Raw genomic sequence first — 55,644 nt, 5'->3', positions numbered from 1 at the left:
GCCGGCCCTCCGTCAGGCGCCCGCAGCCCGCCCAGTAGAACCACAGGGTGCCGGCCAGGTACCGGCCCAGGTGCAGCTCGTCGGGCTCGTCCAGGCAGCACTCCAGGGCGAGCCGCAGGTTCGGCAGCTCCGCCTCCACCAGCGCGGCCACCTCGTGCTGGCGGGGGCTGAACCAGTCCAGCTCGCACCAGGTCGCCAGCCCCATGTACCAGTCCCGGTGCCGCCGTCGCAGCCGCACCGCGTCACCCAGGGAATCCAGCCAGCCCGCCCCGTACAGCCGTACGGTCTCCAGCATCCGGAAGCGCACCCCGGCGGCCGTCTCCTCCCGGACCAGCAGGGACTGGTCGAGGAGCTCGCCCACCAGGTCCAGCACGCCCTCCACCGGCATGTCGGGTCCGGCGCACACGTACTCGGCGGCTTCCAGGTCGAACTGTCCCGCGAACACCGACAGCCGCGCCCACAGCAGCCGCTCCGCGGGAGTGCACAGCTCATGGCTCCAGCCGATGGCCGTCCGCAGCGCCCGGTGCCGCGGGAGCCCCGCGCGCGCACCACCCCTCAGCAGCCCGAAGCGGTCCTCCAGCCGGGCCAGCACCTGGGCCGGGGACAGCGTCCTCAGCCGGACCGCCGCCAGCTCCAGGGCGAGCGGAATCCTGTCGAGGCGCGCGCACACCTCCGCCAGCCCGTCACGGTTGGCCCCGGTCACCGCGAACTCAGGGTCCGCGGCGGACGCCCGCGCCGCCAGCAGCGCCAGCGCCTCCTCAGGGACCGGCGGGGCCAGCGGGAACGTCCGCTCCCCGTCCACGCCCAGCGGGCGCCGGCCCGCTGCGAGCACGCGCAGGCCGGGGCAGCGCCGCAGCAGCTCCCGTACCAGCCCGGCGGTCTCGTCCACCAGCTGCTCGAAGCCGTCCACGACCAGCAGCAGCCGCTTGTCGGCCAGGTGGTCGGCCAGTACGGCCCGGGGCGGCCTGGTGGTGTGGTCGGTCAGCCCGAGCGCCTCGGAAAGGGCCGGCTCCAACAGCGCCGGATCCCGTACGCAGGCCAGCTCGGCCAGCCAGACGCCGTCGCAGTAGCGTTCCTGCCCCGGCGCATGCGCCGCCTGTGCTTCGTCTGCCTCCTGCGCCCCTCGCGCCGCCGACCCTTCCTGGGCCTCCCCCGCCCCCTCGGCGGCCGAGCGGGCCGCCGCGAGGACCAGGCGGGACTTGCCGACCCCGCCCACGCCGGTCACCGTCACCAGCCGTGAGACCTCCAGCAGGCTCCCCAGCTCGGCGAGTTCGGCACCCCGCCCGATGAACCCGCTCAGCTCCGAGGGAAGATTGCCCCGGGCCGGATGTCGAAGGGGTCTCTGTCGCATGGGACACGGAGCGTACTGGTCCGGATGCACTGCGTCCAAGACGGGTGCCCCCGACCCCGAATTCGGGTAGGGCCGGGGATCCCCGGCGCGATAGGGTCGGAGGACCATTTGTAGGAATCGCTGCCACCGGCGGTTCGGGTAGAGACAGAGAGCGGTGTGACGTGTCCGGTGTAGAGGTGGCCGGGATCATCGTGGCCGTCTTCTGGGCCATCCTGATCTCCTTCCTCGCCGTCGCCCTGGTGCGGCTGGCGCAGGTGCTCAGGGCGACCACCAAGCTGGTGTCCGAGGTGACCGACCAGGCCGTACCGCTCCTGGCGGACGCTTCCAGCACCGTCCGCTCCGCGCGAACCCAGCTCGACCGGGTCGACGCCATCGCGAGCGACGTCCAGGAGGTCACCTCCAACGCCTCCGCCCTGTCCTCCACCGTGGCCACCGCCTTCGGCGGACCGCTCGTGAAGGTCGCGGCCTTCGGCTACGGCGTCCGCAAGGCGCTGGGCAAGGGGGATGCCGGGACATCGGGCGGCGAGCCGCCCAAGGCCTCCCGCCGTGCACGACGTGACGGCGGTGGCCGTACTGTGATCGTTGGCCGAACGGTGCCGGCCGCCCGGCGCCGGAAGCAGAAGGACTGAGACCGCCGATGTTCCGCCGAGCCTTCTGGTTCACAGCCGGCGCAGCCGCCGGCGTGTGGGCCACCACCAAGGTCAACCGCCAGCTCAAGAAGCTGACGCCGGAGAGCCTCGCGGCCCAGGCCGCCGACAAGGCCGTGGAGGCGGGCCACCGCCTCAAGGACTTCGCCCTCGACGTCAAAGCGGGAATGACGCAGCGCGAGGACGAGCTGAACGATGCACTGGGTCTCCACCAGGACCCCGACCGGCCCGACAACGTCACCGCCCTCCCCGGGCCGCGGCGGCTGCGGGCCATCGAGAACCACCAGATCGACAACCGACCAAAGCTTTCGTACAACCGGAATGAGGACCACTGATGGAGTCGGCTGAAATCCGCCGCCGCTGGCTGAGCTTCTTCGAGGAGCGCGGTCACGCCGTTGTCCCTTCGGCGTCGCTCATCGCGGACGACCCGACTCTGCTGCTCGTGCCCGCGGGCATGGTGCCGTTCAAGCCCTACTTCCTGGGTGAGACCAAGCCGCCGGCCCCGACGCTCACCAGCGTCCAGAAGTGCGTTCGCACGCCGGACATCGAAGAGGTCGGCAAGACCACCCGCCACGGCACGTTCTTCCAGATGTGCGGCAACTTCTCCTTCGGTGACTACTTCAAGGAAGGCGCCATCAAGTACGCCTGGGAGCTGCTCACCAGCTCCGTGGCGGACGGCGGCTACGGCCTGGAGCCGGAGAAGCTCTGGATCACCGTCTACCTCGACGACGACGAGGCCGAGCAGATCTGGCGCGACAAGATCGGCGTCCCGGCCGAGCGCATCCAGCGCCTGGGCAAGAAGGACAACTTCTGGTCCATGGGCGTCCCGGGCCCCTGCGGCCCGTGCTCCGAGATCAACTACGACCGCGGCCCCGAGTTCGGCGTCGAGGGCGGCCCGGCCGTCAACGACGAGCGCTACGTGGAGATCTGGAATCTGGTCTTCATGCAGTACGAGCGCGGCGCCGGCGACGGGAAGGAAGACTTCCCCATCCTCGGCGACCTGCCGTCGAAGAACATCGACACCGGTCTCGGCCTCGAGCGCCTCGCGATGATCCTGCAGGGCGTGCAGAACATGTACGAGACCGACACCCTGCGCGTCGTCATGGACAAGGCCACCCAGCTGACCGGCGTGCAGTACGGCGCCGCCCAGAACACGGACGTCTCGCTGCGCGTGGTCGCCGACCACATCCGCACCTCGACCATGCTCATCGGCGACGGGGTCACCCCCGGCAACGAGGGCCGCGGCTACGTGCTGCGCCGCATCATGCGCCGCGCCATCCGCAACATGCGCCTCATGGGCGCCACGGGTCCGGTCGTCCAGGATCTGATCAACGTCGTGATCGAGACGATGGGCCTGCAGTACCCGGAACTCATCACCGACCGCAAGCGCATCGAGACCGTCGCCCTCGCCGAAGAGGCCGCCTTCCTGAAGGCCATCAAGGGCGGCACCAACATCCTCGACACCGCCGTGACCGAGACCAAGGCCGCCGGCGGCACGGTCCTCTCCGGCGACAAGGCGTTCCTGCTCCACGACACCTGGGGCTTCCCGATCGACCTCACCCTGGAGATGGCCGCCGAGCAGGGCCTCTCCGTGGACGAGCCCGGCTTCCGCCGCCTGATGCAGGAGCAGCGCGACCGCGCCAAGGCCGACGCCAAGGCCAAGAAGACCGGCCACGCGGACATGTCCGCCTACCGGGAGATCGCCGACGGCTCCGGCGCCACCGAGTTCACCGGCTACGCCACCACGCAGGGCGAGTCCACCATCGTCGGCCTGCTGGTCAACGGCGTCTCGGCGCCCGCCGCCTCCGAGGGCGACGAGGTCGAGGTCGTCCTCGACCGCACCCCCTTCTACGCCGAGGGCGGCGGCCAGCTCGCCGACCAGGGCCGGATCAGGCTCGACACCGGCGCGGTCATCGAGGTCCGCGACGTCCAGCAGCCGGTCCCGGGCGTCTCCGTGCACAAGGGATCCGTCCAGGTGGGCGAGGTGACGGTGGGCGCCTCCGCGTACGCCGCCATCGATGTCAGGCGCCGCCGGGCCATCGCCCGGGCCCACTCGGCCACGCACCTGACCCACCAGGCGCTGCGCGACGCGCTCGGCCCGACCGCCGCCCAGGCCGGTTCGGAGAACAGCCCCGGCCGCTTCCGCTTCGACTTCGGCTCCCCGAACGCCGTTCCCGGCTCGGTCCTGACCGACGTCGAGCAGAAGATCAACGACGTGCTCTCGCGCGAGCTCGAAGTGACCGCCGAGATCATGAGCATCGACGAGGCGAAGAAGCAGGGCGCGATCGCCGAGTTCGGCGAGAAGTACGGCGAGCGGGTCCGCGTCGTGACCATCGGCGACTTCTCCAAGGAGCTGTGCGGCGGCACGCACGTCGGCAACACCGCCCAGCTGGGTCTGGTGAAGCTGCTCGGCGAGTCCTCCATCGGCTCGGGCGTGCGCCGTGTCGAGGCCCTCGTCGGCGTCGACGCGTACAACTTCCTCGCCAAGGAGCACACGGTCGTCGCCCAGCTCCAGGAGCTGGTCAAGGGCCGTCCGGAGGAGCTGCCGGAGAAGATCGCCTCCATGCTCGGCAAGCTGAAGGACGCCGAGAAGGAGATCGAGAAGTTCCGCGCGGAGAAGGTCCTCCAGGCCGCCGCCGGGCTCGCCCGGAACGCCCAGGACATCAAGGGCGTCGCCCTCGTCGTCGGCCAGGTGGCGGACGGCATCAGCGCCGACGACCTGCGCAAGCTGGTCCTCGACGTCCGCGGCCGCATCCAGGGCGACCGCCCGGCCGTCGTGGCCCTCTTCACCGTGGCCAACGACCGCCCGCTGACCGTGATCGCCACCAACGATGCCGCCCGCGAGCGCGGTCTCAAGGCCGGCGACCTGGTCCGTACGGCCGCCAAGACCCTCGGCGGCGGCGGTGGCGGCAAGCCGGACGTCGCCCAGGGCGGCGGCCAGAACCCGGCCGCGATCCCGGAGGCCATCAGCGCCGTCGAGCGCCTCGTCGTCGAGACGGTCTGACGATGACTCTGCGCCGCGGCCGCCGACTGGCCATCGACGTCGGGGACGCCCGGATCGGGGTCGCGTCCTGCGACCCCGATGGGGTCTTGGCCACACCGGTGGAAACCGTTCCGGGCCGGGACATCCCCTTCGCCCACCGGCGGCTGCGGCAGCTCGTCGAGGAGTACGAGCCCCTCGAGGTCGTGGTCGGCCTCCCCCGCTCGCTCAGCGGGCGGGAGGGGCCGGCCGCGGCCAAGGTGCGCGCCTTCGCCGGCGAACTCGCCAAGGGCATCAGACCGGTGACGGTCCGTCTGGTGGACGAGCGGATGACCACGGTCACTGCCGCCCAGGGGCTGCGGGCCTCCGGCAGGAACGCGAAGAAGGGCAGGTCGGTCATCGACCAGGCCGCCGCTGTGGTGATCCTTCAGAACGCTCTTGAGACCGAACGGGTATCAGGTAATCCGCCTGGCGAGTGCGTCGAAGTGGTTGTCTGATCGCGATACGGTAACGTTCCGCGCGATGAGACGGCATTCGAACAGCCGTCGCCCACCGTCAAAGAGGCGGAACCGGGTGCCACGGACGACGGAGTCCGCGGTCCCGCGTCTCGCGGCTCTAGGGGACCGATGACTGAGTATGGCCGGGGCCGTGGCCCCGAACCCTGGCACCCTGAGGACCCCCTGTACGGGGACCAGGGGTGGACCGGGCACCAGACCCAGCAGGGCCAGGTGCCGTACGCGGGTGCCCCGCAGCAGGAGTACCAGCAGGAGCCCCAGTACCAGCAGCAGCACCCCCAGCAGCCGCAGTACCAGGAGTACCAGCAGTACCCCGAGTATCAGCAGCAGCAGTACGCGCAGCAGCAGTACGCCCAGCAGCAGCAGCCGCAGCAGGGGTACGCCCCGCAGCCGGCCCAGCAGCAGTACCCGCAGCAGCAGTACGCGCAGCAGCCGGGCCGGCCCCAGCAGCCGGTGTACGACAGTCAGGGCTGGGACACCGGCCAGGGCCAGTACACCGCCGCGGTGCAGACCGACCCGTACGCCGGAGCGAACTACGCCCAGCAGCCCGCGGCCGGCTACCCGGGAGAGACCCCGGACCTCTACAGCACGGACGAGGCCTTCCCGCCGCCGCAGCCCCCCGGCCGGCGCCACCTGGAGCCTGAGCCGGTCGAGCAGGACGAGGCACCCGAGGCGGACCTCCCCGTCGGCGGTACCGGCGATGACGACGGTGACGGCGACGAGCCGTCGGGCCGCCGCGGCGGCCGCTCGAAGGGCGGCAAGCCCAAGCAGCGCAGCGGCATGGCCTGCCTGATCGCGGCCGTGGTCATCCTAGGCGTGGTCGGCGGTGGCGGCTACTACGGCTACAGCTACATCAAGGCCCGGTTCGCCCCCGCCGAGGACTTCGCCGGCGAGGGCGTCGGGGAAGTGGTCGACGTCGAGATCCCCAAGGGTGCGGGCCTGGGCCAGATGGGCCGCATCCTCAAGGAAGCGGGCGTCGTCGCCAGCGCCCAGGCGTTCGTCGACGCGGCGAACGCCAACCCCAAGGGCAAGTCCATCCAGCCCGGCGTCTACCCGATGAACAAGAAGATGTCGGCTGCGGCCGCCGTCGCGCTGATGATCGACCCGACCAAGCTCAACGTGATCACCGTCACCGAGGGCATGCGCAACGCCAAGGTGTACGAGGCGATCGACAAGAAGCTGGGCAAGCCGGAGGGCACCACCAAGGAGATCGCCCTGCGCGACGCCAAGAACCTGGGGCTGCCGGCCTGGGCCGGGAACAACCCCAAGCTCATGGACCCGCTCGAGGGCTTCCTGTTCCCGACGCGCTACGACCTCAGCAAGGACAGCACCCCCGAGTCGCTGCTCAAGCAGATGGTCAAGAACGCCTCCGACAAGTACTCGGAGCTCGGCATCGAGACGAAGGCCAAGGAGCTGGGACTGGAGAACCCCCTCCAGGTCGTCACGATCGCCAGCCTCGTCAACGCAGAGGGCAAGAACCACGACGACTTCCGCAAGATGTCCGAGGTCGTATACAACCGCATGAAGAAGACCAACGACGTCACGAACCAGAAGATCGAGTTCGACTCGACGTACAACTACGCCAAGAACCAGAGCGAGATCAACTTCAACCTCAAGGAAGCCCAGGCGTTCAACAACCCGTACAACACCCACTTCATCAAGGGCCTGCCGGTCGGCCCGATCGGGAACCCGGGCATGGACGCGCTCACCGCTACGCTCAACCCGGACCACGGCGGCTGGATGTTCTTCGTGTCGGTCGACGGCAACACGACGACCTTCACCAAGACCTACGACGAGCACCTCAAGCTCGTCGCCGAGTTCCAGGAACGGCAGAAGCAGAAGAACGGCGGGTAGCACGACATGACACGGATACGGGCCGCGGTGCTGGGTTCGCCCATCGAGCACTCGCTCTCACCGGTGCTGCACCGTGCCGCATACGAGGAGCTCGGCCTCGACGACTGGTCGTACGACCGCTTCGAGATCGACGAGGCCGCGCTCCCTGCGTTCGTCTCCGGGCTGGGCCCCGAGTGGGCCGGGCTGTCCCTGACCATGCCGCTCAAGCGGGCGGTCATCCCGCTGCTGGACGGCGTCAGCGACACGGCGGCGTCCGTCGAGGCGGTCAACACGGTCGTCCTCACCGAGGACGGCCGGCGTCTGGGCGACAACACCGACATCCCGGGGATCGTCGCCGCGCTGCACGAGCGCGGCGTCGAGAAGGTGTCCTCGGCCGCCATTCTCGGCGCCGGGGCCACCGCCTCCTCGGCGCTGGCGGCGCTCTCGCGGATCTGCACCGGCGAGGTCACGGCGTACGTCCGCTCGTCGGCGCGCGCCGACGAGATGCGCCAGTGGGGCGAGCGGCTCGGTGTAGCCGTCCGCACGGCCGACTGGTCCGAGGCGGCCGGTGCGCTGGAGGCACCCCTGGTCGTCGCGACCACCCCGGCCGGAGCCACCGACGAACTGGCCGCGGCGGTACCGGACGCCCCGGGCACCCTCTTCGACGTCCTCTACGACCCCTGGCCCACGGCCCTCGCCGCCGCCTGGTCGCAGCGCGGAGGCAATCTCCTGGGCGGTCTGGACCTGCTGGTGCACCAGGCGGTCCTGCAGGTCGAGCAGATGACCGGCCGCTCCCCGGCGCCGCTCGAGGTGATGCGGCGGGCGGGCCTGGCGGCCCTTTCCGGCGCCCACTGAGGCTCCGGAGCCGGGGGCGGTCCACCCCTCGAATGATCTTGGCGAGATTTGGTCAACTGGTCGGTAATGTTGCCCGTTACCCTGTTCACCTGCACTTTTACAGGGGGTTGGGATGGACGGGACCGAGGCGGACCAGGCACTCGCATCGAAGTGGGATGTCCCTCTGGCGCTGTTCGGCATGATCAGGGTGGCCTCCGGCGACCTGCCGGTCTGGGCCAAGGCCGTCGTCTTCGGACTCGTAGGTTCCGTCGGCGTGTGGACGGCGGTCACCTGGCTCCGCGGGCGCCGCAGCCGGGTCGGCTGACCACCGGGGCGTCCGATAGCTGGACCGGGGCCCGTGAAACAGCGCCGGACGTGGGAGGATTCGGGTGGCGGGTCCGGGCCGCGCACCCGATCGCGCCGTTGCAGTACCAGGCGCGAGCATGAGGAGCATCGTTGAGCAGGTTGCGTTGGCTGACCGCAGGAGAGTCGCACGGACCGGCACTGGTCGCGACGCTGGAGGGTCTTCCCGCCGGCGTCCCGGTCACCACCGACCTGGTGGCCGATCACCTGGCCCGGCGCCGACTCGGCTATGGCCGCGGTGCCCGCATGAAGTTCGAGCAGGACGAGATCACCTTCCTCGGCGGCGTCCGCCACGGGCTGTCCCAGGGCGGCCCGGTCGCGGTCATGATCGGCAACACCGAGTGGCCCAAGTGGGAGACCGTCATGTCGGCCGACCCGGTCGACCCCTCGCTGCTCAAGGACACCGGCCGCAACGCGCCGCTGACCCGTCCGCGCCCCGGTCACGCCGACCTCGCCGGCATGCAGAAGTACGGCTTCGACGAGGCCCGGCCGATCCTGGAGCGCGCCAGCGCCCGTGAGACCGCCGCCCGCGTCGCCCTCGGCGCCGTCGCCCGCTCCTTCATCAAGGAGGTCGCGGGCATCGAGATCGTCTCCCACGTGGTGGAGCTGGCCGCGGCCAAGGCTCCCTACGGCGTCTACCCGACCCCCGCCGACGTCGAGAAGCTCGACGCCGACCCGGTGCGCTGCCTCGACGCCGACGCGTCGAAGGCGATGGTCGCGGAGATCGACCAGGCCCACAAGGACGGCGACACCCTCGGCGGCGTCGTCGAGGTCCTCGCCTACGGCGTCCCGGTCGGCCTCGGCTCGCACGTCCACTGGGACCGCCGGCTCGACGCCCGCCTCGCCGGCGCGCTCATGGGCATCCAGGCCATCAAGGGCGTCGAGGTCGGCGACGGCTTCGGGCTCGCCCGCGTGCCCGGCTCGAAGGCGCACGACGAGATCGTCTCCACCCCCGAGGGCATCAAGCGCACCTCCGGCCGCTCCGGCGGCACCGAGGGCGGCCTGACCACCGGCGAACTGCTGCGCGTCCGCGCCGCGATGAAGCCCATCGCGACCGTCCCGCGCGCCCTCGCCACCGTCGACGTGGCCACCGGCGAGGCGGCCGTGGCCCACCACCAGCGCTCCGACGTGTGCGCCGTGCCCGCCGCCGGCATCGTCGCCGAGGCGATGGTCGCCCTTGTGCTGGCCGACGCCGTCCTGGAGAAGTTCGGCGGCGACTCGGTCCCCGAGACCCGCCGCAACGTCCAGGCCTACCTCGACAACCTGCAGATCCGGTGACGGGCGGACCGCTCGTCGTCCTCGTCGGACCCATGGGCTCCGGCAAGTCCACGGTGGGGGCACTGCTCGCCGAGCGGCTCGGCGTCCCCTACCGGGACACCGACGCGGACATCGTCACGGCCCAGGGCCGGCCGATCTCCGACATCTTCGTCGACGAGGGCGAGCCGTACTTCCGTGAGCTGGAGCGGCAGGCCGTGGCGGCCGCCGTCTCCGAGCACACCGGGGTCCTCGCCCTCGGCGGCGGCGCCGTCCTCGACGAGGGCACCCGCGAGCTGCTGACCGGCCTGCCCGTCGCCTATCTCTCGATGGACGTCGAGGAAGCCGTGCGGCGCGTGGGCCTGGGCGCCGCACGCCCGCTGCTCGCCGTCAACCCGCGCCGCCAGTGGCGCGAGCTGATGGAGGCCAGACGCCCCCTCTACACCGAAGTCGCGCGCGTCGTCGTGGCCACCGACGACCGCACCCCCGAAGAGGTCGCCCAGGCGGTCCTCGACGCTCTGGAGTTGAAAGACGTATGACAGACCAGGTGACGCGGATCCACGTCGGCGCAAGCGCAGGCCATGACCCGTACGACGTGCTGGTCGGGCGGCAGCTGCTCGGCGAGCTCGGCTCCCTGATCGGTACGAAGGCCCAGCGGGTCGCCGTGATCCACCCCGAGGCCCTCGCCTCGACCGGTGAGGCGCTGCGCGACGACCTCGCCGACCAGGGCTACGAGGCGATCGCCATCCAGGTGCCGAACGCCGAAGAGGCCAAGACGGTCGAGGTCGCCGCGTACTGCTGGAAGGCGCTGGGCCAGTCCGGCTTCACCCGCACCGACGTCATCGTCGGCGTCGGCGGCGGAGCCACCACCGACCTCGCGGGCTTCGTCGCGGCCAGCTGGCTGCGCGGCGTGCGCTGGGTCGCCGTACCGACCACCGTCCTGGCGATGGTGGACGCGGCCGTCGGCGGCAAGACAGGCATCAACACCGCCGAGGGCAAGAACCTCGTGGGCGCCTTCCACCCGCCGGCCGGCGTGCTCTGCGACCTGGCGGCGCTGGAGTCGTTGCCGGTCAACGACTACGTCAGCGGCCTCGCCGAGATCATCAAGGCCGGATTCATCTCCGACCCGGTGATCCTCGACCTGATCGAGGAGGACCCGCAGGCGGCCCGTACGCCCGCAGGCCCGCACACCGCCGAGCTGATCGTGCGCTCCATCCAGGTCAAGGCCGACGTCGTCTCCAGCGACCTCAAGGAGTCGGGACTGCGGGAGATCCTCAACTACGGCCACACCCTCGCGCACGCCATCGAGAAGAACGAGCGCTACAAGTGGCGGCACGGCGCGGCCGTGTCGGTCGGCATGGTCTTCGCCGCCGAACTCGGCCGGCTCGCCGGCCGCCTCGACGACGCGACCGCCGACCGGCACAAGGCGGTCCTCGCCTCCGTGGGACTGCCGCTGACCTACCGCGGCGACCAGTGGCCCAAGCTGCTCCAGACCATGCAGGTCGACAAGAAGTCCCGCGGCAACCTGCTGCGCTTCATCGTCCTCGACGGGCTGGGCAAGCCGACCGTCCTGGAGGGCCCCGACCCGGCGCACCTGATCGCCGCCTACGGCGAGGTGTCGGCGTGAGCCGGCGCGTGCTCGTGCTGAACGGCCCGAACCTGGGCCGGCTCGGCTCGCGCGAGCCCGACGTCTACGGGGCCACCTCGTACGCGGGGCTGGTGGACAGCTGCCGCTCGCTGGGCGAGGAGCTCGGCTTCGACGTCGAGGTCCGCGAGACCAACGACGAGGGTGAGATCATCCGCTGGCTGCACGAGGCGGCGGACGGGAAGATCCCCGTGGTGATCAACCCGGGGGCCTTCACCCACTACTCGTACGGCATGCGGGACGCGGCCGCGCAGCGCACCGCGCCGCTGATCGAGGTGCACATCTCCAACCCGTACGCCCGTGAGGAGTTCCGGCACACCTCGGTCGTCGCGGCCGTGGCGACCGGGACCGTGGCGGGCTTCGGGATCGGCTCCTACCGGCTGGCGCTGCGTGCGCTGGCGGACGAGGTCGACTCCTGACACACCCGCCCGGCGGCCTGGTGGACGGCCGGGCCTCCGCGGTCATATAACGTTCTCGCATCAGTCGCAGGAACGAGACGGAGTGGCAGCGGATGCACCAAGGAGTGGGTGGCGGCGGCTGGGGGCAGCCGGGGCAGCGTCCTGCGGCGCCCCCGCAGCCGCCCATACCCCCGGCGCAGGGCTGGCCGGGTTCGCACCCGCCCCCGCCGCCTTCCCAGCAGCAGGCCCCGTCCCAGCACCAGGCGCCGCCGGCACACGTGGCGCCCGTCCCGGAGGCCACCGGGCACATCCCGCTGCCGCCCGCGGTGGCGGGAACCGGCGGCGCCGTGCTCGCCGTACTGCTGATCGGGCCGGCCGGCGCCGGGAAGACCACCGTGGCCCGGCACTGGGCCGGCACCCGGCCCGTGCCGACCGCCCACATCAGCCTGGACGACGTGCGCGAATGGGTCTGCTCCGGCTTCGCCGACCCGCAGGCCGGCTGGAACGAGCACTCCGAGGCGCAGTACCGGCTCGCCCGCCGGACCTGCGGCTTCGCGGCCCGCAACTACCTGGCCAACGGGATCTCCTGCATCCTCGACGACGCCGTCTTCCCCGACCGGCCCGTGGTGGGCCTGGGCGGCTGGAAGCGGCACGTGGGCCCGGCACTGCTGCCGGTCGTGCTGCTGCCCGGCCTTGAGATCGTCCTGGAGCGCAACGCCGAGCGCTCCGGCAACCGCCGGCTCTCCGACGAGGAGGTCGCCCGCATCCACGGCCGGATGGCCGGCTGGTACGGCTCCGGGCTGCCGATCATCGACAATTCCCACCTCGACGTCGAGGGCACCGCCCGCGCCCTCGACGAGGCCCTGGCCAGGGCCATGCCGGCGCCCAGCGGCTGGTGACCGCGCGGCGGGGAGGCCGGTCCGCGCGTGCCGTACCGCGCCCCGTCCGGACGCGCTCGCCGGGCCGGATCCGCGGGGCGCTCGTACGCTCGAAGACATGTCAGACGTGTACGCCGCCCGTCGGGGCCTGCTTCGCGACCGATGCGCCGCCGCGGGGAACGCCGCCGCGCTGATCACGCGTCCGGCGAACGTCCGCTATCTCTCCGGGGCGTCACCGCTCGGCGCCGTACTCCTCGTCGGCCCGACCGAGGACGCGATGTTCTGCGTCGGCGCCCCCACCGGCGAGGCCGACGAGGGCCGCCTCGACGAACACCTCCGCGTCACCGTGCTGGCCGCCCGCGGCGGGGACCCCGCCGTCGCGGCGGCCGACGCCGCCTCCTCCGTGCGCGCCGACTCGCTCGCCGTGGAGGAGCACCACCTCACCGTCGCCCGACACCGGGCCCTGCGCTCCGTCGCGCCCAAGCTGCGCCTCGCCGACCTCGGCACTGCCGTGGAGCAGCAGCGCCTGGTCAAGGACGAGGGGGAGATCGCCTGCCTGCGGATCGCGGCCGAGATCGCCGACCAGGCGTTGGGCGAGCTGCTGGAATCCATCCTCGTCGGGCGCACCGAACGCCACCTCGCCCTGGAGTTGGAGCGGCGCCTCGTCGACCACGGTGCGGACGGACCCGCCTTCCCGACCTCCGTCGGCACCGGCCCGCACTCCGGGCGCTCCCGGCACCGGCCCTCCGACCGCAGGGTGGAGGAGGGGGACTTCCTCTCGGTCTGCCTGGGCGCCAACTACCGCGGCTACCGGTGCGAGATCGGCCGGACCTTCGTCATCGGCACCACCCCCGCCGACTGGCAGATCGAGCTCTACGACTGCGTCTTCACCGCCCAGCGGGCCGGCCGCGAGGCGCTGCTGCCGGGTGCCGCCTACCGGGAGGTGGACCACGCGGCCCGGTCCGTACTGGACTCCGCCGGGCACTCGGAGGCCCTCGCTCCGTGGACGGGACACGGCGTCGGCCTCGAAATCGACGAGGACCCGCAGCTTGCACCTACGGCAATGGGTAAACTGGACGCTTGCGTGCCGGTCACCGTCGAACCGGGGGTTCACCTCCCCGGCCGGGGAGGTGTCCGGATCGATGACACGCTCGTCGTACGCCCCGAGGCGGACGGCGGTCCCGAGCTACTCACCATTACGACCAAGGAGCTGCTCGCGCTCTAGCCCGCACTGCCGGGTGGTGCGCGCACCCGTGGTCTTCCAGTGCAGGAGATTCCGCAACCGTGGCTTCCACGAACGACCTCAAGAACGGCATGGTGCTGAAGCTCGACGGGGGCCAGCTCTGGTCCGTCGTCGAGTTCCAGCACGTCAAGCCCGGCAAGGGCCCCGCCTTCGTGCGCACCAAGCTCAAGCACGTGCTCTCCGGCAAGGTCGTCGACAAGACGTTCAACGCCGGCACCAAGGTCGAGACGGCCACCATCGACCGCCGCGACATGCAGTTCTCGTACATGGACGGCGAGTACTTCGTCTTCATGGACATGCAGACCTACGACCAGCTGATGGTCGACAAGAAGGCCGTCGGCGACGCCGCCAACTTCCTCATCGAGGGCTTCACCGCCTCCGTGGCCCAGCACGAGGGCGAGGTGCTCTACGTCGAGCTCCCGGCCGCCGTCGAGCTGACCATCGAGCACACCGACCCGGGCGTCCAGGGCGACCGCTCCACCGGCGGCACCAAGCCGGCGAAGCTGGAGACCGGCCACGAGATCCAGGTCCCGCTCTTCGTCAACACGGGCGAGAAGGTCAAGGTCGACACCCGCACCAGCGACTACCTCGGCCGGGTGAACAGCTAACCGTGGCTGCCCGGAGCAACGCGCGCAAGCGCGCCTTCCAGATCCTTTTCGAGGCCGACCAGCGCGGGGTGTCCGTCCGCGAGGTCCTCGCGGACTGGATCCGCCACGCGCGCTCGGACGACCGGCAGCCGCCGGTCAGCGCCTTCACGATGGATCTCGTCGAGGGTTACGCCGACAAGGTGAACCGCATCGACGACCTGATCGTCACCTACGCCGTGGACTGGGACCTCGACCGCATGCCGGCCGCGGACCGGAACATCGTGCGGCTCGGTGCCTACGAGCTGATCTGGGTGGACGACACCCCGGACGCCGTGGCCATCGACGAGGCCGTCCAGCTGGCCAAGGAGTTCTCGACGGACGAGTCCCCCTCGTTCGTGAACGGGCTGCTGGCCCGTTTCAAGGACCTGAAGCCGAGCCTGCGGCGCAGCGAGAGCTGACCGCACGCCGCCCCACAGCAGAACCGGCACCGCCGTACGGAAGGGCCCGCAGCACACGCGCTGCGGGCCCTTCCGTTGTCGCCGCCCCGGCTCCCACCCCCGCCCCCGATGTGGGGGAGAGGGGTGAAAAAACCGGTGGCGGCCGGACCCCCGCAAGGGTCCGGCCGCCACCGGTAACGTTTCTGCTGGTGTGCGGCCTGAGGATCAGACGTCCTCGTGGGCCACCGCGCGACGGGCGTCCGCGTCCAGCACGCCCCAGCTGATGAGCTGCTCGGTCAGGACCGAGGGCGACTGGTCGTAGATGACGGCCAGGGTGCGCAGGTCGTCCTGGCGGATCGACAGCACCTTGCCGTTGTAGTCCCCGCGCTGGCTCTGGATCGTCGCCGCGTAACGCTGCAGCGGGCCGGCCTTCTCGGCGGGGACGCCCGCCAGGCGCTCCAGGTCGAGGCGCAGCTTCGGCGGCGGCTCGGCCGCTCCGCCGGGAGTGGTGCCCGGCAGCAGTTCCTGCACCGGCACCCCGTAGAAGTCCGCCAGTTCGGCAAGGCGCTGGACGGTCACGGCGCGGTCCCCGCGCTCGTACGACCCGACCACCACGGCCTTCCAACGGCCCTGCGACTTCTCCTCGACACCGTGGAGGGAAAGGCCCTGCTGGGTGCGGATGGCGCGGAGCTTGGCCCCGAGCTGTTTGGCGTATTCGCTGGACATAACGCTCCCGGACGCTGTGACGCTGTGACTGCATGGACACTGCGACTACATAACTACGTGCGGCTCCGCCGCGCGGCTGGTAACTCACTGTGAGGTTACGCAGCGTTACTTGGGTGCGTCAAGCCGAATGGTCTTCATCCCCCCTCGAGGGCGGGGCCGGCAGCCCCGTGAGCGCCCCCGCGCCACCCCCGGGTGCCGGCCCACCGTCGGCGCCCTGGTACCGTGGGAGACGTACATCAGACGTCCTTTAAGGTCCGTCCCGTGAGGCGGAGAAGGAGGTCCTTTTCATGGACGCCCCGCAGAATCCCGATTCCGCGCGCTCCGTACTGGAGGCGCAGGACATCGCCCGGGTCCTGACCCGCATTGCCCACGAGATCGTCGAACGCGCCAAGGGCGCCGACGACGTGGTGCTCCTCGGCATCCCCACCCGTGGTGTCTACCTGGCCCGCCGACTGGCCGCCAAGCTCGAAGAGATCACCGGCACGAAGATCCCGGTCGGCTCCCTCGACATCACCATGTACCGCGACGACCTGCGGATGAAGCCCGCCCGCGCGATCGGCCGCACCGAGATCCCCGGCGACGACCTCGACGGACGCCTCGTCGTCCTTGTCGACGACGTCCTCTTCTCCGGCCGCACCATCCGCGCCGCGCTCGACGCACTCGGCGACCTCGGCCGCCCCCGCGCCGTGCAGCTCGCCGTCCTCGTCGACCGCGGCCACCGCGAACTGCCGATCCGTGCCGACTACGTCGGCAAGAACCTCCCCACGTCGCTGCGGGAGACCGTCAAGGTCCAGCTCCAGGAGGAGGACGGCCGTGACGCCGTGCTGCTCGGCCAGCGGACCGCCCAGGCAGCAGGGCAGTAGCCCACCACGACGACGGACCCCCGCGGGGTCCGCGCCGGGCCCTGCCCTGCCCGCTCGCACCCCTGCACGCCAGTCCGCTGCACGTCAGTCCGCCTGCACCCTGCCCTCCCGACCTACGGAGCCATCCAGATGAAGCGCCACCTCATCTCGGCCGCCGATCTCACGCGCGACGACGCCGTCCTGATCCTCGACACCGCCGAGGAGATGGCCCGCGTCGCGGACCGGCCGATCAAGAAGCTGCCCACTCTGCGCGGCCTCACCGTCGTCAACCTCTTCTTCGAGGACTCGACCCGCACCCGGATCTCCTTCGAGGCGGCCGCCAAGCGGCTCTCCGCCGACGTCATCAACTTCTCCGCCAAGGGTTCCTCGGTTTCCAAGGGCGAATCCCTGAAGGACACCGCACTGACCCTCGAGGCGATGGGCGCAGACGCCGTCGTCATCCGCCACCACGCCTCCGGCGCCCCCTACCGCCTCGCGACCTCCGGCTGGATCGACTCCGCCGTCGTCAACGCCGGCGACGGCACCCACGAGCACCCCACCCAGGCCCTGCTGGACGCCTTCACCATGCGCCGCCGCCTCGTCGGCCGCGACGCCGGCCTCGGCAAGGACCTCTCCGGCCGCCGGATCACCATCGTCGGCGACGTCCTGCACAGCCGGGTGGCCCGCTCCAACGTCCACCTGCTGCACACCCTCGGCGCCGAGGTCACCCTGGTGGCCCCGCCCACCCTGGTCCCGATCGGCGTCGAGACCTGGCCGTGCGAGGTCTCCTACAGCCTCGACGACGTGCTGCCGAAGTCCGATGCGGTGATGATGCTGCGTGTGCAGCGCGAACGCATGAACGCCGCCTTCTTCCCGACCGAGCGCGAGTACTCCCGCCGGTACGGCCTCGACGGCGACCGCATGGCCAGGATGCCCGAGCACGCCATCGTGATGCACCCCGGCCCGATGAACCGCGGCATGGAGATCACCGCCCAGGTCGCCGACTCCGACCGCTGCACGGCCGTCGAGCAGGTCGCCAACGGCGTCTCCACCCGGATGGCCGTCCTCTACCTGCTGCTCGGAGGTTCCGAGCCCGCCGTCACGACCACCCCCGCCGCCCCCGCCCGTACCGAGGAGAGCAAGTAACCATGAGCAAGATCCTTATCCGTGGCGCGAAGGTACTCGGCGGCGAGGCGCAGGACGTACTGATCGACGGCGAGACCATCGCCGAGGTCGGCCAGGACCTGTCCGCCGAGGGCGCGACCGTCATCGAGGCCGAGGGCCAGGTCCTCCTCCCGGGCCTCGTCGACCTGCACACCCACCTGCGCGAGCCCGGCCGCGAGGACTCCGAGACCGTCCTGACCGGCACCCGCGCGGCCGCCTCCGGCGGCTACACCGCCGTCTTCGCCATGGCGAACACCTTCCCCGTCGCCGACACGGCCGGCGTGGTCGAGCAGGTCTGGCGCCTGGGCAAGGAGTCCGGCTACTGCGACGTGCAGCCCATCGGCGCCGTCACCGTCGGCCTGGAGGGCAAGCAGCTCTCCGAGCTGGGCGCCATGCACGAGTCCGCCGCCCGCGTCACCGTCTTCTCCGACGACGGCAAGTGCGTCGACGACGCCGTGATCATGCGCCGCGCCCTGGAGTACGTGAAGGCCTTCGGCGGCGTCGTCGCCCAGCACGCTCAGGAGCCCCGCCTCACCGAGGGCGCCCAGATGAACGAGGGCGTCGTCTCCGCCGAACTCGGCCTCGGCGGCTGGCCCGCCGTCGCCGAGGAGTCGATCATCGCCCGCGACGTCCTCCTCGCCGAGCACGTGGGCTCCCGCGTCCACATCTGCCACCTCTCCACCGCCGGCTCCGTCGAGATCGTCCGCTGGGCCAAGTCCCGCGGCATCGACGTCACCGCCGAGGTCACCCCCCACCACCTCCTCCTCACCGACGAGCTCGTCCGCTCGTACAACGCGGTCTACAAGGTCAACCCGCCGCTGCGCACCGAGCGCGACGTCATGGCCCTGCGCGAGGCCCTGGCCGACGGCACCATCGACATCGTCGCCACCGACCACGCCCCGCACCCGCACGAGGACAAGGACTGCGAGTGGGCCGCCGCCGCCATGGGCATGGTCGGCCTGGAGACCGCGCTCTCCGTCGTCCAGCAGACGATGGTGGAGACCGGACTCCTCGACTGGGCCGGCGTCGCCGAGCGCATGAGCTTCGCCCCGGCCCGCATCGGCAGTCTCGAGAACCACGGCCGCCCCGTCTCGGCAGGTGAACCCGCGAACCTGACCTTGGTCGATACCTCGTACCGTGGTGTCGTGGACCCCGCACACTTCGCCTCCCGCAGCCGCAACACGCCTTACGAGGGCCGTGAGCTGCCGGGGCGCGTCACTCATACCTTCCTGCGGGGCCGGGCAACGGTCGTGGACGGGAAACTGGCGTGACACCTGCAGTGATCCAACTGGCCGCCGAGGCCGCCGAACGACAGTCGGCGGAGGTGACCGACGTAGGCGCCCGTATCGCATGGGTGATCGGTCTGGTCGTCTTCATCGCGTTCGTGTACTGGCTGATGCGGCAGGGCTGGAAATGGCGAGGGGCCCTGCAGAACGATCTGCCCGAGCTCCCCGCCGCCCCCGACGGCCTCCCCGAGCACCGGCTGGCACTCACCGGCCGGTACCACGGGTCCACCACCGCCGGGCAGTGGCTCGACCGGATCGTCGCCCACGGCCTGGGCGTCCGCAGCCGGGTCGAGCTCACCCTCACCGACGCGGGCCTCGACGTGGTCCGACCGGGTGCAGGCGACTTCTTCGTACCGGCCGCGCAGCTGCGCGGCGCCCGCCTCGACAAGGGAATCGCGGGCAAGGTACTCACCGAGGGCGGTCTGCTCGTCGTCACATGGGCGCACGGCGACAAGCTGATCGACTCCGGATTCCGCTCCGACCGCGCGGCCGAACACGCCGCATGGGTCGAAGCGATCAACCTCATGAACTCATCCATCACGACGGAAGGCGCCGAACGATGACGACCTCCACCAGGGGAGCAGCCAAAGCTCCCGCCGTACTCGTCCTGGAGGACGGCCGCATCTTCCGCGGCCGCGCCTACGGCGCAGTGGGGGAGACCTTCGGCGAGGCCGTGTTCTCCACCGGCATGACCGGATACCAGGAGACCCTCACCGACCCGTCGTACCACCGGCAGGTCGTCGTCATGACCGCCCCCCACGTGGGCAACACCGGCGTCAACGACGAGGACCCCGAGTCCTCCCGCATCTGGGTCTCCGGCTACGTCGTGCGCGACCCCGCACGGGTCCCCTCCAACTGGCGCTCCCGGCGCACGCTGGACGAGGAGCTCGTCAAGCAGGGCGTCGTCGGCATCTCCGGCGTCGACACCCGCGCCCTGACCCGCCACCTGCGCGAGCGCGGCGCCATGCGCGTCGGCATCTTTTCCGGCGAGGCCTGGGTCGGCATCCGCGACGAGGCCCTGCTGGCCAAGGTCCGCTCCCAGCCCGAGATGAAGGGCGCGAACCTCTCCGCCGAGGTCGCCACCAAGGAGACGTACGTCGTCCCCGCAATCGGCGAGAAGCGCTTCACCGTCGCCGCCGTCGACCTCGGCATCAAGGGCATGACCCCGCACCGCATGGCCGAGCGAGGCATCGAGGTCCACGTGCTGCCCGCCACCGCCACCGTCGAGGACGTCTACGCCGTCAACCCCGACGGCGTGTTCTTCTCCAACGGCCCGGGCGACCCGGCCACCGCCGACGGTCCCGTCGCCGTCATGCAGGGCGTCCTGGAGCGCAGAACCCCGCTCTTCGGCATCTGCTTCGGCAACCAGATCCTCGGGCGCGCCCTCGGCTTCGGCACCTACAAGCTGAAGTACGGCCACCGCGGCATCAACCAGCCGGTCCAGGACCGCACCACCGGCAAGGTCGAGGTCACCGCGCACAACCACGGCTTCGCCGTCGACGCGCCCCTCGACAAGGTCTCCGAGACCCCCTACGGCCGCGCCGAGGTCTCCCACGTCTGCCTGAACGACCAGGTCGTCGAAGGCCTCCAGCTGCTCGACCAGCCGGCCTTCTCCGTCCAGTACCACCCCGAAGCGGCCGCCGGCCCGCACGACGCCGCGTACCTCTTCGACCGCTTCGTATCCCTGATGGAGGCCGAGCGTGCCTAAGCGCACCGATATCCAGTCCGTCCTGGTCATCGGCTCCGGCCCGATCGTCATCGGACAGGCCGCAGAGTTCGACTACTCCGGCACCCAGGCCTGCCGCGTCCTCAAGGCCGAGGGCCTGCGCGTCATCCTGGTCAACTCCAACCCCGCGACGATCATGACCGACCCGGAGATCGCCGACGCCACGTACGTCGAGCCGATCACCCCCGAGTTCGTCGAGAAGATCATCGCGAAGGAGCGCCCCGACGCGCTGCTCCCCACCCTCGGCGGCCAGACCGCACTGAACACCGCCATCTCCATGCACGAGCAGGGTGTGCTGGAGAAGTACGGCGTCGAGCTCATCGGCGCCAACGTCGAGGCCATCAACAAGGGCGAGGACCGCGACCTCTTCAAGGGCGTCGTCGAGGCCGTCAAGGCCAAGATCGGCTACGGCGAGTCCGCCCGCTCGGTCATCTGCCACTCGATGGACGACGTGCTCAAGGGCGTCGAAACCCTCGGCGGCTACCCCGTCGTCGTCCGCCCCTCCTTCACCATGGGCGGCGCCGGCTCCGGCTTCGCCCACGACGAGGACGAGCTGCGCCGTATCGCCGGCCAGGGCCTCACGCTCTCCCCGACCACCGAGGTGCTCCTGGAGGAGTCCATCCTCGGCTGGAAGGAGTACGAGCTGGAGCTGATGCGCGACACCAAGGACAACGTGGTCGTCGTCTGCTCCATCGAGAACTTCGACCCGATGGGCGTCCACACGGGCGACTCGATCACCGTCGCCCCGGCCATGACGCTCACCGACCGCGAGTACCAGCGGCTGCGCGACATCGGCATCGCGATCATCCGCGAGGTCGGCGTCGACACCGGCGGCTGCAACATCCAGTTCGCGATCGACCCGGTCGACGGCCGCGTCATCGTCATCGAGATGAACCCCCGCGTCTCGCGCTCCTCGGCGCTCGCGTCGAAGGCCACCGGCTTCCCGATCGCCAAGATCGCCGCCAAGCTGGCCATCGGCTACACGCTCGACGAGGTCCCCAACGACATCACCGAGAAGACCCCGGCCTCCTTCGAGCCGACCCTCGACTACGTCGTCGTCAAGGCCCCGCGCTTCGCCTTCGAGAAGTTCCCGCTCGCCGACGCCACGCTCACCACGACCATGAAGTCGGTCGGCGAGGCCATGGCCATCGGCCGCAACTTCACCGAGGCCCTCCAGAAGGCCCTGCGCTCCCTGGAGAAGAAGGGCTCGCAGTTCACCTTCGTCGGCGAGCCCGGTGACAAGGACGAGCTCCTCGCCACCGCGGTACGCCCCACCGACGGCCGCATCAACACCGTCATGCAGGCCATCCGCGCCGGCGCCACCCAGGAAGAGGTCTTCGAGTCCACGAAGATCGACCCCTGGTTCGTCGACCAGCTCTTCCTGATCAAGGAGATCGCCGACGATCTCGCCGGCGCCGAGAAGCTCGAGCCCGAGCTGCTCGCCGAGGCCAAGCGCCACGGCTTCTCCGACGCCCAGATCGCCGAGATCCGCGGCCTGCGCGAGGACGTCGTGCGCGAGGTCCGCCACGCCCTCGGCGTCCGCCCGGTCTACAAGACGGTCGACACCTGCGCCGCCGAGTTCGCCGCGAAGACCCCGTACTTCTACTCCTCGTACGACGAGGAGTCCGAGGTCGCCCCGCGCACCAAGCCCGCGGTCATCATCCTGGGCTCCGGCCCCAACCGCATCGGACAGGGCATCGAGTTCGACTACTCCTGCGTCCACGCCTCCTTCGCCCTCAGCGACGCCGGCTACGAGACCGTGATGGTCAACTGCAACCCGGAGACCGTCTCCACCGACTACGACACCTCCGACCGCCTGTACTTCGAGCCGCTGACGCTCGAGGACGTGCTGGAGATCGTCCACGCCGAGTCGCTCGCCGGTCCCATCGCCGGCGTAGTCGTCCAGCTCGGCGGCCAGACCCCCCTGGGCCTCGCCCAGGCCCTCAAGGACAACGGCGTCCCCGTCGTGGGCACCTCGCCCGAGGCCATCCACGCCGCCGAGGACCGAGGCGCCTTCGGCCGGGTCCTCGCCGAGGCCGGCCTGCCCGCCCCCAAGCACGGCACCGCCACCACCTTCGCCGGTGCGAAGGCGATCGCCGACGAGATCGGCTACCCGGTCCTGGTACGCCCGTCCTACGTGCTCGGCGGCCGCGGCATGGAGATCGTCTACGACGAGGCCCGCCTGGAGTCGTACATCGCGGAGTCCACCGAGATCTCCCCGACCCGCCCCGTGCTGGTCGACCGCTTCCTCGACGACGCCATCGAGATCGACGTCGACGCCCTCTACGACGGCAACGAGCTCTACCTCGGCGGCGTCATGGAGCACATCGAGGAAGCCGGCATCCACTCCGGCGACTCGGCCTGCGCCCTGCCCCCGATCACCCTCGGCGGCTACGACATCAAGCGGCTGCGCGCCTCCACCGAGGGCATCGCCAAGGGCGTCGGCGTCCGCGGCCTGATCAACATCCAGTTCGCGATGGCGGGCGACATCCTCTACGTCCTGGAGGCCAACCCGCGCGCCTCCCGGACCGTGCCCTTCACCTCGAAGGCCACCGCCGTCCCGCTCGCGAAGGCCGCCGCCCGCATCTCCCTCGGCGCCACCATCGCCGAGCTGCGTGAAGAGGGCCTCCTCCCGAAGACCGGCGACGGCGGCACCCTGCCGATCGACGCGCCGATCTCGGTCAAGGAAGCCGTCATGCCGTGGTCGCGCTTCCGCGACATCCACGGCCGCGGCGTGGACACCGTCCTCGGCCCGGAGATGCGCTCCACCGGCGAGGTCATGGGCATCGACGCCGTCTTCGGCACCGCCTACGCCAAGTCCCAGGCCGGCGCGTACGGCCCGCTGCCCACCAAGGGCCGCGCGTTCATCTCCGTCGCCAACCGGGACAAGCGCTCGATGATCTTCCCGGCCCGCGAACTCGTCGCCCACGGCTTCGAGCTGATGGCCACCTCCGGCACCGCCGAGGTCCTGCGCCGCAACGGCATCAACGTCACCGTCGTGCGCAAGCTCAGCGAGGGTGAGGGCCCGAACGGCGAGAAGACCATCGTCCAGCTGATCCACGACGGCCAGGTCGACCTGATCGTCAACACGCCGTACGGCACCGGCGGCCGCCTCGACGGCTACGAGATCCGCACGGCAGCCGTGGCCCGCAGCGTCCCGTGCCTGACGACGGTCCAGGCGCTCGCCGCGGCCGTCCAGGGCATCGACGCGCTCAACCGCGGCGACGTGGGCGTCCGCTCCCTCCAGGAGCACGCGGAGCACCTGACCGCGGCCCGCGACTGACACCCGTACAGCCCGGACAGGGAGAGGGGGACACCGGTTTCACGACGGTGTCCCCCTCTTCACGAGCGCAGAGGGATCCTCTCGACGATGTACAAGATCTTCTTCAACCTGGTCTTCAAGCGGATGGACCCGGAAACCGCCCACTACACGGCCTTCCGCTGGATCCGTCTCGCGGCCCGCACCCCCGTGCTGCGCACCTTCGTGGCGGCCGCCCTGGCCCCCCGGTACAAGGAGCTGCGCACCGAGGCCCTCGGCCTGCGCATGCACGGCCCCTTCGGGCTCGCGGCCGGCTTCGACAAGAACGCCGTCGCCATCGACGGCATGTCGATGCTCGGCTTCGACCACATCGAGATCGGCACGGTCACCGCCGAGCCGCAGCCCGGCAATCCGAAGAAGCGGCTCTTCCGGCTCGTGCCGGACCGCGCACTGATCAACCGGATGGGCTTCAACAACGAGGGCTCGGCGGCCGTCGCGGCCCGCCTGGCCGCCCGCGAGGCGGTCTTCCGGACCGTCGTCGGCGTCAACATCGGCAAGACGAAGGTCGTGCCCGAGGAGGAGGCCGTGGGGGACTACGTCACCTCCACCGAGCGCCTCGCCCGCCACGCCGACTACCTCGTCGTGAACGTCTCCTCCCCGAACACCCCTGGCCTGCGCAACCTCCAGGCCACCGAGTCGCTGCGCCCGCTGCTGACGGCCGTGCGCGAGGCAGCGGACCGCACCGTGACCGACCGCCGGGTCCCCCTGCTGGTCAAGATCGCACCCGACCTCGCGGACGAGGACGTCGACGCCGTCGCCGACCTGGCCCTGGAGCTCGGCCTCGACGGCATCATCGCCACGAACACCACCATCGCGCGCGACGGCCTCGGCCTGAAGTCCGACCCTTCCCTGGTCGAGGAGACCGGCGGGCTCTCCGGCGCGCCCGTCAAGCAGCGCTCCCTGGAGGTCCTGCGGCGGCTGTACGCCCGCGTGGGCGACCGCCTGGTGCTGGTGGGGGTCGGCGGCATCGAGAACGCCGAGGACGCCTGGCAGCGGATCCTGGCCGGCGCCACGCTCATCCAGGGCTACAGCGCCTTCATCTACGAGGGCCCCTTCTACGCCCGCGCCATCCACAAGGGCCTGGCCGCGCGCCTGGCCGCCAGCCCGTACGCGACGCTCGCCGACGCGGTGGGCGCCGAGACCCGAAAGGCCGCACAGTGACCCTGACCCCGTTCGGCACCCGCCTGCGCGCCGCCATGGCCTCCCGCGGCCCGCTGTGCGTGGGCATCGACCCGCACGCCGCCCTGCTGGCGCAGTGGGGCCTGCAGGACGACATCGCCGGCCTGGAGCGCTTCTCCCGCACGGTCGTGGAGGCGCTCGCCGAGTCGGTGGCGGTCTTCAAGCCGCAGGCCGCCTTCTTCGAGCGGTTCGGCTCCAAGGGCGTCGCCGTCCTGGAGCAGACCGTCGCGGACGCCCGGGCGGCCGGGACCCTGGTCGTCATGGACGCCAAGCGGGGCGACATCGGCTCGACCATGGCCGCGTACGCCTCGGCCTTCCTCGACCCGGCCTCGCCGCTGTTCTCGGACGCGCTGACGGTGTCCCCGTACCTGGGCTACGGCTCCCTGGCGCCGGCGGTCGACCTGGCGCGCGCGTCGGGCGCCGGCCTGTTCGTCCTGGCCCTGACGTCGAACCCGGAGGGCGCCGAGGTCCAGCGCGCGGTCCGCGAGGACGGCCGGACCATCGGAGCCACGATGCTGGCGCACCTGGCCGCGGAGAACGCCGGCGCCTCCCCCATGGGGTCCTTCGGCGCGGTGGTCGGCGCGACCCTGGGCGATCTGTCCTCCTTCGACCTGGACATCAACGGGCCGCTCCTGGCCCCCGGAATCGGCGCGCAGGGCGCGACGGCGGCGGACCTGCCGGCGGTCTTCGGCAAGGCCGCGCGCAACGTCGTCCCGAACGTCTCGCGCGCCGTCCTGAAGCACGGCCCGGACGTGAGCGCCCTGCGTGACGCGGCCCGCCGTTTCTCCGACGAGATCCGCGAGGCCGTCTCCGCGTAAGGAATGCCGCAACGACCCCTGGGAGACCCCTGTGGGACCCCGCTCCGCATCAGCGCGGAGCGGGGTCTCGCACTTTCTGACGAAATTCGAACGCTCTTCATCGGACAAAACAGGGGTATTTTGTCCGTGATGTACGGTTCAGCAGAGGCTGACCAGGACTTTTCGTTCGTTCTCGCTGACTGGAGCGGTGTTGGCCGCTAGTCTCCGAGCAGAGTGAACGCGCAGCGAACGAGTTCCATCGCTGTTCGGGAGCTCGCCTGGTGTGGTGCCCTTGGGTTCCCCACCGGTCCGTATCCGACAGTTCGACATCCGAGGTGACGTAGGCGTGGCTCTTCCGCCCCTTACCCCTGAACAGCGCGCAGCCGCGCTCGAAAAGGCCGCCGCGGCTCGCCGGGAGCGGGCCGAGGTGAAGAATCGACTCAAGCACTCCGGCGCCTCGCTCCAAGAGGTCATCAAGACGGGCCAGGAGAACGACGTCATCGGCAAGATGAAGGTCTCCGCCCTGCTGGAGTCCCTGCCTGGCGTGGGCAAGGTGCGCGCCAAGCAGATCATGGAGCGTCTCGGCATCTCCGAGTCCCGGCGTGTCCGAGGTCTCGGTTCCAACCAGATCGCCTCTCTGGAGCGCGAGTTCGGCAGCACCGGCGCCTGAAGCGTCGACTGAAGTTCTCCCGGCGTTCTCAGGCAGTCCTGGGAACCTGGATAATCGCTCTATGGCAGCAGAGGTTCGTCCGCGGCTGACCGTGCTCTCCGGCCCCTCAGGGGTCGGCAAGAGCACGGTCGTCGCGCATATGCGCAAGGTTCACCCCGAGGTATGGCTCTCGGTGTCGGCCACCACCCGCAAGCCGCGGCCCGGTGAGCGACACGGAGTCCAGTACTTCTTCGTCAACGACGACGAGTTCGACAAGCTGATCGCCAATGGCGAGCTGCTGGAGTGGGCCGAGTTCGCGGGCAACCGCTACGGCACACCGCGCGGCGCGGTGCTGGAGCGCCTGGAAAACGGCGAGCCCGTACTGCTGGAGATCGACCTCCAGGGTGCACGACTCGTCCACGAGTCCATGCCCGAGGCCCAGCTGGTCTTCCTGGCCCCGCCGAGCTGGGAGGAGCTGGTCCGCCGACTCACCGGCCGGGGCACCGAATCGGCCGAGGTGATCGAGCGCCGGCTCGGCGCTGCCAAGATCGAACTCGCTGCCGAGTCGGAGTTCGACGTCACCCTGGTCAACACCTCCGTCGAGGACGTGGCCCGTGAGCTGCTAGCCTTGATGGAAGTTGTCTGAATCGCCGGTCGATCCCCACCGGACCGCCCGACCACAGACGGCCCAATCTTTCATCCATCTTCGGAAGGTAGAGCGTGTCCTCTTCCATCACTGCGCCCGAGGGCATCATCAACCCGCCGATCGACGAGCTGCTCGAGGCCACTGACTCGAAGTACAGCCTCGTGATCTACGCGGCCAAGCGCGCGCGTCAGATCAACGCGTACTACTCGCAGCTCGGTGAGGGTCTGCTCGAGTACGTCGGCCCGCTGGTGGACACCCACGTCCACGAGAAGCCGCTTTCGATCGCGCTGCGCGAGATCAACGCGGGTCTGCTGACCTCCGAGGCCATCGAGGCCCCGGCCCAGTAAGGCACCGAGAATTTTCTTCACCACAGGCCCGGCAGAACATCTGCCGGGCCTGTGGTGTGTCATGGGTGGGTACGACGATCAGAGCCGAACGCGGCGGACGAGTCGAGAGTGTCAAAAGGGGTGTGCGCGGATGGGTAAGCCGAAGGTCGTGCTGGGCGTCAGTGGCGGGATCGCCGCCTACAAGGCCTGCGAGCTGCTGCGCCGGCTGACCGAGTCCGGACACGACGTGCGGGTGGTGCCCACACAGTCCTCCCTGAACTTCGTCGGCGAGGCCACCTGGGCCGCCCTGTCCGGGAACCCGGCCTCCACCGAGGTGTGGGAGACCGTCCACGAGGTGCCCCACGTACGCATCGGCCAGGGCGCGGACCTCGTCGTCGTGGCCCCGGCCACCGCCGACATGCTGGCCAAGGCAGCCCACGGCCTGGCCGACGACCTCCTCACGAACACGCTGCTCACCGCCCGCTGCCCCGTGGTCTTCGCCCCGGCGATGCACACCGAGATGTGGGAGCACCCCGCCACCCAGGAGAACGTCGCCACGCTGCGCCGTCGCGGCGCCCTCGTCATCGAGCCCGCCGTGGGCCGGCTCACCGGCAAGGACACCGGCAAGGGGCGGCTGCCCGACCCGGAGGAGATCTTCGAGGTGTGCCGCCAGGTCCTGCGCCGCGGCGTGGCCGCGCCGGACCTCGCCGGTCGCCACGTCGTGATCAGCGCGGGCGGCACGCGCGAACCGCTGGACCCGGTGCGCTTCCTCGGGAACCGCTCCTCCGGCAAACAGGGCTACGCGCTCGCCCGTACGGCCGTGGCCCGCGGGGCGCGGGTCACCCTGATCGCGGCCAACACGGCGCTGGCCGATCCCGCCGGCGTGGACGTCGTCCGGGTGGGGACGGCCGTACAGCTGCGGGAGGCCGTGCTCAAGGCGGCGTCGGACGCCGACGTCGTGGTCATGGCCGCGGCCGTGGCCGACTTCCGGCCCGCCGAGTACGCCGGCGGCAAGATCAAGAAGAAGGACGGGGAGGACCCCGCCCCGGTCGCGCTCGTGCGCAACCCGGACGTCCTCGCCGAGATCTCCGCCGACCGGGCCCGGGAGGGCCAGGTGGTGGTCGGCTTCGCCGCGGAGACCGACGACGTCCTCGACAACGGCCGGGCCAAGCTCCGCCGCAAGGGATGTGATCTTCTCGTCGTGAACGAAGTCGGCGAGACGCGCACCTTTGGATCCGAGGAGAATGAGGCGATCATCCTATCCTCGGACGGGTCGGAAACCCCAGTACCCTATGGTCCGAAGGAAGCCCTCGCTGAAGCGATTTGGGACCAGGTTACGCAGCGGTATACGCCGCGACGCGCCTGAGCCGATTCCCCTTCACTCGGTCACCTCCGTACGTAAGAATGGGAGTGCCGCAGGTCACACGGCTCCCACAAGGCGAGACGGATGGTCCGGGCAACGGTGGCGACCGATAAACTGCACCAGGAACGTGATCGGGCGCAGCCCCCGGTGTGGTTCCGCCAAATGATCAGCCAGCAGCCGCTGCAACCCCAGGGAGCGTTGTGTCCCGTCGTCTGTTCACCTCGGAGTCTGTGACCGAGGGCCACCCCGACAAGATCGCTGACCAGATCAGCGACACGATCCTCGACGCACTCCTCACCGAGGACCCGACCTCGCGTGTCGCCGTGGAGACCCTCATCACCACGGGTCTCGTGCACATCGCGGGTGAGGTGACGACGAAGGCCTACGCGCCGATCGCGCAGCTCGTCCGGGACAAGATCCTCGAGATCGGCTACGACTCCTCGAAGAAGGGCTTCGACGGCGCCTCCTGCGGCGTGTCGGTGTCCATCGGCGCCCAGTCCCCGGACATCGCGCAGGGCGTCGACACCGCCTACGAGAAGCGCGTCGAGGGCGACGAGGACGAGCTCGACAAGCAGGGCGCCGGCGACCAGGGCCTGATGTTCGGCTACGCCTGCGACGAGACCCCCGAGCTCATGCCGCTGCCGATCCACATCGCGCACCGGCTCTCGCGCCGCCTGTCCGAGGTCCGCAAGAACGGGACCATCCCGTACCTGCGCCCCGACGGCAAGACCCAGGTCACCATCGAGTACGACGGCGACAAGGCCGTCCGGCTCGACACGGTCGTGGTCTCCTCGCAGCACGCCTCCGACATCGACCTCGACTCGCTGCTCGCACCCGACATCCGCGAGTTCGTCGTCGAGCACGTCCTGGCCCAGCTCGTCGAGGACGGCATCAAGCTCGACACCGAGGGCTACCGCCTGCTCGTGAACCCGACCGGCCGCTTCGAGATCGGCGGCCCGATGGGCGACGCCGGCCTGACCGGCCGCAAGATCATCATCGACACCTACGGCGGCATGGCCCGCCACGGTGGCGGCGCCTTCTCCGGCAAGGACCCGTCCAAGGTCGACCGCTCCGCCGCCTACGCCATGCGCTGGGTCGCCAAGAACGTGGTCGCCGCCGGTCTGGCCTCGCGCTGCGAGGTGCAGGTCGCGTACGCCATCGGCAAGGCCGAGCCCGTCGGTCTCTTCGTCGAGACCTTCGGCACCGCCAAGGTCGAGGTCCAGAAGATCGAGGACGCGATCGGCGAGGTCTTCGACCTGCGCCCGGCCGCGATCATCCGCGACCTGGACCTGCTGCGCCCGATCTACGCCCAGACCGCCGCCTACGGCCACTTCGGCCGCGAGCTGCCGGACTTCACCTGGGAGCGCACCGACCGCGTGGACGCCCTGCGCACCGCCGCCGGTCTGTAGACACCGCTCGAACGATCACGCGCGAAAGGCCCCGGACCCCACGGTCCGGGGCCTTGTCCGTGAGCGCACCCGCCGTGCATCGGCGCGCCCGCGTGTCAGTGCGGTTTGGTAAGAATGCTGATGTGAGCAGCGCGAACGATTCCCCGCCGGAGCAGCTGGCGCTGATCCGGGAGATGGTCGCCGAGGCGAAGGCCAAGGCGCCCAAGGCGAAGCCGCGTACCTGGCGGGGCGCAGCCATCGCCGAGGAGCTCCCCGTCGCCCGGGTCCTCGTGAACAAGGGCGTCCTCCACCTCGACCGGACCTTCGACTACGCCGTGCCCGCCGAGCTCTCCGAGGCGGCCCAGCCGGGCGTCCGCGTCCGCGTCCGCTTCGGCGCCGGCTCCCACCACGTCCGCGGGGGCCGCCGCGAGGGCGGCAGCCTCATCGACGGCTTCATCGTCGAGCGCCGTGCCGAGTCGGACTACAACGGGGCGCTCGCCGCGCTGGCCCAGGTCGTCTCGCCCGAGGTGGTCCTCGGCCCCCGCATGCTCGCCCTCGCCCGGGCCGTCGCCGACCGGTACGCGGGCAGCCTCGCCGACGTGCTCCAGCTCGCCCTGCCACCGCGCAACGCCAAGGCCGAGGCCAAGCCCTCACCGGAGCCGCTGCCCCCGCCCGCCGCCCCCGAGCCCGCGGGCTGGGAGCGGTACGGAGCCGGCCCCGCCTTCCTGCGTGCCCTCGCCACCGGCGCCACCCCGCGCGCGGTATGGACCGCGCTGCCCGGTCCCGGCTGGGCCGACGAACTCGCCCGGGCCATGGCCGCGACGCTCGCCTCCGGCCGCGGCGCCCTGGCCGTACTCCCCGACGGCCGCACCGCCGGCCGGGTCGACGCCGCCCTGACCGCCCTGCTCGGCGAAGGACGGCACGCCCTGCTGACCGCCGAATCCGGCCCCGAGAAGCGCTACCGCCAGTGGCTCGCCGTCCACCGGGGCTCCGTCCGCGCGGTCATCGGCACCCGGGCCGCGATGTTCGCCCCCGTCCGCGACCTCGGACTGGTCGCGATCTGGGACGACGGCGACTCCAGCCACAGCGAGGACCGCGCCCCCTTCCCGCACGTCCGCGAAGTGCTCGAACTGCGCGCGGTCAGCGACGGCTGCGCGTTCCTCGCCGGCGGCACCAGCTGCACCGTCGAGGCCGCCCAGCTCGTCGAGTCGGGATGGGCCCGCCCGCTCGTGGCGGCCCGCGAGACCGTACGGGCCACCGCGCCCCGGATCCGCACCGTCGGTGACGAACTCCTGGCCCGGGACGAGGCGGCCCGCGCCGCCCGGCTCCCCAGCCTGGCGTGGGAGACCGTACGGGAGGGCCTGAAATCCGGGCCCGTCCTCGTCCAGGTGCCCCGCCGCGGCTACGTGCCCCGGCTGGCGTGCGAGCGGTGCCGGACACCCGCCCGCTGCACCGTCTGCGCCGGCCCCCTGGAAGCCCCCGACGAGCGGGACCTGGCCTGCGGCTGGTGCGGTCGTGGCGAGGAGTCCTGGCACTGCGGGGAATGCGGGTCCTTCCGCCTGCGCGCCCAGGTCGTGGGCGCCCGGCGCACCGCCGAGGAGCTGGGACGGGCCTTCCCGGCCGTGCCTGTGCGCACCTCCGGGCGCGACCACGTGCTGGACGAGGTGCCGGACCGGCCGGCGCTCGTGGTGAGCACCCCCGGCGCCGAACCGGTGGCGGCGGGCGCCGGGTACGCCGCGGCGCTTCTGCTCGACGGCTGGGCCATGCTGAGCCGCCCCGACCTTCGGGCCGGCGAGGACGCACTGCGGCGCTGGATCGCCGCATCCTCCCTCGTCCGCTCGGACGGCCAGGTCGTGGTGGTCGCCGAGCCGACGCTGCGGCCCGTACAGGCCCTCGTCCGGTGGGACCCGGTGGGCCACGCAGTACGGGAGCTCGCGGAGCGGGCCCAGCTCGGCTTCCCGCCCGTCTCCCGGATGGCTGCGGTCTCCGGACGCGGCGAAGCGCTGGAGGCCTTCCTGGCCGGGGCCGGGCTGCCGGCCGACGCCGAGATCCTCGGCCCGGTACCGCTGCCCGGGCGGCGCGGGGAGCCCTCACCCGGGGAGCGGGCCCTGGTCCGGGTCCCGCCCGGCAGCGGAGCCGCCCTGGCGGCCGCCCTGAAATCCGCGCAGGCGGCACGCCTGGCCCGCGGTGTCCCGGCGGCGGACGCGGTACGGGTCCGGATCGACCCTGCGGACATCGGCTGACACCGCCGGACCGAAGCCCGCACCGAATGCTTCACGGAATGCCGCATGCCGCAGGCAACGCCCCACCGAAGGCCGTGGCGACTCCGCGGCGAACGCCGAAGCCCCGGCGGGCACCTGTTCGGGCGGCCCAGCCGGGGCGGATTTCGTGCGCGGCGGCCCGGTCCGGCCGGCCGTCGGGGGTCGGCGTCCCGGCGGCGGGACAGCGTCAGCCGTTGCGCGGACCGGGGAAGGCGGGGGAGCGCGGCGCGTCCCCCAGGCCACGTCCGGGAGGACCGCCGACGGCGGCCTGCGCCTCCTCGCGCACCGGCTGCGGCGGCACCGAACGGGCGGCCGGGACGGTGGGCAGGGGCCCCAGGGTCCGGGTGGCCGTCCCCTCGGCCAGCGGCTCAGCAGCCTCCGCGGACTGCGCCCGCCGGGCACCGTAGCGGCGGTGGACCGCCTGCTTGGTGACACCGAGCGCCGAACCGACCGCGTCCCACGAGAATCCGAGCGAGCGGTCGAAGTCCACCGCGGCGGTGACCAGCGTCTCCACGCTGTCCCGGAGCTCCTGGGCGAGGCGGACGGTGGGCGCGGGCGCCCGGCCGTAGACGACGAAACCCGTGGAGGGGCCCGAGCGACGGGGGCGGTACACGTTGCCGAGCTGGGCGGTGAGCGTACGCAGGGCATCCACCTGCCGGCGAACCCGCTCGATGTCCCGCACCAGGAGGTGCAGGCTGGCCCGGGCTTGGGCGTCGTGGGTGGCGTGGTCGGCCATGAAGAAGCCTCTCGAACCGGTGCTGAAGGGCGGATCGGGCCGCAGACATCGTTCACACGCGGCCCGTTTCGGTCAATCTCTCTTGACCAACGCGCCACCCGTCGTGCAGGTCACGCTGTGGGGGCGTGTCGGCATATGCGAGTGGCGCGCGCGTGTACGCACGCCCCCTCGGCGCCACAGGTGGGCCGCCCGGCGTACGCCCCATAGACTGGTGCGCTGCTGACAGCCGACATAGCGAGGTAGGACCCCCAGTGAAGCTCGTCTTCGCAGGCACCCCCGAGGTCGCCGTACCCGCCCTGGACGCCCTCATCGCCTCCGGGCGACACGAGGTCGCGGCCGTCGTCACCCGGCCCGACGCACCGGCCGGCCGAGGCCGGCGGCTCGTCGCCAGCCCGGTCGCCGAACGCGCCGAAGAGGCCGGCATCGAGGTCCTCAAGCCCACCCGGCCGCGCGACCCCGAGTTCCAGGCCCGGCTGCGCGCGATCGACCCCGACTGCTGCCCGGTCGTCGCCTACGGGGCCATCCTTCCCAAGAGCGCCCTCGACATCCCCCGCCACGGCTGGGTCAACCTGCACTTCTCGCTGCTGCCGTCCTGGCGCGGAGCCGCCCCCGTCCAGCACTCGATCATGGCGGGCGACCAGCTCACCGGCGCCTCCACCTTCCAGATCGAGGAAGGCCTCGACTCGGGACCGGTCTACGGCGTCCTCACCGAGGAGATCCGGCCGACCGACAACAGCGGCGACCTGCTGACGCGCCTCGCCTTCGCCGGCGCCGGACTCCTCGCCGCCACCATGGACGGCATCGAGGACGGCACCCTGCGCGCCGTCGCCCAGCCCCTCGACGGGATCTCCCTCGCGCCCAAGATCACGGTGGAGGACGCCCGGATCGACTGGACGGCGCCCGCGATGCGCGCCGACCGCGTCGTGCGCGGCTGCACGCCGGCGCCGGGCGCGTGGACCGTCTTCCGGGGCGAACGCCTCAAGGTGATCTCGCTGGGCCTGGTCGCCGACCGCACGGACCTGGCGCCGGGTGCGCTGTCCGCGGCCAAGAACAACGTCCACGTCGGCACCGGCTCGCACGCCGTCGAGCTGCTCTGGGTCCAGCCGCAGGGCAAGAAGCCGATGCGCGCCGCCGACTGGGCGCGCGGAGTGCGGATCGCCCCCGGCGAGCGGCTCGGCGGAGCCGACGTAGGCTGATCAGTGCGGACTTTCCCGTAGTCCCGGCCGCACTCGGCGGATTTCGCACCCGCCAGACTTGCAGCACTCTTACCACTCGTAGCACTCGTAGCACTCGTACCTCCGGAGCACCTTTCACGTGAGCGAACAGCCCCGTCAGCCCCGTCGCAAGCCCGCTCCCGCGGGCGCGGGCGGCAAGCAGGCCAAGCCGTACCGTCGGCCCCAGAAGGACCCCGTCCGGCTGCTGGCCTTCGAGGTGCTGCGGGCGGTGGACGAACGCGACGCCTACGCCAACCTCGTCCTGCCGCCGCTGCTCAGGAAGGCGCGCCAGGACGAGAAGTTCGAGGCGCGCGACGCGGCGCTGGCCACCGAACTGGTCTACGGGACGCTGCGCCGCCAGGGCACGTACGACGCGGTCATCAAGGCCTGCATCGACCGCCCGCTGCGCGAGGTCGACCCGCCGGTCCTGGACGTCCTCTCCCTCGGCGCGCATCAGCTGCTGGGCACCCGGATCCCCACCCACGCCGCCGTTTCGGCGAGCGTGGAACTGGCCCGGGTGGTGCTCGGCGACGGACGCGCCAAGTTCGTCAACGCCGTGCTGCGCAAGATCGCCGCTCACGACCTGGACGGCTGGCTGGAGCGGGTCGCGCCGCCGTACGAGGACGATGCCGAAGAGCACCTCGCCGTCTACCACTCGCACCCCAGGTGGGTCGTCAGCGCCCTGTGGGACGCGCTGGGCGGCGGGCGCGCCGGGATCGAGGACCTGCTGGAGGCCGACAACGAGCGGCCCGAGGTGACCCTGGTCGCGCGGCCCGGCCGGTCCACGCCCCAGGAGCTCCTGGAGGCGGTCGGTGAGGAGTCGGCGCTCCCCGGGCGCTGGTCGCCGTACGCCGTCCGAATGGCCGAGGGAGGCGAGCCGGGCGCGCTGGAGGCGGTGCGCGAGGGCCGCGCCGGCGTGCAGGACGAGGGCAGCCAGCTGGTGGCGATGGCCCTGGCGGCCGTGCCGGTCGAGGGCCGTGACGAGCGCTGGCTCGACGGCTGCGCGGGCCCGGGCGGCAAGGCGGCGCTGCTCGCCGCGCTCGCGGCCGAGCGCGGGGCGTTCCTGCTGGCCTCGGAGAAGCAGCCGCACCGGGCGCGGCTGGTGGAGCGGGCCCTCGCCGGCAACCCGGGCCCGTACCAGGTCATCGCGGCGGACGGCACCCGGCCGGCGTGGCTGCCGGGCTCCTTCGACCGCGTCCTGATGGACGTGCCGTGCTCCGGCCTGGGCGCGCTGCGCCGCCGCCCGGAAGCCCGCTGGCGCCGCCGCCCCGAGGACCTGGAGGGCTTCGCGCCGCTGCAGCGAGGGCTGCTGCGGCAGGCGCTGTCGGCGGTGCGGGTCGGCGGTGTCGTCGGCTACGCGACGTGCTCACCGCACCTGGCGGAGACCCGGGTCGTGGTGGACGACGTCCTCAAGGGCCGCGGCGCCGGCCACGCGCCGGTCTCCGCCGAACTCGTCGACGCCCGGCCCTACATGGCGGGCGTCCCGGCCCTGGGCGACGGCCCGGACGTCCAGCTGTGGCCGCACCTGCACGGCACCGACGCGATGTATCTGGCCCTCCTGCGCCGCACGGCGTAGAGAGCGCTTCGCCGGTCCGGTCAGGGAGGCCCGAGGGGTCGGCCTGACCGGGCCGTCCTGTCAGTGGGCGGCTGCACACTGGCGCCATGAACCCCTCTGCGCCCGCCGCGGCCGACGCGTCCCGCACCCCCACCGCCCGGGTGGAGTCGACGGGCGGCCCTCTGACCGTCGTCCCCGTGACGGCGCCGGCCCCCGTGGCACGGCTTGCACGGAGTCCGGGGTCATGGTGGGGGAGGCCACCGCTCCTGACGACCACGACCGAGCTGCGCGGTGGCGGACGGCCTGGCGGGCGGGATCGCCGTCGGCGGGGCCGGCGCCGGGGTGCTCGTACCGGCGGACGAACCGGCGTACTCGTGGATTCCGCCGTGCCGGATCCGACCTCAAGGTCGAGTGTCTTGGCGGCGGGTTGCCTTACCAGGCTCCGGTTCACGTGCCCGCCGCTGGAGGGTCCGAGTCGTCCACGTCACGGCGGAGGAAGCGAGCTCGGCCGGCATGGTCCAGCTCCTGTCGGCCGACTCCTGAACCGACCGGGTCGGACCGGTCCGCGCTCTGTCGCAACTGCGTGACGGGGACGGCCGACCTGCCGGAATTGGCCGGGATTCCGGGCCGAACGCGGTCTTCGTCGGAACGCGGCCGAAGGTTCTTCGGCGGGTCACCACCACACCTTTCGCAGCGACGCCGCCCCGACGCAGGAGAATGTGCCGACCATGCTGATGCGCGCGCCCCAGGAGAGCGGCTCGTGGACCTGGAACCTGGACGACGTGACGGGTCCCGGACTGGAGTTCGCGCTCACGAACGCCGCACACATGAGCGCGGTGCTCGCGAAGCACGACCTGCTGGAGCTGCATTCACTGGAGTGGTCATGGTTCCAGCCCGGCAGGGGCGGCCTCGGTGTGCACAGCAGGCTGAGCGTCGGCGCACGTTCGCTCGACGATCCGGCACTGCCCGATGCGCTGCGCGCCTGCCGGCCGATCGGTCATCCGCAGGCACAGATCGGTGGAATCACGTTGTCGGGAACAGGCGCCTGGTTCGACGCCGCGGGTGTACGTCACAAGGAGCACCGTCTGGTGGAAGTCCTTCTGGTGCCTGATGAGAGGGACATCTGGGTCGAGCTGTCCGTGCACCACGACGTCTGGGGCCAGTGCGATTTCCGGGGCCGGCCGCAGCCGCTCACCCACGCCAACAACGCGCCCCGGCTCGCCGCCGCACTGCAGGAGCTCGAGTTGGTGCTCGGCGTCGCGGCGGAGCCCGGCGAGCCGACGTACTACGGACGGGCCGTCGGCTACGGGCTGGGGGTTCCCGACTTCATCGACGGGCTGGGACCGGACCTCACCGACGCGGCGCTCGGTTAGTGGGCGACGAACTCAGCGGGACCGGAGCCGGTCCGCGCGGGGACATGGCCGACTGCCCGGAAGGCGTGCGGGACGCCGAACGACCTGCGGCGAGGCAGCGGGCCGCCGGGGCGTGGAATCGGCCATGAGCGTGCTCGACGTCAGCTGCTCGTCGCGGGCGTTGATCCGTGCCCTTCCCATCGTCTCCCGTGCGCAGGGTCCGACAGGCAGGCAGGCAGGCAGGCAGGCAGGCGGTTCGGCGAGTATCTGCCGGCCGTCCAGGACGAACGAGTGGCCTCCTGGTACGTCAGGCTCTGGGCGGGTGAGGCGCGTGGTGCCGACGTGAGCCGACCGGTGCACCGATGTCCGGGCGGCGACTCGTGGGACCCGGCCCGGCACACGGCTCAGGTTCCGGGGAGGATACGGCGCGTTTCGTAGGCCCACATCGCGATCTCGACCCGGTTGCGGGCGCCGAGTTTGGCCATCAGGCTGGCCAGATGCGTCTTCACCGTACTGAGGCTGATGCGCAGTGCATCGGCGATCTCGGTGTTGGTCAGGCCGCGAGCGACGGCGAGGAGCACCTGCTCCTCGCGGGCGGTGACGGGGGAGACCGGCTGGGCCACGGGCCGGCCGGCGGGCAGGTCCGCGAATGCCTGGAGCAGACGGACGGTGACGCTGGGCGCGATGAGCGCCTCACCGCCGGACGCCGACCGTACGGCCTGGGCCAGAAGGTCCGGTCCGGTGTCCTTGAGGAGGAATCCGCGGGCGCCGGCACGCAGCGCACCGTAGACGTACTCGTCGAGGTCGAACGTGGTGATGACGACCACGGCCAGCGGGTCGGCGACGCCCGGGCCGGCGATCAGCCGGGTGGCCTCGAGCCCGTCGAGTACGGGCATGCGGATGTCGAACAGACAGACGTCGGGGCGCAGTTCGCGGGCCAGACGTACCGCCTCCCGCCCGTCGGCGGCCTCGCCGACCACCTCGATGCCGGGCTGGGCGTTCAGGATGATCCGCAACCCGGTGCGGATGATCGTCTGGTCGTCAGCGACGAGGACGCGAATGGACACCGCTCTCGCTCCTCGCTCTCGGCAGTTCGGCGTCGACATGCCAGCCCCGGTCGGTACCCGGGCCGGCTCGTAGTGTGCCGCCGAGCAGCGTCGCGCGCTCGCGCAATCCGGTAAGTCCGTATCCGTCGCGACCCCGGCCGGTGCGCCGGCCGTTGTCGCGCACGCTCACCCGTACCCTATGCCGTTCCGCGGCGACCCGGACGACGACCTCGGTCGCGTCGACCGCATGGCGCAGCGCGTTGGTCACCGACTCCTGCACGATCCGGTAGACGGCCGCGTCCACGGCCGGGGGCAGCGCGTCCAGCTCGCCGTCGAGCCCCAGGTCGACCCGGAGGCGATCCCCCGGGGTACGCACCAGGCGCTCCAGATCCGCGACACCGGCAGGCGGCGCCAGCTCGGCGCCGACCCCGCGGTCGCGCAGCGTGGCGACCATGGCGCGCATCTCCTCCAGCGTGCGCGCCCCTTCCTCCTCGACCCCCTCCAGCGCCTCGACGGCGGCGGACGGGTCGGTTCCCGCGAGCACCCGGCCCGCCTGGGCGATGATCACCATGGCCGACACATGGTGGGCCACCGTGTCGTGCAGTTCCCGGGCGAGCTGCTCGCGCTCGCGGGAGCGCACCTGCTCCAACTGCCGCTCGCGAGAGGTCACCCGGAACCGCACGGCAGCCCCGACCACGCCGGGCAGCAGCAGGAAGGCGAAGCCCACGACGTTCTCGACGAACGGGGTCTCGTCCGTGACGGAACACAGCGCGCCGGCCGTGAGGATCACCGCGCCGCCCAGCACGATCTCGCGGCCCGATCCCCACCGGGGCAGCGCGTACACCAGCACGAGCACGACCATGCCGGTGTACAGACCGACGGGCTCGCGCGGCGCGGCGACGAGCGAGCCCACCGCAAGCAGGGTCACCGAGCCGAACGCCAGCGTCACCATCGCCAGCGGGCGGGTCCGGCGCCACAGGGGCAACAGGCACAGCCATACGGTGAACACCACCGCCACCGGCCGCCACACGACGTTCTCGCGCAGGGTGGCCTCCAGCGCCACACCGGCAAGGCCCGCGGCGAGCAGTGCCCAGTCCCGGCGCACCCGGGCGGGCGCGTCGGGCGGCCGGGGTTCGGTCCACAGGGTTCGCAGGTCGTCTCGGAGCACGCTTCCCAGCCTAGGGACCGCGGCGTGCCGCGCATCGGCCGAAAGGACGGGTCGTCACTCCGCCCCGGGGCCGACGGATCCGCGGCCCGCGGGCCGATGTCGCGGAGCGCCGTGGCGAGGAGCCTCGGGACAGGCGGCCGAACAAGGACGGCCGACCAGGTGGTTGGAGGACCCGATGCTCTCGAAAGCCCTGTTGCGCCTGGGCGCAAGCGCCGCCCGTCATCCCTGGCGGGTGATCGCGGCATGGCTGATCGCCGCCACGCTCGCCGTCCTCGCCGCCGTCGCCTTCGGCGGGCGGACCGCGGACTCGATGACCGCTCCGGGACTGGACTCCCAGCGGGCCGCGGAGCTGATCGAGCGGGCCGGCACCGGCCAGGAGGGGATGACCGCCCAAGTGGTCGTCACCCCCCTCGACGGCGCTGCGACGTTCTTCGACGACGACGGCGCGCGCACCGCTCTCACGCGGCTGCAGGCCGAGGTGAAGCGGCTGCCCCACGTGCTCGGCACGAGCGACCCGGCGGGGGCGCTCGACACGGGCGGGGACACCGCCGTGCACGGCGGCCTCGTCTCGGCCGACGGGCGGATCGCGGTCGTCCGGGTGCAGTACCCCGACCAGAGCCGGCTGTCGGCCGAAGACCTCGACGCCCTCGTCGCACTCGGCGACCGGCTGCGCGCCGAACTGCCCCTGCGCGTCGAGATGGGCGGGAGCCTCTTCTACGCCTTCTCCGACCCCGACGGCGGCGTGAGCGAGTTGATCGGCCTCCTCGCCGCGGCCGCGATCCTGTTCCTGGCGTTCGGTTCGTTCGTCGCCGCCGCGCTGCCGATCGGCATGGCGGTCTTCGGACTGACCGTCGGGGTCGCCACGATGACGGTACTGGCGGGGGTGACGGACGTCCCCACCTTCGCACCGGTCCTGGGCAGCATGGTCGGGCTCGGAGTGGGCATCGACTACGCGCTGTTCGTGCTCGCCAGGCACCGGGAGTACCTCGCGCGCGGGCTCGATCCGCAGGCGGCGGCCGGACGAGCGGTGGCCACGGCGGGGCGGCCGGTGGTCTTCGCCGGCGGCACCGTCGTCGTGTCGATCCTCGGCCTGGCGGTCGCGAACGTGCCGTTCATGACGGTGGGCGGGGTCGCCGTCTCGATCGTCGTCCTGATCATGGTGCTCGCGTCGGTCACGCTGCTGCCGGCCTTCCTCGGCGCCGCCGGCCTGCGCCTGGCCCGGCCCGGCCGGATCGGCCGGGCTCTGCGGACCACGAAGCCGGGCCGACCCGCACGGCGGCGGGAGCCGGCGGCCGGCGCCGCCCGAGCCGCCGGGTGGCGTCGCTGGATCGGGCACGTCAGCCGGCACCCGGTGCCGTACGCGGTCGGCGCGGCGGGGCTGCTGCTGACCGCGACGCTGCCCGTGCTCGGCCTGCGCGTCGGCCTGCCCGACGACGGCTCACTGCCGCAGAGCCGTACCGAGCGCCGCGCGTACGACCTCGTCGCCGAGGGGTTCGGCCCGGGCACCAACGGGCCCCTCGTCATCGCCGCGGACCCCACCGGTGATCCGGGAGTGGTGGACCGTCTCGTCGCAACGGTCGCGGCGGATCCGGGCATCGCATCCGTCGCGCCGACGCACGTCGATCGGGCCACCGGCATCGCGACCCTCGTGGTGTTCCCGACCACCAGCCCTCAGGACAAGGCCACGGCCGACACCATCGCCCGGCTGCGCACCGACGTGCTGCCCACGGCGATCGGGGACGGCCCGGCCAGGGCCCACGTCGGCGGCGCCGCCGCGAGCCTGTCCGATGTGGGCCGGCGCACCAGCCAACGCCTGCCGGCGTTCGTCGCCGCCGTGCTGGCGATGTCGTTCCTGCTGCTGATGCTGGTCTTCCGCTCGATACTCGTACCGCTCAAGGCGGTGCTGCTGAACCTGCTGAGCATCGGCGCCGCCTACGGCATCATGGTCGCGGTCTTCCAGTGGGGCTGGGGAGGCGCACTCATCGGGCTGGAAGCGACGGTTCCGATCGTGTCGTTCATCCCGATGTTCCTCTTCGCCATCCTGTTCGGCCTGTCGATGGACTACGAGGTGTTCCTCCTCTCCCGCGTACGCGAGGAGTACCTGCGCACCGGCGACAACGGCACGGCGATCGTCGAGGGCATCTCGCGCACCGCCCGGATCATCACCTCGGCCGCCCTCATCATGGTGGCGGTCTTCCTGTCCTTCGCCGTCGCCGACGACCCCTCCGCCAAGATGTTCGGGCTCGGCCTGGCCACCGCGATCTTCATCGACGCCACGGTCGTACGCATGGTGCTGGTACCGGCGACCATGACACTCCTCGGCCGGGCCAACTGGTGGCTGCCGAAGTGGCTGGACCGGGTGCTTCCCCGCGGCCCGGTCGGCACGGACGACGACACCGACGCGGATGCCCCGCGTCCAGGGCTGGTTGGCCGTGCGCGTCACCCACGGCGCGTATCGAAAGTATTTTCCAGGGAGCGTTAGGCTGCTCGGCTACGGTACGAGCATGGTGAATTTCGTGCTGGTTGCAGGTGCACGGCTCGGGGCGTGGGCGTGGGACGAGGTCGCGCCGTGTCTGCGTGCGGCGGGCCACGGCGTTTACCCGTTGACACTGTCCGGCCTTGCTGACAAGCGGGGTGTCCCGGCGGGGCAGGCGACTCACGTCCAGGACATCGTTGCCGAGGTGGAACGCCATGGCCTGCGTGACGTGGTCCTGGTAGGTCACAGCTACTCGGGCATTCCAGTCGGTCAGGCCGCGGAGCGGATCGGGGACCGGCTGGCCCGCGCGGTATTCGTGGACTCCAGTGTTCCGACTGACGGCGAGTCGTTTGTCTCCGCCTGGCCGGACGGCGGAGCGGCGGTAAAGGCATCGATCGCCGAAAACGGAGGGTTCTGGCCGCCCGCGCCGGCTTCTCACTACGATGGCGAGGGTCTCACCGATGAGCAGATCGCACGCCTCGTCCGCGGCTCGACGCCTCACCCAGGCGCCACGCTGACCGAGCCCGCCGTGCTGGCGAGGTCGCTCGGCGAACTTCCGGCGACTTACATCCTGTGCGTGCTCCCGGGGGCTGAGCCCGAGGATGCCGAGCCCGACCAAGACGTAGCCGAGCTGTTGGACAGCAGGCACTGGCGGCTGATCAGGATGGACACCGGACACTGGCCGATGTTCTCCCAGCCGCGCGAGCTGGCACGGATTCTCCTCGATGCCGCCGTGGAGTGACAACTCGACCGCGTGGTGCTCGCGGTCGTGGACCGGACCGAATTTCGGCGGCCGACCCCCGCGCTGCTTGTGGTGAAGCGCTTGGCCGACTTTGTCCGGGATGGTGCAGCGGATCCCCGGGCGACGCAGGTGAGCGCGGTTCGTGCGGGAGGCTTCCACCCCCGCCCTTCCACCCCCGCTCGCCTGCCCCGGACCTGGCTGAAGCCCCCTCACGGCATCGGGCCGCGCCGTCGGGTGAGGGGGGAGAGGGCCACCGGCGTCCAGGACAGGGACAGGAGGGCGGCGCCCGTCCAAAGGGCGGTGTGCAGGGTGGTGAGTTCCGTCAGGAGGCCCGAGGTGGCGGAGCCGAGGGCCACGGCGCCGGTGAGGGTGAAGCGGAAAGTGGCGTTCATGCGACCCATCAGGGGGTCCGGGGTGAGGTGCTGGCGGAGGCTGACCCCCAGGACGTTGTCCGAGCCGATCTTCATCATGGTCAGCAGCCAGGCGCCGCCCCCGAGCCAGAGCCACGGGCCGTGGTCGAGCAGCGGCACCAGCAGGGCCGCCGGGGTCAGGGTCAGCAGCAGGGCGCGCCCGTAGCCCACGCGCGCCGCGAAGGGCCGGGCCAGGCGGGCTCCGAGGAGCAGGCCCACGCCACCGGCCGCCCAGAACAGGCCGAGCGAGGCGGGGGACAGGCCCAGTTCGCGGACGAAGAGGACCGGGAGCATGGTGTTGAGGACCGCGCCGCCCAGGTTGTTCAGGGTGGCGGCCAGGGCCAGGGCGCGCAGCTCGGGGTGGCCCAGTACGTGCTGGAGCCCCTCCCGGATCCGGGTCGTGAGCGGGGTCCGGGCGGTGGCCGGCGGGGTGGGTACGGCCTGGATGCCGGTGAGGCGGAGCGCGGAGGCGAGGTACGCCGCAGAGGAGCAGGCCAGCGCCAGGGGGGCGGTCAGTGCGGCGACCAGGGCGCCGCCGGCTCCGCGGCCGGCGATGTTGGCGGCGGCCATGAGGGTCACCATCGCGGTGTTCGCCCGGATCAGGCCCTCGTGCGCAGGCGGTCGACCCAGGCTCCGGCCGGCAGGCCGATCAGAAGGAAGGCGAGCGTCGAGAGCGCGGCGAGGGTGCCGACCTGGGCGGGGCCGGCGTCGAGGGCGGTAAGGGCGAGCAGCGGGACTGCCACGTAGCCGGTGTTGGTGCCGAGCTGGTTGAGGGTGGTGGCGCCGAAGAGGGTGCGGAAGTCCTGATGGCGCCAGGGGGAACCGGTGGGGGAGGGGGCGGTGGCGCCTCCCGGGGCGGGTGCGGGCGCCGTCCGGTGGGGACGGGAGCGGCGCTCCGGGTGCGGGTGTGGCGAGGATGTCATGAACAGAACCGTGCCGAAGCTGATCTCTAAGAAAAAGTTAAATGTTCTCCGTCATCGCCTTAGCGTTGCTACGTAAATCCTGAGTTGCGGGGTCGTGGCCGGAACCGGCCCCAGGCATGGCAGGCTTGGGGCATGGCCGCTCAGATTTATCCCAGCATCCTGTCCGCCGACTTCGCCCGTCTCGCCGAGGAGGCGAAGGCCGTCGAGGGGGCCGACTGGCTGCATGTCGACGTCATGGACAACCATTTCGTCCCCAACCTCACCCTCGGCGTGCCGGTCGTGGAGTCCTTGAGCCGGGCCACGGACATCCCGCTGGACCTGCACCTGATGATCGAGAACCCGGACCGCTGGGCCCCTCAGTACGTCGAGGCAGGCGCGGGCTCGGTCACCTTCCACGCCGAGGCCGCGGCGGCGCCCGTACGTCTCGCGCGCGAGATCCGGGCGAAGGGGGCGCGGGCCTCCATGGCGCTCAAGCCCGCGACGCCGATCGAACAGTACGAGGACATCCTTCCCGAGCTCGACATGCTGCTGATCATGACGGTCGAGCCCGGCTTCGGCGGCCAGCCCTTTCTCGACATCATGCTCCCCAAGATCCGCCGTACCCGGGAGCTGATCTCCAAGCACGGGCTGGAGCTGTGGCTCCAGGTCGACGGCGGGGTATCGGCGTCGACCATCGAGCGCTGCGCCGAGGCCGGCGCCGACGTCTTCGTGGCGGGCAGTGCGGTCTACGGGGCGGTCGATCCGGCGGCCGCCGTCCGCACGCTGCGTGACCAGGCGGGCGCGGCGATCGCTGCGGCGCCGTGGGCTTGCGACCACTGAGCCGAGCGTTGGTGGACAGCTCGGTGAACGGGAGCTGTCCAGGCTGATCAACGGCCGTCGGATCTGACAGGATGAACGACGAGTCGAGAGTGTGAACACGAGAGTGTGAACAGCAGTGAGGAGAACGCGGTGTCTGCAATGTCGGCGGGACGGTCAGCCCTGCGGATGGGACCCGCGGAGCTGGTGCAGGCGGCGGCCATGGCGCGCCGCTTCTACCTGGAGGGCAAATCCAAGATCCAGATCGCCGAGGAGTTCGGCGTGAGCCGCTTCAAGGTGGCCCGGGTTCTGGAGACCGCTCTCGAACGCGACCTCGTACGGATCGAGATCCGGGTCCCGGCCGAGCTCGACGCGGAGCGGTCGGATGCGCTCCGGGCCCGGTACGGGCTCCGGCACGCCGTCGTGGTGGAGTCGCCCGCCGACGCCACCGAGGACGCCCCGGACCCGGAGAACCTGGGCGCCGTCGCCGCCGACCTGCTGGGTGAACTGGTCAGCGAGGGCGACGTGCTGGGCCTCGCGTGGGGCCGGTCGACCATCCACATGGCCGCCTCGCTGCACCGCCTGCCGCAATGCACCGTGGTCCAGCTGACCGGCGTGTACGACGCGGGGACCGCGGAGCGCGGATCGGTCGAGGCCGTACGCAGGGCCGCGCAGGTCTCGGGCGGCGACGCGCACCCCATCTACGCGCCCATGCTGCTGCCCGACCCGGCGACCGCGGCCGCACTGCGCAGCCAGACCGGGATCGCCCGCGCCTTCGACTACTTCGACAAGGTGACGGTCGCGGCCGTCTCCATCGGTTCGTGGGAACCGGGCATCTCGACCGTCCACGACATGCTGACGGACGAGGAGCGGGCCCACTACGCTTCGCTGGGCGTCGCGGCGGAGATGTCGGCCCACCTCTTCGACGCCGAGGGCCGGCGTGTCGGCCGGGACCTCGGCGAGAGGTGCATCACGGTCGAGGCGGACCGGCTGCGCCGGATCCCCGAGGTCGTGGCGATCGCGGGCGGGCTGCGCAAGGCCGCCGCCATCGGCGCGGTGCTGCGGTCGGGGCTGGTGACCAGCCTCGTCACCGACACGGCCGTCGCCGACTACCTGCTGACCGAATCGGCTCCCGGGCTGCGCCCGGCACTGGACCGGGCCGACCCCGACGACCTGTAGGGCCCCCGGCGGGGGCACCGCGCCGCGTACGGAGCAACCCCGCCCGCGGGGGCCCGCAAGCGCGTCTCGCGCTCCCCGATGCGGGCCGGAGCGCGTGCCGTGCGGACGCCACACCGGCCGGGGAGTGCCGGTGGGGTGGATGGTGCCCGGATCGAGATCCGAAGGGCCGCCGCGCCGCGGCCCGCGGGGCGCATACTGGAGGCAATGACAAAATCAGCAGTTCCTCGCCGCCATTTGCCGTCCAGCCCGTTCAAAGCCCCCGTGGAACAGCCCATCCGGCAGTTCAGCGTCGGCGATCGGGTCACTCACGACGAGCACGGCCTCGGCCGTGTCGTCGGAATCGAGGAGGGGATCGCCGTTCTCGTCGACTTCGGCTCGGTCCAGAAGCGCATCCTGAGCCCGTACAGCAAGATGGCCGCGCTCTGACGCGACCGAGCGATTCGCGGGCGAATCGGATATTTGACACCATCGGCGCATGATCTTCCGGAACGTGCCCCGATGGCTGCTGTGTTCACTGGGGGCCGTGTTCCTCTGTGTCGCGCTCGTCGCGACGGCGGGATGTGGGTCGCAGAAACCCGGCCCCGCCGTCGTCGGCGGCAGCGCCGAGTCCAGTACGGCTCCCAGCGACGCGCCCGACGTGGTTCCGGGCTGGGCGCGGGCGATGGCCGTCGTCAGGGCCGACACGCTGCCGCGGGAGGCGCGGGACGCCCTCGCGCTCATCGACAAGGGCGGCCCGTACCCGTACCGGCAGGACGGCGCCGTCTTCGGGAACTTCGAAAAGGTCCTGCCGCGCCAGAAGCGCGGCTACTACCACGAGTTCACGGTGCGCACACCGGGGGAGCGGGACCGCGGGGCCCGGCGGATCGTGACCGGCGAGGGCGGGGAGTACTACTACACGGACGACCACTACCAGACCTTCGAGGCGGTTCTGCGATGACCCTGCATCCGCAGCGGCTCGCGCCGGCGCTCGCCGCCGCCGAGATCGCGGGCTGGACGACCGTACGGCTGGACCTGGAGGGCGTACGGGACAAGACCGGGCTGATGGGCCGGTGCGGGGAGGCCTTGCGGCTGCCGGAGTGGTTCGGCGGGAACTGGGACGCGCTGTCGGATGCGCTGCGGGACCTGTCCTGGATGCCGGGCGCCCGGGCGGCGGCGGGGCGGCTGATTGCCGTGACCTCGTGGCGCGGGTACGCCGGGGAGCGGCCTTCGGAGTGGGAGACGTTCGTGGAGGTGCTGGAGGAGGCCGTGGACTTCTGGCGGGGGCGGGAGGGGGAGCCCGGGCTCACGGTGCTTCTGGCCGAGGGCGGGCCCGGGTCCGAGTCCGAGGGTGAGCCCGGGTCCGCGCGCGGGCCGGCTGCCGGGGCTGCGCCCCGGACGACCCCGCGCCTCAAGCGCCGGCGGGGCTGAAAGCCGGGTTCCGCCCCTGGCCCCGCGCCTCGAGCGCCGCCGGGGCTGGAAGACCGGGCTCCACGGGGGTGACAGGAGGGAACCGGGCGGCCTGCGGGCCGCCCGGTTCGGGTCAGTCCGTCTTCGGGATCCAGGGCGGGGTCTGGCCCCAGGACCAGACCGGGATCTTGGCCGCGTCGACCGGCGGGGGGTGGGGGCCCGAATAGATCAGGGCCATGCGGGTGCCCCACTCGATGTAGTAGGCGAACACCCCGCGGAACTCGGGGTCCGTCGGGAGGCCGACCTCGTCGGCCGTGTCCATGAGCAGGTCCACCCAGCGGCGGCGCTGCTTCTCCGTGATGGCCCGGCCCAGGTGCTTGGTGGCCATGTGGCGGTGGCCGCCGTGGTGGGCGGTGTAGTCCGCCGGGCCGCCGAAGACCTCGGACAGCCAGACCGCGACGTGCTGGGGGTGCTCGGAGTCCATGCCCGCGAACACGGGGGCCAGGATCTCGTCCCGAAGGGCGTGGGCGTAGAAGGCGTCGGTGAGGCGGTTCATCGCCTCCGCCCCGCCCATCCACTCGTAGATGGTGGGTGTGGTACTCATCGCTGACCGGCGCCCTTTCCCGTGCCCACGACGCCCGTCACGAGGTAGTGCTGCATCTCCTCGATGGCCGTCACGTACGGGCGGATGGCGGCGAAGAAGGCAGGGAAGTGCTCCCCCTTGCGGAAGCCGCCCAGGTGGGCCTCGATCGAGGTCCAGCGGATCCGGAGGATGTAGCGCTCCTTCTCCTCCTCGCACCGGGCCAGTTCGTAGTCGATGCACTCGGGTGAGGCGGCCAGTGACTCGGCCGCCCGGGCGTACGCGTCCTCGAAGGCCTGCTGGTCGTCCAATGCGATCCGGTAGCGGATGTATTCGACGGTGGTCGTCATGGTGCGTACCTCTCCCTGGGTGTAGGTCTCGGCCAGCCTTACGCGATCACACGGCGCCGTGGGGCGGATTCGTCATTCGGACCCGGACTTCATGGAGTCGGCCGTGCCGGAGACGTCGGGACCCTGCGCGCGGACCCGGCCGACCCGGTCCAGGGAGTCGCGCAGCTCCGTCAGCCAGCTGTCGGTGTTGCGCCCGACCAGGCGGACGCACCAGGCCAGTGCGTCGGCCCGGCTGCGGGCCACGCCACCGGCGACCAGGGTGTCGAGGACCTGGCGCTCGGACTGGCGCAGACGGGTCATGACGGGGACGGCGAGGTGGGTGAAGAGGGTCGTCTCGTCACCCACCCGCACGCCCCAGGCGACCTTGCGGCGGTAGAGCTCCTCGGCCTCGCGGGCCACTTCCATGCGCTGTTCGCGGGTGCGTTCGCGGAACTCCCGGACCGACTCGGCAGCCGGGATGACTCCGATGACCGTGATCTCCTCGCGGTCGGCGGTGACCGAGTCCAGGGACTCGTAGACGTCCACCGGCAGGCGCTCGGCGAACCAGACGCGGAGCTGTTCGCTCTGTTCGGATGTAATCATGTAATTAAAAATGCATCGGCTGTGTCCTTGATCACAAGGGCGCGGCGTTCGCTCTCAGCTCCTCCCGGCCCGTTCCCGAGCGGTCTCAGCCCACCGAGCGGTAGCGGTGGATCAGTGAGACGGCCATCGCCCCCTCGCCCACGCCCGAGGCCACCCGTTTGACCGAGTGGGCGCGGACGTCGCCCGCCGCGAAGACGCCGGGCACGCTCGTCTCCAGGGGGTAGGGGGCGCGTTCCAGGCTCCACTCGGCCGGGAGTTCGCCGCCGTTCGCGATCAGGTCCGAACCGGTGAGGACGAAGCCGTACTCGTCCCGCTCGACGACGCCCGCGAGCCAGTCGGTGTGCGGGCGGGCCCCGATGAAGGTGAACATGAAGCGCGCCGGGACCTCGCTGTCCCGGCCCGTCTCCGCGTCGTGGAGGGTCAGCCGCTCCACATGCTCCTCGCCGTCCAGCCGGACCACCGTGGTGCGCACCTTGACCTCGATGTTCGGGGTGCGTTCGATCTCGTCGATCAGGTAGCGGGACATGCTCGCGTCCAGGGAGGACGCGCGCACCAGGACGGTCACGCGGGCGGCGTACTTCGCGAAGTGGACGGCCGCCTGCCCCGCCGAGTTGGCCCCGCCGACGATGAACACGTGCTGGGAGATGCAGGCCGAGCTCTCGGTGGTCGCCGCGCCGTAGTAGAGGCCCGCCCCCTCGAATCGCTCGGCGCCCGGGGCGTCGAGCCGGTTGTACGAGACGCCGGTCGCCAGCAGGACCGTCTCGGCGGAGATCTCCGTGCCGTCGGCGAGGGTGAGGATCTTCGCGGGGTCGTCGCGGGTCAGCGAGACCACCTCCACCGGGTGCAGGATCTCGGCGCCGAACCGGGAGGCCTGGATGGTCGCCCGGCGCGTCAGGTCGCCGCCCGAGAGGCCCGAGGGGAAGCCGAGGTAGTTCTCGATCAGGCTGGAGGTGCCGGCCTGGCCGCCCGGGGCGCGGGAGTCCAACATCAGTGTGGACAGGCCCTCGGAGGCCGAGTAGACACCGGCCGCCAGGCCCGCCGGGCCCGCGCCGACGATGACGCACTCGTAGTGCGGGCGCGACGCGGTGGTGGCCAGGCCCAGGTGGCCTGCGAGCTGCGCGTCGGTCGGGGCCGAGAGCACCGCCCCGTCGGGGAAGCGGACCAGGGGCAGGGCGCCGTCGGGCTGGGCTGCGATGAGGGTCAGCGCCTCCGGGTCCCGCTCGACGTTGAGGAAGCGGAACGGCTGGCCGTTGCGGGTGAAGAAGTCCCGTACGGCGTGGGTGCCGGGGGAGACCAGGTGGCCGGCGACGATGATCCCGTCATAGGCGGGGCGGTAGGTCGCCAGCCAGTCCGAGAGCAGGTCGTCCAGGACGGGGAAGAGCCGCTCGTGCGGCGGGTCCCACGGCTTGAGCAGGTAGTAGTCCAGCCGGACCCGGTTGATCGCGGTGATCGCCGCGTCGGTCTCGGCGTACGCGGTCAGCAGCACCCGGCGGGCGTCCGGGAAGCGGCTGACCGCCTCCAGCAGGAACTCGACGCCGGTGACGTCCGGCATGCGCTGGTCCACGAGGAACAACGCCGGGTCGTGGCCGCGCTCGTCGAGGGAATCGAGGATCTTCAGGGCGTCGGCGGCCGATGAGGCGCCGAGGACCCGGTAGCGGTCGCCGTAGGCGCTGCGCAGGTCGCGGCGGACGGCCCGCAGCACCTGCGGGTCGTCGTCGACGGCCAGGATCACCGGCTTGCGGCTCTCCGCGCGTTCGGCGGCGGCCGCGGACGGGGCGGGTGCCGTGGAGGAGGGTGCGGACGGTGCGGGGGAGCTCTCCCGGGCCGTGCTCATGCCGGGTCCAGCATCAGCTTGTCGGCGTAGCACCAGGCCCAGTCCTCGCCCGGCTCGTGGGAGGCCGCGATCGGGTGCTCGGTGGTCCGGTAGTGCCGGGTGGCGTGACGGTTCTTCGACGAGTCGCAGCACCCGACGTGTCCGCAGCTCAGGCACAGCCTCAGGTGCACCCACGTGTCGCCGGCGACAAGGCACTCCTCGCAGCCCACCGCGGTGGGCGTCACCGGACGTATCCGATCGGTGTGTGTGCACAAAAGGTCCATCGTCATGGTCGCCGTCCCTTTCCTCGTGTTCATGCTCGTCACAGCAACACGGCTCGCGCGCCCGCGATTCACGGCGCGTCCAGACCATAGGGCCGGCCCCCGCGAAATGGTTCACCGATTCGGCCGAAGTCACCTAGTCCTGCGGCTACTTCATGACGTCCGCGAACGACTTCCTGAGGTGCCCCGGTCGGCTGTGCCGCTACCTCACGAAGTCGCATGCCAGCGCTTTGACGAAGGCTCGCGGCCCGGCCAGTGTGGGGGACGCCAACGACAACAGGCGGCGCCTGGAGGAATACGTGAGCAGAAAGATTCTGGTCATTGTCTCCGAACACGGTTACTGGGCCGAAGAACTGATAGGACCCGTCTCGAAGTTCGACGAACGGGGCTACGAGGTCGTATTCGCCACGCCGACCGGAAAGCGTGCACACGCGCTCCCGCCGAGCCTCGACGCGACGTACATCGACCCCCCGCTGGGACGTTCGGTGACCACCGAGGAGAACGCCCGGCTGGGGCGGGAGTTCGAGCGGTCGAGCCGGCTGGACTCGCCGCTCGACATCGAGGCGTGGGTGCCCGAGCGCCCGTACACGAGCGACACGGCCTACCTGCCCAAGCTGGAGCAGTACCACCGCGATCTCGACGCACTCGACGCCGACATCGCCGGATACGACGCGGTCCTCATCGTCGGCGGCAGCGGACCTATCGCCGACCTCGCCAACAACGAGCGCGTCCACGCCCTGATCCTGGCCTTCCGGAAGGCCGGCAAGGTCGTGGCCGCCGAGTGCTACGGGGTCGCCTGCCTGGCCTTCGCCCGGGACTGGGACGACCGCAAGAGCATCATCTGGGGCAAGCACGTGACAGGCCACTGCAAGGAGTACGACTACAAGGACGGCACCGGATTCCTCGGTACCGACTTCAACATGGGCCCGCCGCCGTATCCGCTGGAATACATCCTGCGCGACGCGACGGGACCGCAGGGCGCGTACCACGGGAACTTCGGAAAGCCGGTCTCGGTGATCGTGGACTTCCCCTTCGTCACCGGACGTTCCACCCCCGACTCCTATCTGACGGGGCAGAAGATCGTGGAGGTCCTGGAGGACGGCCTCACCCGATACGGCTGGTAGTCCCGGAAACCGCCGGGAAATCGGACAGGCGAGGGGGAATTCATGGAAGCCACTCCCGGACGGGAAAGGCTGATCGAGCAGTTCAAGGCCGACGGCCTGAATGTGATGTTCGGGAATCCGGGGACGGTGGAACAGGGATTCCTCGACGCGGTGGACGCGGCGGAGGACTTCCGCTACATCCTCGCCCTCCAGGAGACCGTCGCCGCCGGCATCGCCGACGGGTACGCCCGGGCGACCGGCGGCGCGGCCCTGCTCCAGCTGCATTCCGGGGTGGGCCTCGGCAACGGCATCGGGATGCTCTACCAGTCGCTGCGCGGCCACACCCCGCTCGTCGTCGTCGCCGGGGACGCCGGGGTGCGCTACGACGCCATGGACGCGCAGATGGCGTCCGACCTGGTGGCCATGGCCAGGCCCGTGACCAAGTACGCGACCCGCGTCACCGACCCGCGCTCGGTGCTCCGCACCGTCCGGCGGGCCGTGAAGATCGCGCTGACCCCGCCCCGCGGGCCCGTGTTCGTCGCGCTGCCGATGGACGTGCTGGACGAGCTCAACTCGGAGCCCGTCCTGCCGGCCACGGTCCCGCTGACGGACGTGGCGCCCTCGCCGGCGTCGGTGGGCCGGGCAGCCGAGCTGCTCGCCTCCGCCGAGCGGCCGGTCGTCCTGATCGGGGACGGAGTGGCGCTCTCCGGGGCGCAGCGCGAGCTCGCCGCCGTCGCCGAGCTACTGGGCGCCGACGTGTACGAGGTCGACTCCTCCGAGGTGAACATCGCGGCCTCGCACCCGCTGCGGCGCGGCCAGACGGGCCACATGTTCGGCCCCCACAGCAAAGAACTGGTCGCGGACGCCGACGGGGTGCTGATCGTCGGCACCTACGTCTTCCCGGAGGTGTTCCCCGAGCTGGAGAGCCCCTTCCGGGCCGGCGCGAAGGTCGTCCACATCGACCTCAACGCCTACGAGATCGCCAAGAACCACCCCGTGGACCTGGGTCTCGCCGCGGATCCGCGGCAGGCGCTGCGCGCGCTGGCCGGCGTACTGGAGCGGCAGTCGACCCCGCAGCGGCGGGCCGCCGCGGCCGCCCGGCTCGACGCACGGACCCGGGAGCGTGCCCGGTCGGCGGGCGCGGCCGCCGAGGACGACGGCACGCCGATGGCCGTCTTCCTGCGGACCCTTGCCGAGCGCACCGGCGGAGACCTGATCGTCTTCGACGAGGCGCTGACCACTTCGCCGCTGGTCACCCGCTACCTGCCGGCCGAGCGCCCCGGCGACTACCACCTGACCCGGGGCGGATCGCTCGGCGTGGGCTTCCCGGGGGCGGTCGGCGCCAAGCTGGCCCGGCCGGACCGGCTCGTCGTGGGCTTCGCGGGCGACGGCGGGTCCATGTACACCTACCAGGCGCTGTGGACAGCGGTCCGGCACGGCATCGACGCCAAGTTCGTCGTCTGCAACAACCGCAAGTACCGGCTGCTGGACGACAACATCGCCCAGTACTGGCGGGAGCGGGACATCCCCGAGCACGGCTTCCCGGGCTCCTTCGACCTCTCGCACCCCGAGATCGACTTCGCCGGGCTGGCGCGTTCGCTCGGCGCCGACGGGATGCGCGTGGAGAAGCCGGACGAGGCGGTCGCAGCGGTGGGCCGGATGCTGTCCCACCCCGGACCGTTCCTCGTCGACGTGCAGATCTGACCGCTGACCGCCTGCCCGATCCGACCCGCCCGACCCGACCCGACCCGTCACCCAGCACGGATACGGAACAGGAGGAGACCGCATGCCCGCCGAGCGGCAGCTGACCGAGGACGCGATCCGCAGTTTCGCCGAGAACTGGTACGTGGCGCTGGACCAGCACGTGGGCCTGGCCGATGTGCTCGCCCTGATCACCGAGGACCTGGAGTTCAAGGTCCCCGAGGACACCTTCCTCGGACACGAGGGATTCGGCCGCTGGTACGCGGCCGTCACCCACCGCTTCTTCGACGAGGTGCACACGGTCACGAAGGTGGAGCCCGTGATCGAGGGCGACCGGGCGGTCGTCCGGGTCCTCGTCAACTGGCAGGCCAAGATCTGGGACCCGCCGGCCGCCCGCAGCCAGTGGCTGGGCTTCGACGCCGACCAGACCTGGACCGTGGTCGCCGGCCCCGACGGACCGCTGATCCAGCAGTACACCGTCAACGACCTGGCGCCGATGCCCGGTTCCGGTTCCCTGTGACCGAGATCGAGACCGAGACCGTGACCGCGGTGAAGGAGAGCCGACGATGCCCGAAGTGACACGGGAGCGGGTCCGGGAGGCCTACGCCGCCCTCGGCTCCGGCGACCGGGCCCGGATCCTGGAGTACTACAGCGAGGACCTGCGCTGGCTGGTGCCGGGCAACCATCCCCTGGCGGGCTGGTACGAGAGCCTTGACGCCTTCCTGGAGCTGATGGGGCAGACCCACAAGCTCACGGGCGGCACCTTCCGGATGGACCTGGAGGCGGTGCTGGTCGGCGAGGACTGCTCGGCGGACGTGTGCCGCAACGTCGCCCAGCGGGCCGGCGCGGCCGAGGCGAGCGGATCTCCGTACGAGCGGATGGACTACCCGGTCTTCCACTTCATGCGGTGGCAGGGCGGCCGGATCGTCGAGGGCCGCGACGGGCTCTTCGGGGACTCGGCGACCGCCTTCAGCCAGTTCTGGGCGCCGTTCGCGCCGGACGGAACCCGCAGGGACCGATAGGGGGTGAGCGCGATGGACGCACGACAGATCCTGCAGAAGTACTACGAATACGCCAACGCCGGGGACTGGGACCGCTGGTGCGACCTGTTCGCCGACGACCAGGTCATGGACGAGCAGCTCGCCGGCCACATCGAGGGCCTGGAGGTGCTCCGGTCGATGATGAAGGGCATGGGGACGATGTACCGCGTCTTCCGCAACGAGCCCGTGCACTTCCTCGTCGACGGGGAGAAGGCCGCGGCCGTCTCCCACCTCACCGCGGTCAGCGCCTCCGGCGAGACCATCGAGGCCGAGGTCATGAACTTCTTCCGGATCGTGGACGGAAAGATCGCCTACATGGCGAACCACCACGACACGGTCCCCTTCCAGGTGCTGAGCCAGGACTGAGGGGGCAGGCGTGAGCGTGGAAGAGTACGACTACATCGTCGTGGGATCGGGCACCGCGGGCAGCGTGCTGGCGAACCGGCTCTCCGAGGACCCGGACGTCTCCGTCCTCGTCCTGGAGGCGGGCGGGCCCCGGATCCCGCCGGAGGTCGACGACCCGTCCTCCTGGTACAAGCTCCTCGGCGGTCCCGTGGACTGGGGCTACACCAGCA

General features: G+C 71.4%; 58 protein-coding genes (2 of these 58 running past the window's edge). 46 read left to right on the top strand and 12 right to left on the bottom strand.

Annotated features, from left to right (window positions below):
* On the bottom strand, positions 1-1,351 hold the 5' portion of the coding sequence (locus ACZ6JS_RS13775) for an ATP-binding protein (protein ID WP_469297802.1). Its footprint begins 890 nt before the window's first position; only the first 1,351 of its 2,241 coding nucleotides appear in the window; its start codon is at positions 1,349-1,351; the stop codon falls past the left edge of the window.
* A gap of 161 nt (positions 1,352-1,512) precedes the next feature.
* Here ACZ6JS_RS13775 and ACZ6JS_RS13770 point away from each other — a divergent pair, with 161 nt between their 5' ends.
* From ACZ6JS_RS13770 to nusB, 15 genes are all read left to right on the top strand, one after another.
* The gene (locus tag ACZ6JS_RS13770) at positions 1,513-1,980 is read left to right on the top strand and encodes a DUF948 domain-containing protein (protein ID WP_469297801.1); all 468 of its coding nucleotides are present in this window, start codon (positions 1,513-1,515) and stop codon (positions 1,978-1,980) included.
* 8 nt (positions 1,981-1,988) lie between these two features.
* The gene (locus ACZ6JS_RS13765; RefSeq protein ID WP_060178506.1) at positions 1,989-2,333 is read left to right on the top strand and encodes a DUF6167 family protein; all 345 of its coding nucleotides are present in this window, start codon (positions 1,989-1,991) and stop codon (positions 2,331-2,333) included.
* Positions 2,333-5,002 (top strand): alanine--tRNA ligase, encoded by a 2,670-nt coding sequence (alaS, locus tag ACZ6JS_RS13760; protein WP_469297800.1) that lies wholly within the window; start codon positions 2,333-2,335, stop codon positions 5,000-5,002. Before ACZ6JS_RS13765 ends, alaS begins: the two co-directional genes overlap by 1 nt.
* 2 nt (positions 5,003-5,004) lie before the next feature.
* Positions 5,005-5,475 carry a Holliday junction resolvase RuvX gene (gene ruvX / locus ACZ6JS_RS13755; protein ID WP_469297799.1) on the top strand — a complete coding sequence of 157 codons (471 nt, stop codon included), beginning with the start codon at positions 5,005-5,007 and terminating at the stop codon, positions 5,473-5,475.
* A 129-nt stretch (positions 5,476-5,604) separates the two neighbouring features.
* Entirely contained in the window at positions 5,605-7,347 is a 1,743-nt protein-coding gene (gene mltG, locus ACZ6JS_RS13750; protein ID WP_469297798.1) for an endolytic transglycosylase MltG, read from the top strand.
* A 6-nt stretch (positions 7,348-7,353) separates the two neighbouring features.
* Positions 7,354-8,181 (top strand): shikimate dehydrogenase, encoded by an 828-nt coding sequence (locus ACZ6JS_RS13745; RefSeq protein WP_469297797.1) that lies wholly within the window; start codon positions 7,354-7,356, stop codon positions 8,179-8,181.
* A 112-nt stretch (positions 8,182-8,293) separates the two neighbouring features.
* Positions 8,294-8,485, top strand: a complete 192-nt coding sequence (locus ACZ6JS_RS13740) for a hypothetical protein (protein ID WP_469297796.1) — start codon at positions 8,294-8,296, stop codon at positions 8,483-8,485.
* Positions 8,486-8,616: 131 nt separating this feature from the next.
* Positions 8,617-9,801: a chorismate synthase gene (gene aroC / locus ACZ6JS_RS13735; protein ID WP_469297795.1), complete on the top strand. Its 1,185-nt coding sequence runs from the start codon at positions 8,617-8,619 to the stop codon at positions 9,799-9,801.
* The gene (locus tag ACZ6JS_RS13730) at positions 9,798-10,316 is read left to right on the top strand and encodes a shikimate kinase (RefSeq protein WP_030841569.1); all 519 of its coding nucleotides are present in this window, start codon (positions 9,798-9,800) and stop codon (positions 10,314-10,316) included. Before aroC ends, ACZ6JS_RS13730 begins: the two co-directional genes overlap by 4 nt.
* A complete protein-coding gene (gene aroB, locus ACZ6JS_RS13725) occupies positions 10,313-11,404 on the top strand; it encodes a 3-dehydroquinate synthase (protein WP_469297794.1) in 1,092 nt (363 codons plus the stop codon). Before ACZ6JS_RS13730 ends, aroB begins: the two co-directional genes overlap by 4 nt.
* Positions 11,401-11,841 (top strand): type II 3-dehydroquinate dehydratase, encoded by a 441-nt coding sequence (gene aroQ, locus ACZ6JS_RS13720; protein WP_469297793.1) that lies wholly within the window; start codon positions 11,401-11,403, stop codon positions 11,839-11,841. Before aroB ends, aroQ begins: the two co-directional genes overlap by 4 nt.
* A gap of 92 nt (positions 11,842-11,933) precedes the next feature.
* Positions 11,934-12,719, top strand: a complete 786-nt coding sequence (locus tag ACZ6JS_RS13715; RefSeq protein WP_469297792.1) for an AAA family ATPase — start codon at positions 11,934-11,936, stop codon at positions 12,717-12,719.
* Positions 12,720-12,816: 97 nt separating this feature from the next.
* Positions 12,817-13,923 carry an aminopeptidase P family protein gene (locus ACZ6JS_RS13710; RefSeq protein WP_469297791.1) on the top strand — a complete coding sequence of 369 codons (1,107 nt, stop codon included), beginning with the start codon at positions 12,817-12,819 and terminating at the stop codon, positions 13,921-13,923.
* A 59-nt stretch (positions 13,924-13,982) separates the two neighbouring features.
* On the top strand, positions 13,983-14,549 hold the full coding sequence (gene efp / locus ACZ6JS_RS13705; RefSeq protein WP_469297790.1) for an elongation factor P: 567 nt from the start codon (positions 13,983-13,985) through the stop codon (positions 14,547-14,549).
* 2 nt (positions 14,550-14,551) lie between these two features.
* Positions 14,552-14,986 carry a transcription antitermination factor NusB gene (gene nusB / locus ACZ6JS_RS13700; protein WP_030965741.1) on the top strand — a complete coding sequence of 145 codons (435 nt, stop codon included), beginning with the start codon at positions 14,552-14,554 and terminating at the stop codon, positions 14,984-14,986.
* A 204-nt stretch (positions 14,987-15,190) separates the two neighbouring features.
* Here nusB and bldD read toward each other — a convergent pair whose 3' ends face one another.
* Positions 15,191-15,691 carry a transcriptional regulator BldD gene (gene bldD / locus ACZ6JS_RS13695; RefSeq protein ID WP_030026184.1) on the bottom strand — a complete coding sequence of 167 codons (501 nt, stop codon included), beginning with the start codon at positions 15,689-15,691 and terminating at the stop codon, positions 15,191-15,193.
* 287 nt (positions 15,692-15,978) lie between these two features.
* Between bldD and pyrR the strand changes: the two genes are divergently transcribed.
* The 14 genes from pyrR to ACZ6JS_RS13625 all read left to right on the top strand — a co-directional run bounded on the left by pyrR (position 15,979) and on the right by ACZ6JS_RS13625 (position 32,619).
* Positions 15,979-16,554, top strand: coding sequence for a bifunctional pyr operon transcriptional regulator/uracil phosphoribosyltransferase PyrR (gene pyrR / locus ACZ6JS_RS13690; protein WP_469297789.1), 576 nt, complete (start codon positions 15,979-15,981; stop codon positions 16,552-16,554).
* A gap of 129 nt (positions 16,555-16,683) precedes the next feature.
* The gene (locus ACZ6JS_RS13685; protein ID WP_469297788.1) at positions 16,684-17,679 is read left to right on the top strand and encodes an aspartate carbamoyltransferase catalytic subunit; all 996 of its coding nucleotides are present in this window, start codon (positions 16,684-16,686) and stop codon (positions 17,677-17,679) included.
* Positions 17,680-17,681: 2 nt separating this feature from the next.
* Entirely contained in the window at positions 17,682-18,968 is a 1,287-nt protein-coding gene (locus ACZ6JS_RS13680) for a dihydroorotase (protein ID WP_469297787.1), read from the top strand.
* Complete coding sequence (locus ACZ6JS_RS13675) at positions 18,965-19,546, top strand: PH-like domain-containing protein (protein ID WP_469297786.1); 582 nt, start codon at positions 18,965-18,967, stop codon at positions 19,544-19,546. Before ACZ6JS_RS13680 ends, ACZ6JS_RS13675 begins: the two co-directional genes overlap by 4 nt.
* Positions 19,543-20,691, top strand: a complete 1,149-nt coding sequence (gene carA / locus ACZ6JS_RS13670; RefSeq protein ID WP_469297785.1) for a glutamine-hydrolyzing carbamoyl-phosphate synthase small subunit — start codon at positions 19,543-19,545, stop codon at positions 20,689-20,691. The genes ACZ6JS_RS13675 and carA overlap by 4 nt, the downstream gene beginning before the upstream one ends.
* Entirely contained in the window at positions 20,684-23,992 is a 3,309-nt protein-coding gene (gene carB / locus ACZ6JS_RS13665; RefSeq protein ID WP_469297784.1) for a carbamoyl-phosphate synthase large subunit, read from the top strand. The genes carA and carB overlap by 8 nt, the downstream gene beginning before the upstream one ends.
* A gap of 87 nt (positions 23,993-24,079) precedes the next feature.
* Positions 24,080-25,189 (top strand): quinone-dependent dihydroorotate dehydrogenase, encoded by a 1,110-nt coding sequence (locus tag ACZ6JS_RS13660; protein ID WP_469297783.1) that lies wholly within the window; start codon positions 24,080-24,082, stop codon positions 25,187-25,189.
* Positions 25,186-26,025 (top strand): orotidine-5'-phosphate decarboxylase, encoded by an 840-nt coding sequence (pyrF, locus tag ACZ6JS_RS13655; RefSeq protein WP_469297782.1) that lies wholly within the window; start codon positions 25,186-25,188, stop codon positions 26,023-26,025. The genes ACZ6JS_RS13660 and pyrF overlap by 4 nt, the downstream gene beginning before the upstream one ends.
* 325 nt (positions 26,026-26,350) lie before the next feature.
* A complete protein-coding gene (locus ACZ6JS_RS13650) occupies positions 26,351-26,674 on the top strand; it encodes an integration host factor (protein WP_030008746.1) in 324 nt (107 codons plus the stop codon).
* A gap of 61 nt (positions 26,675-26,735) precedes the next feature.
* A complete protein-coding gene (gmk, locus tag ACZ6JS_RS13645) occupies positions 26,736-27,299 on the top strand; it encodes a guanylate kinase (RefSeq protein WP_469297781.1) in 564 nt (187 codons plus the stop codon).
* A 74-nt stretch (positions 27,300-27,373) separates the two neighbouring features.
* Positions 27,374-27,646 (top strand): DNA-directed RNA polymerase subunit omega, encoded by a 273-nt coding sequence (rpoZ, locus tag ACZ6JS_RS13640; protein ID WP_004948662.1) that lies wholly within the window; start codon positions 27,374-27,376, stop codon positions 27,644-27,646.
* 130 nt (positions 27,647-27,776) lie between these two features.
* Entirely contained in the window at positions 27,777-28,991 is a 1,215-nt protein-coding gene (coaBC, locus tag ACZ6JS_RS13635; protein ID WP_469297780.1) for a bifunctional phosphopantothenoylcysteine decarboxylase/phosphopantothenate--cysteine ligase CoaBC, read from the top strand.
* Between the two features lie 197 nt (positions 28,992-29,188).
* Positions 29,189-30,397: a methionine adenosyltransferase gene (metK, locus tag ACZ6JS_RS13630; RefSeq protein WP_030841517.1), complete on the top strand. Its 1,209-nt coding sequence runs from the start codon at positions 29,189-29,191 to the stop codon at positions 30,395-30,397.
* Positions 30,398-30,519: 122 nt separating this feature from the next.
* Entirely contained in the window at positions 30,520-32,619 is a 2,100-nt protein-coding gene (locus tag ACZ6JS_RS13625) for a primosomal protein N' (RefSeq protein WP_469297779.1), read from the top strand.
* Positions 32,620-32,824: 205 nt separating this feature from the next.
* On the opposite strand, the gene ACZ6JS_RS13620 is transcribed toward ACZ6JS_RS13625, so the two are convergent.
* Positions 32,825-33,373, bottom strand: a complete 549-nt coding sequence (locus tag ACZ6JS_RS13620) for a hypothetical protein (RefSeq protein WP_469297778.1) — start codon at positions 33,371-33,373, stop codon at positions 32,825-32,827.
* A 251-nt stretch (positions 33,374-33,624) separates the two neighbouring features.
* Here ACZ6JS_RS13620 and fmt point away from each other — a divergent pair, with 251 nt between their 5' ends.
* The 3 genes from fmt to ACZ6JS_RS13605 all read left to right on the top strand — a co-directional run bounded on the left by fmt (position 33,625) and on the right by ACZ6JS_RS13605 (position 37,515).
* A complete protein-coding gene (gene fmt, locus ACZ6JS_RS13615; protein WP_469297777.1) occupies positions 33,625-34,569 on the top strand; it encodes a methionyl-tRNA formyltransferase in 945 nt (314 codons plus the stop codon).
* A 118-nt stretch (positions 34,570-34,687) separates the two neighbouring features.
* The gene (locus tag ACZ6JS_RS13610; RefSeq protein WP_469297776.1) at positions 34,688-36,163 is read left to right on the top strand and encodes an RsmB/NOP family class I SAM-dependent RNA methyltransferase; all 1,476 of its coding nucleotides are present in this window, start codon (positions 34,688-34,690) and stop codon (positions 36,161-36,163) included.
* A 707-nt stretch (positions 36,164-36,870) separates the two neighbouring features.
* Entirely contained in the window at positions 36,871-37,515 is a 645-nt protein-coding gene (locus tag ACZ6JS_RS13605) for a hypothetical protein (RefSeq protein WP_469297775.1), read from the top strand.
* Positions 37,516-37,898: 383 nt separating this feature from the next.
* Here the strand turns inward: ACZ6JS_RS13605 and ACZ6JS_RS13600 are convergent, their stop codons facing one another.
* Together ACZ6JS_RS13600 and ACZ6JS_RS13595 are read right to left on the bottom strand one after the other, a co-directional pair.
* A complete protein-coding gene (locus ACZ6JS_RS13600) occupies positions 37,899-38,561 on the bottom strand; it encodes a response regulator (protein WP_469297774.1) in 663 nt (220 codons plus the stop codon).
* On the bottom strand, positions 38,536-39,708 hold the full coding sequence (locus ACZ6JS_RS13595) for a sensor histidine kinase (RefSeq protein WP_469297773.1): 1,173 nt from the start codon (positions 39,706-39,708) through the stop codon (positions 38,536-38,538). The genes ACZ6JS_RS13600 and ACZ6JS_RS13595 overlap by 26 nt, the downstream gene beginning before the upstream one ends.
* A 175-nt stretch (positions 39,709-39,883) precedes the next feature.
* On the opposite strand from ACZ6JS_RS13595, the gene ACZ6JS_RS13590 reads away from it, so the two are divergent.
* Both ACZ6JS_RS13590 and ACZ6JS_RS13585 read left to right on the top strand, forming a co-directional pair.
* Positions 39,884-42,190, top strand: a complete 2,307-nt coding sequence (locus ACZ6JS_RS13590) for an MMPL family transporter (RefSeq protein WP_469297772.1) — start codon at positions 39,884-39,886, stop codon at positions 42,188-42,190.
* 22 nt (positions 42,191-42,212) lie between these two features.
* The gene (locus ACZ6JS_RS13585; RefSeq protein WP_469297771.1) at positions 42,213-42,926 is read left to right on the top strand and encodes an alpha/beta fold hydrolase; all 714 of its coding nucleotides are present in this window, start codon (positions 42,213-42,215) and stop codon (positions 42,924-42,926) included.
* A gap of 209 nt (positions 42,927-43,135) precedes the next feature.
* Here ACZ6JS_RS13585 and ACZ6JS_RS13580 read toward each other — a convergent pair whose 3' ends face one another.
* Positions 43,136-43,906: an MFS transporter gene (locus tag ACZ6JS_RS13580; RefSeq protein ID WP_469297770.1), complete on the bottom strand. Its 771-nt coding sequence runs from the start codon at positions 43,904-43,906 to the stop codon at positions 43,136-43,138.
* A 29-nt stretch (positions 43,907-43,935) separates the two neighbouring features.
* Positions 43,936-44,259, bottom strand: coding sequence for a hypothetical protein (locus ACZ6JS_RS13575; protein ID WP_469297769.1), 324 nt, complete (start codon positions 44,257-44,259; stop codon positions 43,936-43,938).
* A 132-nt stretch (positions 44,260-44,391) separates the two neighbouring features.
* On the opposite strand from ACZ6JS_RS13575, the gene rpe reads away from it, so the two are divergent.
* The 5 genes from rpe (at position 44,392) to ACZ6JS_RS13550 (ending at position 47,640) form a co-directional block, all read left to right on the top strand.
* Positions 44,392-45,078 carry a ribulose-phosphate 3-epimerase gene (gene rpe / locus ACZ6JS_RS13570; RefSeq protein WP_361764718.1) on the top strand — a complete coding sequence of 229 codons (687 nt, stop codon included), beginning with the start codon at positions 44,392-44,394 and terminating at the stop codon, positions 45,076-45,078.
* 138 nt (positions 45,079-45,216) lie between these two features.
* Positions 45,217-46,233, top strand: a complete 1,017-nt coding sequence (locus ACZ6JS_RS13565; protein ID WP_030036651.1) for a sugar-binding transcriptional regulator — start codon at positions 45,217-45,219, stop codon at positions 46,231-46,233.
* 204 nt (positions 46,234-46,437) lie between these two features.
* Positions 46,438-46,659, top strand: coding sequence for a CarD family transcriptional regulator (locus ACZ6JS_RS13560; protein WP_030841491.1), 222 nt, complete (start codon positions 46,438-46,440; stop codon positions 46,657-46,659).
* A 49-nt stretch (positions 46,660-46,708) separates the two neighbouring features.
* Positions 46,709-47,170: a guanyl-specific ribonuclease gene (locus ACZ6JS_RS13555; protein WP_469297768.1), complete on the top strand. Its 462-nt coding sequence runs from the start codon at positions 46,709-46,711 to the stop codon at positions 47,168-47,170.
* Positions 47,167-47,640 (top strand): barstar family protein, encoded by a 474-nt coding sequence (locus ACZ6JS_RS13550; protein WP_469297767.1) that lies wholly within the window; start codon positions 47,167-47,169, stop codon positions 47,638-47,640. The genes ACZ6JS_RS13555 and ACZ6JS_RS13550 overlap by 4 nt, the downstream gene beginning before the upstream one ends.
* Positions 47,641-47,752: 112 nt before the next feature.
* Here the strand turns inward: ACZ6JS_RS13550 and ACZ6JS_RS13545 are convergent, their stop codons facing one another.
* From ACZ6JS_RS13545 to ACZ6JS_RS13530, 4 genes are all read right to left on the bottom strand, one after another.
* Positions 47,753-48,223: a group II truncated hemoglobin gene (locus ACZ6JS_RS13545; RefSeq protein ID WP_469297766.1), complete on the bottom strand. Its 471-nt coding sequence runs from the start codon at positions 48,221-48,223 to the stop codon at positions 47,753-47,755.
* Entirely contained in the window at positions 48,220-48,549 is a 330-nt protein-coding gene (locus tag ACZ6JS_RS13540; protein ID WP_060178492.1) for a putative quinol monooxygenase, read from the bottom strand. The genes ACZ6JS_RS13545 and ACZ6JS_RS13540 overlap by 4 nt, the downstream gene beginning before the upstream one ends.
* Positions 48,550-48,621: 72 nt before the next feature.
* Positions 48,622-49,131, bottom strand: coding sequence for a hypothetical protein (locus tag ACZ6JS_RS13535; protein ID WP_469297765.1), 510 nt, complete (start codon positions 49,129-49,131; stop codon positions 48,622-48,624).
* A gap of 85 nt (positions 49,132-49,216) precedes the next feature.
* Positions 49,217-50,857 carry an FAD-dependent oxidoreductase gene (locus ACZ6JS_RS13530; RefSeq protein ID WP_469298113.1) on the bottom strand — a complete coding sequence of 547 codons (1,641 nt, stop codon included), beginning with the start codon at positions 50,855-50,857 and terminating at the stop codon, positions 49,217-49,219.
* Between ACZ6JS_RS13530 and ACZ6JS_RS13525 the strand changes: the two genes are divergently transcribed.
* Positions 50,834-50,995 carry a hypothetical protein gene (locus tag ACZ6JS_RS13525; RefSeq protein WP_469298111.1) on the top strand — a complete coding sequence of 54 codons (162 nt, stop codon included), beginning with the start codon at positions 50,834-50,836 and terminating at the stop codon, positions 50,993-50,995. The genes ACZ6JS_RS13530 and ACZ6JS_RS13525 overlap by 24 nt on opposite strands.
* Here ACZ6JS_RS13525 and ACZ6JS_RS13520 read toward each other — a convergent pair.
* Complete coding sequence (locus ACZ6JS_RS13520) at positions 50,962-51,228, bottom strand: UBP-type zinc finger domain-containing protein (protein ID WP_469298109.1); 267 nt, start codon at positions 51,226-51,228, stop codon at positions 50,962-50,964. The genes ACZ6JS_RS13525 and ACZ6JS_RS13520 overlap by 34 nt on opposite strands.
* A 296-nt stretch (positions 51,229-51,524) precedes the next feature.
* Here ACZ6JS_RS13520 and ACZ6JS_RS13515 point away from each other — a divergent pair, with 296 nt between their 5' ends.
* From ACZ6JS_RS13515 to ACZ6JS_RS13490, 6 genes are all read left to right on the top strand, one after another.
* Complete coding sequence (locus tag ACZ6JS_RS13515) at positions 51,525-52,349, top strand: type 1 glutamine amidotransferase domain-containing protein (RefSeq protein WP_469297764.1); 825 nt, start codon at positions 51,525-51,527, stop codon at positions 52,347-52,349.
* A gap of 42 nt (positions 52,350-52,391) precedes the next feature.
* Positions 52,392-54,032, top strand: a complete 1,641-nt coding sequence (locus ACZ6JS_RS13510; RefSeq protein WP_469297763.1) for a thiamine pyrophosphate-binding protein — start codon at positions 52,392-52,394, stop codon at positions 54,030-54,032.
* Positions 54,033-54,114: 82 nt separating this feature from the next.
* Positions 54,115-54,549, top strand: a complete 435-nt coding sequence (locus ACZ6JS_RS13505) for a nuclear transport factor 2 family protein (protein WP_469297762.1) — start codon at positions 54,115-54,117, stop codon at positions 54,547-54,549.
* A gap of 46 nt (positions 54,550-54,595) precedes the next feature.
* Entirely contained in the window at positions 54,596-55,051 is a 456-nt protein-coding gene (locus tag ACZ6JS_RS13500; protein ID WP_469297761.1) for a nuclear transport factor 2 family protein, read from the top strand.
* Between the two features lie 12 nt (positions 55,052-55,063).
* Complete coding sequence (locus ACZ6JS_RS13495; protein ID WP_469297760.1) at positions 55,064-55,435, top strand: nuclear transport factor 2 family protein; 372 nt, start codon at positions 55,064-55,066, stop codon at positions 55,433-55,435.
* Positions 55,436-55,445: 10 nt separating this feature from the next.
* Positions 55,446-55,644: the beginning of a GMC family oxidoreductase gene (locus ACZ6JS_RS13490; RefSeq protein WP_469297759.1), read on the top strand. 1,421 nt of this gene lie beyond the right edge of the window; 199 of the gene's 1,620 nt are visible here — the first part of the coding sequence; its start codon is at positions 55,446-55,448; its stop codon lies beyond the right edge, outside the window.

Source organism: Streptomyces sp. NPDC046349 (assembly GCF_055587885.1).
Note: the sequence above shows the minus strand (reverse complement) of the source record. Positions and strands in the feature narration are given on the sequence as shown.

What these genes read in the sequence shown, in the direction of transcription:
- coaBC (WP_469297780.1), top strand. Translation starts at nt 27,777, where the DNA reads ATGGGTAAGCCGAAGGTCGTGCTGGGCGTCAGTGGCGGGATCGCCGCC.
- ACZ6JS_RS13510 (WP_469297763.1), top strand. Translation starts at nt 52,392, where the DNA reads ATGGAAGCCACTCCCGGACGGGAAAGGCTGATCGAGCAGTTCAAGGCC.
- ACZ6JS_RS13560 (WP_030841491.1), top strand. Translation starts at nt 46,438, where the DNA reads ATGACAAAATCAGCAGTTCCTCGCCGCCATTTGCCGTCCAGCCCGTTC.
- alaS (WP_469297800.1), top strand. Translation starts at nt 2,333, where the DNA reads ATGGAGTCGGCTGAAATCCGCCGCCGCTGGCTGAGCTTCTTCGAGGAG.
- ACZ6JS_RS13590 (WP_469297772.1), top strand. Translation starts at nt 39,884, where the DNA reads ATGCTCTCGAAAGCCCTGTTGCGCCTGGGCGCAAGCGCCGCCCGTCAT.
- ACZ6JS_RS13605 (WP_469297775.1), top strand. Translation starts at nt 36,871, where the DNA reads ATGCTGATGCGCGCGCCCCAGGAGAGCGGCTCGTGGACCTGGAACCTG.
- bldD (WP_030026184.1), bottom strand. Translation starts at nt 15,691, where the DNA reads ATGTCCAGCGAATACGCCAAACAGCTCGGGGCCAAGCTCCGCGCCATC.
- ACZ6JS_RS13685 (WP_469297788.1), top strand. Translation starts at nt 16,684, where the DNA reads ATGAAGCGCCACCTCATCTCGGCCGCCGATCTCACGCGCGACGACGCC.
- ACZ6JS_RS13550 (WP_469297767.1), top strand. Translation starts at nt 47,167, where the DNA reads ATGACCCTGCATCCGCAGCGGCTCGCGCCGGCGCTCGCCGCCGCCGAG.
- ACZ6JS_RS13520 (WP_469298109.1), bottom strand. Translation starts at nt 51,228, where the DNA reads ATGGACCTTTTGTGCACACACACCGATCGGATACGTCCGGTGACGCCC.
- ACZ6JS_RS13620 (WP_469297778.1), bottom strand. Translation starts at nt 33,373, where the DNA reads ATGGCCGACCACGCCACCCACGACGCCCAAGCCCGGGCCAGCCTGCAC.
- ruvX (WP_469297799.1), top strand. Translation starts at nt 5,005, where the DNA reads ATGACTCTGCGCCGCGGCCGCCGACTGGCCATCGACGTCGGGGACGCC.
- ACZ6JS_RS13765 (WP_060178506.1), top strand. Translation starts at nt 1,989, where the DNA reads ATGTTCCGCCGAGCCTTCTGGTTCACAGCCGGCGCAGCCGCCGGCGTG.
- ACZ6JS_RS13660 (WP_469297783.1), top strand. Translation starts at nt 24,080, where the DNA reads ATGTACAAGATCTTCTTCAACCTGGTCTTCAAGCGGATGGACCCGGAA.
- ACZ6JS_RS13575 (WP_469297769.1), bottom strand. Translation starts at nt 44,259, where the DNA reads ATGACATCCTCGCCACACCCGCACCCGGAGCGCCGCTCCCGTCCCCAC.
- ACZ6JS_RS13680 (WP_469297787.1), top strand. Translation starts at nt 17,682, where the DNA reads ATGAGCAAGATCCTTATCCGTGGCGCGAAGGTACTCGGCGGCGAGGCG.
- ACZ6JS_RS13580 (WP_469297770.1), bottom strand. Translation starts at nt 43,906, where the DNA reads ATGGCCGCCGCCAACATCGCCGGCCGCGGAGCCGGCGGCGCCCTGGTC.
- ACZ6JS_RS13565 (WP_030036651.1), top strand. Translation starts at nt 45,217, where the DNA reads ATGTCGGCGGGACGGTCAGCCCTGCGGATGGGACCCGCGGAGCTGGTG.
- ACZ6JS_RS13495 (WP_469297760.1), top strand. Translation starts at nt 55,064, where the DNA reads ATGGACGCACGACAGATCCTGCAGAAGTACTACGAATACGCCAACGCC.
- ACZ6JS_RS13715 (WP_469297792.1), top strand. Translation starts at nt 11,934, where the DNA reads ATGCACCAAGGAGTGGGTGGCGGCGGCTGGGGGCAGCCGGGGCAGCGT.
- ACZ6JS_RS13740 (WP_469297796.1), top strand. Translation starts at nt 8,294, where the DNA reads ATGGACGGGACCGAGGCGGACCAGGCACTCGCATCGAAGTGGGATGTC.
- mltG (WP_469297798.1), top strand. Translation starts at nt 5,605, where the DNA reads ATGACTGAGTATGGCCGGGGCCGTGGCCCCGAACCCTGGCACCCTGAG.
- ACZ6JS_RS13710 (WP_469297791.1), top strand. Translation starts at nt 12,817, where the DNA reads ATGTCAGACGTGTACGCCGCCCGTCGGGGCCTGCTTCGCGACCGATGC.
- pyrR (WP_469297789.1), top strand. Translation starts at nt 15,979, where the DNA reads ATGGACGCCCCGCAGAATCCCGATTCCGCGCGCTCCGTACTGGAGGCG.
- ACZ6JS_RS13585 (WP_469297771.1), top strand. Translation starts at nt 42,213, where the DNA reads ATGGTGAATTTCGTGCTGGTTGCAGGTGCACGGCTCGGGGCGTGGGCG.
- ACZ6JS_RS13535 (WP_469297765.1), bottom strand. Translation starts at nt 49,131, where the DNA reads ATGATTACATCCGAACAGAGCGAACAGCTCCGCGTCTGGTTCGCCGAG.
- rpe (WP_361764718.1), top strand. Translation starts at nt 44,392, where the DNA reads ATGGCCGCTCAGATTTATCCCAGCATCCTGTCCGCCGACTTCGCCCGT.
- ACZ6JS_RS13555 (WP_469297768.1), top strand. Translation starts at nt 46,709, where the DNA reads ATGATCTTCCGGAACGTGCCCCGATGGCTGCTGTGTTCACTGGGGGCC.
- aroB (WP_469297794.1), top strand. Translation starts at nt 10,313, where the DNA reads ATGACAGACCAGGTGACGCGGATCCACGTCGGCGCAAGCGCAGGCCAT.
- gmk (WP_469297781.1), top strand. Translation starts at nt 26,736, where the DNA reads ATGGCAGCAGAGGTTCGTCCGCGGCTGACCGTGCTCTCCGGCCCCTCA.
- ACZ6JS_RS13545 (WP_469297766.1), bottom strand. Translation starts at nt 48,223, where the DNA reads ATGAGTACCACACCCACCATCTACGAGTGGATGGGCGGGGCGGAGGCG.
- ACZ6JS_RS13540 (WP_060178492.1), bottom strand. Translation starts at nt 48,549, where the DNA reads ATGACGACCACCGTCGAATACATCCGCTACCGGATCGCATTGGACGAC.
- ACZ6JS_RS13500 (WP_469297761.1), top strand. Translation starts at nt 54,596, where the DNA reads ATGCCCGAAGTGACACGGGAGCGGGTCCGGGAGGCCTACGCCGCCCTC.
- carA (WP_469297785.1), top strand. Translation starts at nt 19,543, where the DNA reads ATGACGACCTCCACCAGGGGAGCAGCCAAAGCTCCCGCCGTACTCGTC.
- ACZ6JS_RS13745 (WP_469297797.1), top strand. Translation starts at nt 7,354, where the DNA reads ATGACACGGATACGGGCCGCGGTGCTGGGTTCGCCCATCGAGCACTCG.
- ACZ6JS_RS13505 (WP_469297762.1), top strand. Translation starts at nt 54,115, where the DNA reads ATGCCCGCCGAGCGGCAGCTGACCGAGGACGCGATCCGCAGTTTCGCC.